The 47407-nt window shown below is 67.0% G+C and carries 44 protein-coding genes, 1 tRNA gene and 3 pseudogenes (1 of these 48 cut by a window edge); 9 read left to right on the top strand and 39 right to left on the bottom strand.

Going from position 1 to position 47407, the window contains the following annotated elements:
* Positions 1-145: 145 nt before the first annotated feature.
* The 19 genes and pseudogenes from AC5JDC_RS08210 to rplU form a co-directional block, all read right to left on the bottom strand.
* On the bottom strand, positions 146-1402 hold the full coding sequence (locus tag AC5JDC_RS08210; protein ID WP_495840731.1) for a D-amino acid dehydrogenase: 1257 nt from the start codon (positions 1400-1402) through the stop codon (positions 146-148).
* A gap of 28 nt (positions 1403-1430) precedes the next feature.
* Positions 1431-2552, bottom strand: coding sequence for an alanine racemase (alr, locus tag AC5JDC_RS08205; RefSeq protein WP_495840729.1), 1122 nt, complete (start codon positions 2550-2552; stop codon positions 1431-1433).
* Between the two features lie 389 nt (positions 2553-2941).
* A complete protein-coding gene (locus AC5JDC_RS08200) occupies positions 2942-3466 on the bottom strand; it encodes an RNA pyrophosphohydrolase (protein ID WP_495840727.1) in 525 nt (174 codons plus the stop codon).
* Between the two features lie 77 nt (positions 3467-3543).
* Entirely contained in the window at positions 3544-4689 is a 1146-nt protein-coding gene (locus AC5JDC_RS08195; protein ID WP_495840725.1) for a divergent polysaccharide deacetylase family protein, read from the bottom strand.
* A 108-nt stretch (positions 4690-4797) separates the two neighbouring features.
* Positions 4798-6123: a S41 family peptidase gene (locus AC5JDC_RS08190; protein ID WP_106773028.1), complete on the bottom strand. Its 1326-nt coding sequence runs from the start codon at positions 6121-6123 to the stop codon at positions 4798-4800.
* Positions 6113-7429 carry a murein hydrolase activator EnvC family protein gene (locus AC5JDC_RS08185; RefSeq protein ID WP_495840723.1) on the bottom strand — a complete coding sequence of 439 codons (1317 nt, stop codon included), beginning with the start codon at positions 7427-7429 and terminating at the stop codon, positions 6113-6115. Before AC5JDC_RS08185 ends, AC5JDC_RS08190 begins: the two co-directional genes overlap by 11 nt.
* Before the next feature lie 492 nt (positions 7430-7921).
* Positions 7922-8209, bottom strand: a pseudogene (locus AC5JDC_RS08180) (GIY-YIG nuclease family protein).
* Between the two features lie 360 nt (positions 8210-8569).
* A complete protein-coding gene (rlmH, locus tag AC5JDC_RS08175) occupies positions 8570-9052 on the bottom strand; it encodes a 23S rRNA (pseudouridine(1915)-N(3))-methyltransferase RlmH (protein ID WP_495840721.1) in 483 nt (160 codons plus the stop codon).
* 72 nt (positions 9053-9124) lie between these two features.
* Complete coding sequence (rsfS, locus tag AC5JDC_RS08170) at positions 9125-9502, bottom strand: ribosome silencing factor (RefSeq protein ID WP_106773024.1); 378 nt, start codon at positions 9500-9502, stop codon at positions 9125-9127.
* Between the two features lie 276 nt (positions 9503-9778).
* Positions 9779-11074 (bottom strand): MFS transporter, encoded by a 1296-nt coding sequence (locus AC5JDC_RS08165; protein WP_495840719.1) that lies wholly within the window; start codon positions 11072-11074, stop codon positions 9779-9781.
* 238 nt (positions 11075-11312) lie between these two features.
* Positions 11313-11918 (bottom strand): nicotinate-nucleotide adenylyltransferase, encoded by a 606-nt coding sequence (locus AC5JDC_RS08160; protein ID WP_495840738.1) that lies wholly within the window; start codon positions 11916-11918, stop codon positions 11313-11315.
* Positions 11919-11947: 29 nt separating this feature from the next.
* A complete protein-coding gene (locus tag AC5JDC_RS08155) occupies positions 11948-12250 on the bottom strand; it encodes a type II toxin-antitoxin system RelE/ParE family toxin (RefSeq protein ID WP_495840717.1) in 303 nt (100 codons plus the stop codon).
* Positions 12247-12510 carry a CopG family ribbon-helix-helix protein gene (locus AC5JDC_RS08150; protein ID WP_495840715.1) on the bottom strand — a complete coding sequence of 88 codons (264 nt, stop codon included), beginning with the start codon at positions 12508-12510 and terminating at the stop codon, positions 12247-12249. Before AC5JDC_RS08150 ends, AC5JDC_RS08155 begins: the two co-directional genes overlap by 4 nt.
* 47 nt (positions 12511-12557) lie before the next feature.
* Positions 12558-13841, bottom strand: a complete 1284-nt coding sequence (locus AC5JDC_RS08145; protein ID WP_495840713.1) for a glutamate-5-semialdehyde dehydrogenase — start codon at positions 13839-13841, stop codon at positions 12558-12560.
* A 3-nt stretch (positions 13842-13844) separates the two neighbouring features.
* Entirely contained in the window at positions 13845-14984 is a 1140-nt protein-coding gene (gene proB / locus AC5JDC_RS08140) for a glutamate 5-kinase (RefSeq protein WP_495840711.1), read from the bottom strand.
* 243 nt (positions 14985-15227) lie between these two features.
* Positions 15228-16262, bottom strand: coding sequence for a GTPase ObgE (gene obgE / locus AC5JDC_RS08135; protein WP_106773020.1), 1035 nt, complete (start codon positions 16260-16262; stop codon positions 15228-15230).
* A 217-nt stretch (positions 16263-16479) separates the two neighbouring features.
* On the bottom strand, positions 16480-17067 hold the full coding sequence (locus tag AC5JDC_RS08130) for a GNAT family N-acetyltransferase (protein ID WP_165816090.1): 588 nt from the start codon (positions 17065-17067) through the stop codon (positions 16480-16482).
* A 117-nt stretch (positions 17068-17184) separates the two neighbouring features.
* Positions 17185-17454, bottom strand: a complete 270-nt coding sequence (gene rpmA / locus AC5JDC_RS08125) for a 50S ribosomal protein L27 (RefSeq protein WP_106773018.1) — start codon at positions 17452-17454, stop codon at positions 17185-17187.
* Positions 17455-17482: 28 nt separating this feature from the next.
* A pseudogene (gene rplU / locus AC5JDC_RS08120) lies at positions 17483-17902 on the bottom strand (50S ribosomal protein L21); the annotation flags it as partial.
* A gap of 374 nt (positions 17903-18276) precedes the next feature.
* Between rplU and AC5JDC_RS08115 the strand changes: the two are divergent.
* Positions 18277-18366, top strand: a tRNA-Ser gene (locus AC5JDC_RS08115).
* A 44-nt stretch (positions 18367-18410) separates the two neighbouring features.
* Here AC5JDC_RS08115 and AC5JDC_RS08110 read toward each other — a convergent pair.
* Positions 18411-18719 (bottom strand): hypothetical protein, encoded by a 309-nt coding sequence (locus AC5JDC_RS08110; protein WP_106773016.1) that lies wholly within the window; start codon positions 18717-18719, stop codon positions 18411-18413.
* A gap of 186 nt (positions 18720-18905) precedes the next feature.
* Complete coding sequence (locus AC5JDC_RS08105) at positions 18906-19130, bottom strand: KTSC domain-containing protein (RefSeq protein WP_495840707.1); 225 nt, start codon at positions 19128-19130, stop codon at positions 18906-18908.
* Between the two features lie 249 nt (positions 19131-19379).
* Between AC5JDC_RS08105 and AC5JDC_RS08100 the strand changes: the two genes are divergently transcribed.
* The gene (locus AC5JDC_RS08100) at positions 19380-19877 is read left to right on the top strand and encodes a YciE/YciF ferroxidase family protein (RefSeq protein WP_106773015.1); all 498 of its coding nucleotides are present in this window, start codon (positions 19380-19382) and stop codon (positions 19875-19877) included.
* A gap of 510 nt (positions 19878-20387) precedes the next feature.
* Here AC5JDC_RS08100 and AC5JDC_RS08095 read toward each other — a convergent pair.
* From AC5JDC_RS08095 to AC5JDC_RS08070, 6 genes are all read right to left on the bottom strand, one after another.
* The gene (locus AC5JDC_RS08095; RefSeq protein WP_495840704.1) at positions 20388-21845 is read right to left on the bottom strand and encodes a Coenzyme F420 hydrogenase/dehydrogenase, beta subunit C-terminal domain; all 1458 of its coding nucleotides are present in this window, start codon (positions 21843-21845) and stop codon (positions 20388-20390) included.
* Positions 21817-22872, bottom strand: coding sequence for a polysaccharide pyruvyl transferase family protein (locus AC5JDC_RS08090; RefSeq protein ID WP_495840702.1), 1056 nt, complete (start codon positions 22870-22872; stop codon positions 21817-21819). Before AC5JDC_RS08090 ends, AC5JDC_RS08095 begins: the two co-directional genes overlap by 29 nt.
* Before the next feature lie 5 nt (positions 22873-22877).
* On the bottom strand, positions 22878-23828 hold the full coding sequence (locus AC5JDC_RS08085; protein ID WP_495840700.1) for a glycoside hydrolase 5 family protein: 951 nt from the start codon (positions 23826-23828) through the stop codon (positions 22878-22880).
* Positions 23825-24583 (bottom strand): TIGR04290 family methyltransferase, encoded by a 759-nt coding sequence (locus AC5JDC_RS08080; protein WP_495840698.1) that lies wholly within the window; start codon positions 24581-24583, stop codon positions 23825-23827. Before AC5JDC_RS08080 ends, AC5JDC_RS08085 begins: the two co-directional genes overlap by 4 nt.
* A gap of 79 nt (positions 24584-24662) precedes the next feature.
* Positions 24663-25259, bottom strand: coding sequence for a histidine phosphatase family protein (locus AC5JDC_RS08075; protein ID WP_495840696.1), 597 nt, complete (start codon positions 25257-25259; stop codon positions 24663-24665).
* Entirely contained in the window at positions 25256-26359 is a 1104-nt protein-coding gene (locus AC5JDC_RS08070) for an inositol-3-phosphate synthase (protein ID WP_495840694.1), read from the bottom strand. Before AC5JDC_RS08070 ends, AC5JDC_RS08075 begins: the two co-directional genes overlap by 4 nt.
* Between AC5JDC_RS08070 and AC5JDC_RS08065 the strand changes: the two genes are divergently transcribed.
* Entirely contained in the window at positions 26316-28238 is a 1923-nt protein-coding gene (locus tag AC5JDC_RS08065) for a hypothetical protein (protein ID WP_495840692.1), read from the top strand. The two genes, AC5JDC_RS08070 and AC5JDC_RS08065, sit on opposite strands and share 44 nt — an antisense overlap.
* 16 nt (positions 28239-28254) lie before the next feature.
* Here AC5JDC_RS08065 and AC5JDC_RS08060 read toward each other — a convergent pair whose 3' ends face one another.
* From AC5JDC_RS08060 to AC5JDC_RS08030, 7 genes are read right to left on the bottom strand one after another with little or no spacing between them, the layout of a single operon-like run.
* On the bottom strand, positions 28255-29295 hold the full coding sequence (locus AC5JDC_RS08060; protein WP_495840690.1) for a UDP-glucuronic acid decarboxylase family protein: 1041 nt from the start codon (positions 29293-29295) through the stop codon (positions 28255-28257).
* Positions 29296-29310: 15 nt separating this feature from the next.
* The gene (locus AC5JDC_RS08055) at positions 29311-30414 is read right to left on the bottom strand and encodes a CgeB family protein (RefSeq protein WP_495840688.1); all 1104 of its coding nucleotides are present in this window, start codon (positions 30412-30414) and stop codon (positions 29311-29313) included.
* Positions 30411-31505: a CgeB family protein gene (locus AC5JDC_RS08050; protein ID WP_495840687.1), complete on the bottom strand. Its 1095-nt coding sequence runs from the start codon at positions 31503-31505 to the stop codon at positions 30411-30413. The genes AC5JDC_RS08055 and AC5JDC_RS08050 overlap by 4 nt, the downstream gene beginning before the upstream one ends.
* Complete coding sequence (locus tag AC5JDC_RS08045; RefSeq protein WP_495840685.1) at positions 31502-32632, bottom strand: CgeB family protein; 1131 nt, start codon at positions 32630-32632, stop codon at positions 31502-31504. The genes AC5JDC_RS08050 and AC5JDC_RS08045 overlap by 4 nt, the downstream gene beginning before the upstream one ends.
* 1 nt (position 32633) lies before the next feature.
* Entirely contained in the window at positions 32634-33737 is a 1104-nt protein-coding gene (locus AC5JDC_RS08040; RefSeq protein ID WP_495840684.1) for a glycosyltransferase family 4 protein, read from the bottom strand.
* A gap of 43 nt (positions 33738-33780) precedes the next feature.
* Positions 33781-34848 (bottom strand): NAD-dependent epimerase/dehydratase family protein, encoded by a 1068-nt coding sequence (locus tag AC5JDC_RS08035; protein WP_495840682.1) that lies wholly within the window; start codon positions 34846-34848, stop codon positions 33781-33783.
* Positions 34845-35951: an NAD-dependent epimerase/dehydratase family protein gene (locus AC5JDC_RS08030; RefSeq protein ID WP_495840680.1), complete on the bottom strand. Its 1107-nt coding sequence runs from the start codon at positions 35949-35951 to the stop codon at positions 34845-34847. Before AC5JDC_RS08030 ends, AC5JDC_RS08035 begins: the two co-directional genes overlap by 4 nt.
* Positions 35952-36260: 309 nt before the next feature.
* On the opposite strand from AC5JDC_RS08030, the gene AC5JDC_RS08025 reads away from it, so the two are divergent.
* Together AC5JDC_RS08025 and AC5JDC_RS08020 are read left to right on the top strand one after the other, a co-directional pair.
* Positions 36261-37631, top strand: coding sequence for a UDP-glucose dehydrogenase family protein (locus tag AC5JDC_RS08025; protein ID WP_495840678.1), 1371 nt, complete (start codon positions 36261-36263; stop codon positions 37629-37631).
* A 71-nt stretch (positions 37632-37702) separates the two neighbouring features.
* The gene (locus AC5JDC_RS08020; RefSeq protein WP_495840676.1) at positions 37703-37963 is read left to right on the top strand and encodes a hypothetical protein; all 261 of its coding nucleotides are present in this window, start codon (positions 37703-37705) and stop codon (positions 37961-37963) included.
* Positions 37964-38003: 40 nt separating this feature from the next.
* On the opposite strand, the gene AC5JDC_RS08015 is transcribed toward AC5JDC_RS08020, so the two are convergent.
* Positions 38004-38573 carry a sigma-70 family RNA polymerase sigma factor gene (locus AC5JDC_RS08015; RefSeq protein ID WP_495840736.1) on the bottom strand — a complete coding sequence of 190 codons (570 nt, stop codon included), beginning with the start codon at positions 38571-38573 and terminating at the stop codon, positions 38004-38006.
* A gap of 190 nt (positions 38574-38763) precedes the next feature.
* Positions 38764-39345, bottom strand: coding sequence for a response regulator (locus AC5JDC_RS08010; RefSeq protein ID WP_495840674.1), 582 nt, complete (start codon positions 39343-39345; stop codon positions 38764-38766).
* A 302-nt stretch (positions 39346-39647) separates the two neighbouring features.
* Between AC5JDC_RS08010 and AC5JDC_RS08005 the strand changes: the two are divergent.
* From AC5JDC_RS08005 to AC5JDC_RS07995, 3 genes and pseudogenes are all read left to right on the top strand, one after another.
* Positions 39648-42745, top strand: a pseudogene (locus tag AC5JDC_RS08005) (CheR family methyltransferase).
* 8 nt (positions 42746-42753) lie between these two features.
* Positions 42754-43125 (top strand): response regulator, encoded by a 372-nt coding sequence (locus AC5JDC_RS08000; RefSeq protein ID WP_495840672.1) that lies wholly within the window; start codon positions 42754-42756, stop codon positions 43123-43125.
* Positions 43126-43189: 64 nt separating this feature from the next.
* Positions 43190-43378 (top strand): hypothetical protein, encoded by a 189-nt coding sequence (locus tag AC5JDC_RS07995; protein ID WP_106772998.1) that lies wholly within the window; start codon positions 43190-43192, stop codon positions 43376-43378.
* Positions 43379-43425: 47 nt separating this feature from the next.
* On the opposite strand, the gene AC5JDC_RS07990 is transcribed toward AC5JDC_RS07995, so the two are convergent.
* Positions 43426-44424 carry a Gfo/Idh/MocA family protein gene (locus AC5JDC_RS07990; RefSeq protein WP_495840734.1) on the bottom strand — a complete coding sequence of 333 codons (999 nt, stop codon included), beginning with the start codon at positions 44422-44424 and terminating at the stop codon, positions 43426-43428.
* A gap of 23 nt (positions 44425-44447) precedes the next feature.
* Positions 44448-45404 carry an MDR/zinc-dependent alcohol dehydrogenase-like family protein gene (locus AC5JDC_RS07985; RefSeq protein ID WP_495840669.1) on the bottom strand — a complete coding sequence of 319 codons (957 nt, stop codon included), beginning with the start codon at positions 45402-45404 and terminating at the stop codon, positions 44448-44450.
* 332 nt (positions 45405-45736) lie between these two features.
* On the opposite strand from AC5JDC_RS07985, the gene AC5JDC_RS07980 reads away from it, so the two are divergent.
* Positions 45737-47026: an NRAMP family divalent metal transporter gene (locus AC5JDC_RS07980; RefSeq protein WP_495840667.1), complete on the top strand. Its 1290-nt coding sequence runs from the start codon at positions 45737-45739 to the stop codon at positions 47024-47026.
* 69 nt (positions 47027-47095) lie between these two features.
* On the opposite strand, the gene AC5JDC_RS07975 is transcribed toward AC5JDC_RS07980, so the two are convergent.
* Positions 47096-47407, bottom strand: partial view of a cytochrome c oxidase assembly protein gene (locus tag AC5JDC_RS07975; protein WP_495840665.1) — the final stretch only. 348 nt of this gene lie beyond the right edge of the window; the window shows 312 of its 660 coding nt (coding positions 349-660); the start codon falls outside the window, past its right edge — the gene reads right to left on this strand; its stop codon occupies positions 47096-47098.

Raw genomic sequence — 47407 nt, 5'->3', positions numbered from 1 at the left:
GCGCGGCCCCGGAATGACGACGCAGAGCTGTCTGCCCCTCCGATACAACTCATATCCGATAGCCCAGCCGCTTGCGGGGAGAGATGTCCGGCAGGACAGTGAGGGGCAGTGCGGGTGGACGAACAGTTCTGTCGTCGGCCGGACCCTACGCCGCGTAGCGGCTCAATCCGAGCTCCTTCACCTCGATCTCCGGCATCCCGCCGGAGATGATGTCGGCCAGCACGCGGCCGGAGCCGCACGACATGGTCCAGCCCAGCGTGCCGTGGCCGGTGCTGAGATAGAGGTTGCCGTATTTCGTGCCGCCGATGATCGGCGGGCCGTCCGGCGTCATCGGCCGGAGCCCGCACCAGAACGTGGCGCCTTCCAGGTCGCCGCCCTGCGGGAACAGGTCGCCGACCGAATGCAGCAGCGTCGCCTTGCGGCTGTCGTGCAGGCGCAGGTCGAAGCCCGCGATCTCCGCCGTGCCGCCGGCGCGGATGCGGTTGCCCAACCGGGTGATCGCCACCTTGTAGGTCTCGTCCATGACGGTCGATACCGGCGCGCCGCTCGCGTCGCGGATCGGCACGGTGATCGAATAGCCCTTGATCGGATAGACCGGCAGCGACAGGCCGAGCGGGCGCACCAGCTTCGGCGAATGGCTGCCCAGCGCCACGACATAGGCATCGGCGGTGAGCAGCCCCGCGCTGGTGGCGACGCCGGCGATCTTTCCGCCCTCGGCGACGATCCGCTCGATCGTCGTGCCGAATTTGAAGGTCACGCCGCGTCCGGCGGCATGCGAGGCGAGCCGCTCGGTGAACATCTGGCAGTCGCCGGTCTCGTCGCCCGGCAGGCGCAGGCCGCCGACGAATTTGCCCTTCACCCTGGCCAGAGCCGGCTCCGCGGCGATGCAGCCGGCCGGGTCCAGCACCTCGAACGGCACGCCGAACTGTTTCAGCACCTCGATGTCGCCGATGATCCCATCGAGCTGTTTTTGCGTGCGGAAAAGCTGCAGCGTGCCTTGGCTGCGCTCGTCATAGGCGATGCCGGTCGAGGCCCTGAGCTCGCGCAGGCAGTCGCGCGCATATTCGGCGATCGGCACCATGCGCGCCTTGTTGACCGCATAGCGCGCCGAGGTGCAGTTGCGCAGCATGCGGAACACCCAGCTCCACATGGCCGGATCGAGCGCTGGGCGGATCACCAGCGGCCCGTGCTTCATCAGGAGCCACTTGATCGCCTTGACCGGCACGCCGGGACCGGCCCAGGGCGAGGAGTAGCCGGGCGACACCTCGCCGGCATTGGCGAAGCTGGTCTCCAGCGCCGGCCCGCTCTGGCGGTCGACGACCGTCACCTCGTGGCCGGCCTCCGCGAGATAGTGCGCGGCGGTCACGCCGATGACGCCGCTGCCGAGGATCAAGACTTTCATTGCCGCCCCAAAAATTCCGTCCGGCCGCTCAGCCGTTCTTGTAAACCCGATGAAACCGCCGCCCGAGGCTGGTGAGAATCTCGTAACCGATGGTGCCGGCCTGCGCCGCCACCTCGTCGACCGTCTGGTGCTCGCCGATCAGCTCGACCAGCGCGCCGGGCGCGAGCGCGCCCTGCGGCAGGGCGGAAATGTCGAGGATGATCGAATCCATCGACACGCGGCCGACGAAGGGCAGCCGCGCGCCGTCGAAGAAGGCGGCCGATGCCGCCCGCCGGTGCCAGCCGTCGGCATAGCCCAGCGCGATGGTGGCGACCTGCATGCGGCGATCGGCCCGCGCGGCATGGCCGTAGCCGATGCCGGTGTCGGGCTCGATGATGCGCGTCTGGATGACCTTGGCGTCGAGCCGCACCACCGGCGCCATCGGATTGGGCAGGCCCGGCGTCGGATTGATGCCGTAGAGCGCCGCCCCGGGCCGTGCCAGGTCGAACGGGTGGTCGGTCCCGAGAAAGATGCCGGCGGAATTGGCGAGGGAGCGCGGTGCCGCCGGCAGCTTTTGCGCCAGCGCCTCGAAGGCGGCACGCTGCGCGCCGTTGCTCGCCTCATGCGGCTCGTCCGCTCTGGCGAAATGGCTCATCACCAGCTTCACCTCGATCCCGGCGAAAGCGTCGGGGTCGGCGGCCAGCCGCTCCACCTCCTGCGGCGGCATGCCGAGGCGGGCCATGCCGCTGTCGACCTGGACGGCTGCCGGCAGGGTGCGGCCGCAAGCTGCCGCCTTGCCGCGCCAGGCGGCGAGCTGCGCCGCGCTGTTGATCACCGGCACCAGGCCGGCGGCGATGCAGGCCTCCTCCGCTCCCGGCGGAAGGCCGTTGAGGACATGGATGTCCGGCGCTGCGCCGAGGATTTTCCGCAGCACGATGCCTTCGCCGACATGGGCGACGAAGAAGCTGTCGCAGCCTTCCCGGACAAGCGCCGGCGCCACCTTGTCGGCACCGAGACCGTAGGCATCGGCCTTCACCACGGCGGCGCAACGCTTCCCGCCCAGCCGGTCACGCAGCAGGCGGTAGTTGGCGCGGATGGCGCCGAGGTCGATCGTCAGGATCGCTCCGGCCAGATCGGCATCGCATGTCGTGAATGACGGCAGCGCGTCCAAGAGTCCTGTCCCCCACTTTCCGGGCCCCACCGGCCTGAACGAGGCGCAAGATACAGCGGGTCCGGTGCAAAATCCTGCAATTGTTCAGGAGGGATACGATGCTCTCAGCAAGATTCGTGTCATCAAGACAGAAGATGCGCGGCTTTCTTGCCGCTAACCGGCGCGAGCTTGAAACGATGCACGCCATTCCGACGCGCAATCCACGAATCCTTGCAGAATCCGATCGGTGTGGAAGGCTGGGTGCCGAGCACCCCCTCTCCGTCTCGGGCTTCGCCCTCGGCACTTCTCCCCCTCTTCGTGGGGGCGAGGAACCCAAGCTGGAGGAGCGTCGGCCCTCGGCACGGCAGCAAGCATCAGCGCCGCCGCCGCCGCGAGCCCGGGGCGTGGCCTCATGCGACGAGGTGACGGAAGGCGGCTACCACCTCGACATAGGTGTGGCGCTTGAACGGCACGATCAGGTCGGGCAGCTCGGCCATCGGCCTCCACGCCCAGGCGTCGAACTCCGCCTTGTGGCCGCCCGGCGGCGGGTTGATCGCGATCTCGCGCTCGTCGCCCTCGAAGCGCAGCGCGAACCATTTTTGCGTCTGGCCGCGATATCTGCCCTTGAAGGCGACGCCGACCAGATGCGGCGGCAGGTCGTATTTTATCCAATGAGGCGCCTCCGCCAGCAGCGAGATGCTTTTGATGCCGGTCTCCTCGTAGAGCTCGCGCAGGGCTGCCGGATACGGGTCCTCGCCGTCGTCGATGCCGCCCTGCGGCATCTGCCACAGCATCGTCGTGCCGGCGAACTCGGTGTCCGGCTCGGCGATGCGGTGGCCGGTCCACACCAGCCCGTCGCGGTTGAGCACCATGACGCCAACGCAGGGCCGGTAGGGCAGGGTTTCGGGATCGACGGGTTTTTTCGATTTGGGCATCGCAGGTCCGGACGAATCTATGGGCGCAAGCGCCGATCTATAGCAGCAACGCCTGAGATTTATGAACGGCCAGGCCCCTACCGCTCCGGATCGCTCGCCAGCGCCGAGACGGGCACGATCTCGATGCCGCGCTTCTTCGCCTCGGCGACCCAGGACGTCACCGCCTCCACGGTCTCGCCGAACACCGAGCCGGTGCCGATGGCAAAACCCTTGGCGCGTGCCATGCGCTCCAGTTCGTCGAGCTTCTGCAGGATGGCGCGGCGGTCGCGGGTGGCGTCGATGGCGGCGTCGCCGACGGCCAGCGGCACGCCGTTCTTCAGCGCCAGCTCCGGGGCGACGCTGCGGGCCGAGGAGCCGTCGTCGAGATAGGCGAGGCCGCGCTTGCCGAGTTCGGCAAGGAGCGGCTGCATGGCCGCCTGGTCGGCCGAGAAACGCGCGCCCATGAAATTCATCACGCCGGTGTAGTTGGTGGTGCGCGACAGCGCCCAGCGCAGCCGTTTCAGGTTCTCCGCCGCGCCGGCCTCGACCGTCAGCGTGTTGCGGCCCGGATCGACGTTCGGGTAGTCGAACGGCTCCAGCGGCACCTGCATGACGATCTCGTGGCCCTTGCGCCGCGCCTCCTGCATCCAGCGGCCGATGCTGTTGCCCTGCGGCGAGAAGGCGAGCGTCACCTCCGCCGGCAGGTCGGCGATCGCCGCCTGCGTGCCGGTCTGCGAGATGGCGAAGCCGCCGAGCACGATGGCGACGCGGGCGCCGCGCGCGCGCGACCACGGCCGCGCATAGACGTCGAAGGGCCGCCGGCCGTCGGCGGCGCGTACCGGCAGCGGCCCGGTCGGGCTGTCCTCGATCAGGTCGCGCTCGGGCAGGTGGGCGACCCGCAGGTTCTGGCCGACCGCCGAGGGATCGCGGATCACGACCACGCCGTTCGGCGCCGGCCGCTTCTCCGGATCGACCTGGATGATCTTGGGGCCGTCGGCAGGCGGAGCGGCGGCGGCGGCGGAAGATGCCGGAGCGACCTCTGCAACTTCGGGCGTGGTGGTGACGACCGGCGCGGGCTGGCGGAACGGCTTTTCGCGCAGCGCGATCGACAGGGCGGCGCCGACGATGGCGACAACCGCCAGGCCGGAGACCACAGCTCCGGCCGAGACCGGCCGGCGGGCGGCCGGGCGCGCACCGGCGGACTGCCCGAGCGGGCGGTCGATTTCCTTATCCGTCAACGACACGGCGATGCCCTTTGCCCATCCCCCGTTCAGGCAAATCCCGCCTCCGGCCGGAGGCGGGTACGCTCGCCGATTCCGAAAGGGCGGCGAAGTCTTCGCCGCCCTCGAACGCTACTGGTTGAGAACCGCCCGGTCCGGATTGGGCGGGAAGGCCGGGTCCGTCTTTACGCCGCGCAGCAGGTCGAGCGCGTAGCCGAGCTGGATGTCGTCCTTCGGATCCGGCGGCACGTAGGCGGCCGAGCCGGAGCCGGCGTCGCTCTCCTCGACGCCCTTGATGTGGCCCTTCAGGTCCGATTCGCCACGCGACACGTCGGCACCCTTGAGGTCCTCCGGCAGCGGCTGGTCGACCTTGATGTCGGGCGTGATGCCCTTGCCCTGGATCGATTTGCCGGACGGCGTGTAATAGAGCGCCGTGGTGAGCCTGAGCGCGCCGTTCTCGCCGAGCGGGATGATCGTCTGCACCGAACCCTTGCCGAAGGACTGGGTGCCGACCACGGTGGCGCGGCGGTGGTCCTGCAGGGCGCCCGCGACGATCTCCGAAGCGCTCGCCGAACCGCCGTTGATCAGCACCACCAGCGGCTTGCCGTCGATGTCGTCGCCGGCCCGCGAGTCGAAGCGGGTCACGTCCTTCGGATCGCGGCCGCGCGTCGAGACGATCTCGCCGCGGTCGAGGAAGGCGTCGGAGACGCTGACCGCCTGGTCGAGCAGGCCGCCCGGATTGAGCCTCAGATCGAGCACGTAGCCCTTGAGCTTGTCGTCGGGCACGTCCTTCCTGATCTCCTTGATGGCGTTTTCCAGGTCGTCGAAAGTCTTTTCGGTGAAGGAGGTGATCTTCATGTAGCCGATGTCGTTCTCGACACGGAACTTGACCGCCTTGACCTTGATGATGTCGCGCACGATCGTCAGCTCGAGCGGCTTGTCGGCGCCCTCGCGCAAAATGGTCAGCTTGATCGGCGTGTTGACCAGGCCGCGCATCTTCTCGACCGCGTCGTTCAGCGTCATGCCGCGCACCTCGGTGCCGTCGATCGCCGAGATGTAGTCGCCGGCGCGCACGCCCGCCTTGGCGGCCGGGGTGTCGTCGATCGGCGTGATCACCTTGACCAGCTCGTTCTCCATGGTGACCTCGATGCCGAGGCCGCCGAACTCGCCCTTGGTTTGGACGCGCATGTCCTTGGCGGCGTCCGGATTGAGGTAGGAGGAGTGCGGATCGAGCGAGGTGAGCATGCCGTTGATGGCGCTTTCGACCAGCGCCTTCTCTTCCGGCGGCGTCACATACTGGGCGCGCACCCGCTCGAAGATGTCGCCGAAGATCGCCAGCTGCTTGTATGTCTCGGAGCCCGCCGCGTTCGCCGTCGTCCCCGCCGCGCCGTAGACCAGGCCCATGGCGGAGGCGCCCATCAGCGCGCCGGCAAACAGAAGCGACAATTTACGTATCATTTCCTGTCCTTCCAGAAACACGCTCCGCCCACCAGGGTGAGGGATCGACGGGTTTTCCATCCTTCCGGAACTCGACATAGAGTTCCGGCCCATTCGTCACACTGCTTGCCAGGGTGCTCGCCACCCTGGCTTCCCCCATCGCTCCCACCGGCTCTCCCGCCATCACCGATCGGCCGAGCGCGACGGTGATTCTGTCCATCCCCGCCAGCACGACATGATAGCCGTCGCCGGCGTCGAGGATCAAGAGTTGTCCATAAGAGCGGAACGGACCCGCATAGAGCACCTTGCCGTCGGCGGGCGCCGTGACGATTGCGCCCGATTGTGTCGCAACCATGTCGCCCTGCATCACGCCGCCGTTATCGTCCTTGCTGCCGAAACGGTACCTGAAGCGGCCGTTGACCGGCGTCGCGAGCTGCCCGCGCAGCGCCGCGAAGGGCAGCGACACCATGGCGCGGTTGTTCTCGGGCAGCGCGGCGATCTCCGCCTCGCGCTCGAGGATCTTGCGCTTGGCGGCACGCGCGGCTTCCGCCGCGGCGCGATCCTTGGCCGCCTGCTGCTCCAGCGCGGCGATCAGCTCCTTCAGGCTGCCGGCCTTGGCCGCCAGATCCTCGGAGCGCCGCTGCTCGGCGGCGAGCTCGGACTCGGTCTCGCTCTGCAGCTTCTGCTTGGCCTCCAGCAGCAAGGCAAGCCGCTGCTTCTCCGCCAGCTGCTCGGTGACGGAGGCGGTCAGGCGCGCGCGTTCGGCCTCGATCGAGCCGGTGATGCGGTTCATCTCCGCCATCTCGACCATCAGAACTTCGGTCTCCTGCCGAAGTTCCGGCACGACGGCGCCGAGCAGCACGGCGCTGCGCACCGATGACAGGGCGTCTTCCGGCTTGACCAGGATCGCCGGCGGCGGGTTTAGGCCCATGCGCTGCAGCGCGCCCAGCACTTCGGCAAGCACGCCGCGGCGGGCGGCGAGCGAAGCGCGCACCGTGTCGGCCTGGCCGTTCAGATCCTGCAGCCTGGCCGAGATCTCGTCGATGTCCTGGCCGAGCTTCTTCTCGGTCTTGGCGGCCTGGATGAGCGCGGCGGTGATCGAGGTATAATCCTGCCTCACCCCGGCGATCTCGGCCGCGAGCTTTTCCATGCGCTCCGCCGACAGCTCGATCTCGCGGGCGACGGCATCGTACTCGCTGCGCTTGGTGGCGGCGGGATCGGCTTCGGCGGTGGCAGGCGCGGCGTCGGAGCCGTCCGCATCACGGGCTCCCACCGGGGCGGCGGCAAGCAACAGCACGGCCGCTGCAACCGCGCCGCGGCGGAGCATGTCCGCAAACCCTTTTCCCGATTCTGTCATGCTGCCGGAACGCACACTCCAAACGCTGCGCAATCTAGCGGCCCGGTCGTTAACGGACCATCAACCATACCGTGATCGCCCCGCAGATCACCGTTTCGGACAGGATCTTGTCGAGAATAGGGGCGGTGTGGAGGTTGTTGGGGATGTCCTGCCGGCGGCTCCGGATGAAAAGCCTCAACCGCCGGAGCACTTCGCCGCTGGTACGGCTTGGATCCTAGGGTCTCCGCACTCGCTGCGCTCGCGCTCCGCCCTAGGATGACGAATTCGTGGGCGTCTCCGCCAATCGCCGACGTTGGCGACTGGCGGAGACGCCCTTTTCCTTCGTCATCCTAGGGCGGAGCCGGAGCGCAGCGGAGGCGCAGACCTAGGATCCATGCCGTACCGGCGGTGACATGCTCCGGCGGTTGAGAATCTCCGGGCGTGATGCCAACCACCATCTCGCGAGGGTGCTCCTCGCACGCCCTACCACCCCAGTCCTCGGAACAGCTCATGCCATTCCGGATTCGCCTTCTCGATCAGCTCGATCTTCCACTGCCGCGGCCACCGCTTCAGCGATTTCTCCCTCTGGATGGCGTCGCGGACGTCGAAATACTCTTCATACCAGACGAGCCGCTAGACACCGTAGCGCGCCGAGAAGCGCGAACCCTGTCCGGACTTGTGCTCGGGCATGCGCCGGCCGAGATCGTTGGTCACGCCGATATAGATGGTGCCGCGCTTCTGGCTGGCGGTCATGTAGACATAGCCGGTCATGACGGGATGGTAGCTCGGCCGGGAGCCGACGCAAGATCGACCTGTGTCTGCGTCTCCGGAGCACTTCGCCACCGGTACGGCATGGATCCTAGGGTCTGCGCCTCCGCTTCGCTCCGGCTCCGCCCTAGGATGACGAATGTGAAAAGCGTTTCCGCCAATCTCTCGCGTTGGCGATTAACCGCGAACTCCATTGCCTTCGTCATCCTAGGGCGAAGCAGGCCGAAGGCCGTCGCGGAGACCCTAGGATCCATGCCGTACCGGTGGCGAAGTGCTCCGGCGGCGCATAAGAACTTCCAAGCTGTACCAGTCAAACCGCTCCATCGGTTCCGAAGGACAGACAGTCGCGAGACCCGCCGCCCTTCACGCCCGATGATACGGGTGCCCCGAAAGAATCGTCGTTGCCCGGTAGAGCTGCTCGGCCAGCATGATGCGCACCATCTGGTGCGGCCAGGTGAGCGCGCTGAGCGACCACACCAGATCCGCCCGCTGGCGCAGGCGCTCCTCGTGGCCGTCCGGGCCGCCGATGGCGAACACCGCCAGGCGCCGGCCGTCGTCGCGCAGCGAGGCTAGCCGCTCGGCAAACTGCGGAGAGGAGAAGGTCTTGCCGCGCTCGTCGAGCAGCACCAGCGCGGCCTTGTCGTCGGCGAAGGCGAGCAGGCGTTCCGCTTCCTCGCGGGCGCGCTCGGCTGCGCTTGCGCCGCGGCCCTCGGCGATCTCGGTCAGGCCGGCGAAATCGAGGCCCACCGCCGGACCGCTCCTGGCGAAGCGGTCGAGATAGCGCGTGGCCAAATCCCTCTCGGGGCCGGCCTTCATGCGGCCCACGGCAAAAACGGCGATCTTCATCGCCGCCTGCTTACAGGCGGTGGCCGCCCGCCGCCAGTCCCGGCGCCGCCTGGCCGCGACGCCCGAAACCGGTCAGTGGATCGTCCCCTCCTCCAGGTCCGGCGTCTGCCACATCTTTTCGAGATTGTAGAATTCGCGGACCTCGGGGCGGAAGACGTGGACGATGATGTCGCCGGAATCGATCAGCACCCAGTCGGCGGCCGCCAGCCCTTCCACGCGCGCATTGCCGAAGCCGGCATCCTTGAGCGCCTTGAGCAGGTGGTCCGCCACGGCCGCCACATGACGATGCGAGCGGCCCGACGCCACCACCATGTGGTCGCCGAGGCTGGACTTTCCCTGGAGATCGATCGAGACGATGTTTTCGGCCTTGGAGTCTTCCAGACTGGCAAGGACTGTTTCGAGGGCGCGGGACACGGAGTCCATTCCGCTGATCCCGGCCGGCGAAGGCATGGGGTATGCCTTCTTCCGCAGTGCTGTTCTCAGTGTCTTTCCTTTCGCGACAGGAACAACCAAATCATCCGCCAAATCAGCGGATGCTCCGAAGATAGGCGCAGCTGGGTTAAGGTTTCAAGACAGTCGTCTCCGCTCTTTTTGCTTTGCGGGCGCCAGACGGGGCTTCGTGGCCCGCATCTTGCCGGAGAAACGCGCGACGCTGCCATCCGTTGCGCCTCCGCCGGTCGAAAGGAGAGATGTGGCAGCAGCAGCCGACAGGGTGGCGCAACGAGGTCAGCGGCCCGGCTGTCCGGCGCCGTCGTCCTGCGGAAAGGCCAGTTCGGCGGGCAGGGGGGCCTGCGCCGACATCGGCGCGAAACTGCCCGACTGTTCCGCCGCCGGCGGCGCCTTGGCGATGCGCCAGGCGACGAAGCCGCTGAACGCCACGGCGATGACGATCGCCACATGCATGAAGGCCTCCGTCCCGTAGAGCGCGGTGAGCGCCGTCGCCACGCCGGGGACGATGAAGCCGGAGAACGACCAGGTGAACAGCATGGCGCTGGAGAGCGCGACGAGGTCGGCCTGGCCCGCCCGATCGTTGGCATGGGCGCTGGAGATCGAATAGATCGTCTCGGTCGCGCCGCTCCATATGACGAAGACCACAACGATCCACAGGAACGGAACGCCGGCCGTCTGGCTGGCGGCGAGGCCGGCAAGCGCCACCAGCAGCGACGTTCCCACCAGCACATAGCGGCGGTCGGTACGGTCCGACAGCCAGCCGAGCGGCAGCTGGAACAGGATGGTGCCGAACTGCATGGCTACCATCAGCACCGACACCTGGTCCTTGCCGAAGCCGCTGGCGGTGGCGTGGATCGGCGCGAAGCCGGCGACCATCATCGACAGGCCGCCGACCGCCAGCATGCCGGCGATGCCGACCGGCGAGATGCGCCAGGCGCGGCCAATGGCCAGGCTGGCCGATTCCGGCGGGGGCGGCGGCCTCAGGCTGGTGAGCCCGACCGGAATGATCGACAGCGCCGCGAAGGCGACGGCGACGATCGGTGCCGCCGGCGTGTCGATGTCGATGAAGGCCAGCGCCAGCGAGCCCAGCCCAAGCCCGACCACGTAGCAGATGTAGAAGGCGGCCATGACGCGGCCGCGGATGGCATTGCCGACCGCGTCGTTCAGCCAGCTCTGGGCGACGATGAACAGGCTGTTGATGGCGAAGCCGTAGAGGGCGCGCGAGGCGATCCACAGCACCGGGTCGATGCCGGCGGTGATCAGCGTGTTGGCCAGGATGATCAGCGCCGAGTAGGTCATGAAGGCGCGTGCATGGCCGACGCGGCGCACCAGCTGGCCGGTCAGCAGGCAGCCGACCAGCCCGCCGGCCGACAGGCCGGTGAGGATCAGCCCGGCCCAGGTCGGCGCGAAGCCCGAGGCGCCGAGCCGCACCGGCACATAGGCGAACAGCAGGCCGTTGCCGACCGCCAGCAGCGTCATCGACAGGATGATGCTGGTGATGGCGACCAGCGGCGCCGGTCCCCTGCCGGCAACAGCCCTTGTCCCGCCGGCAGTGAGAAGCGTGTCGCCCATGGCGCGAAAGTGCCCGAGCCGCGGTCGCCGCAACGCTGCAAAAGCGACATCGCCGGACGAGCGTGCGTCGAGGCCGGCTTTCGACGCAATTGCGGCGCGCTTTGCCGAGGAAACGACCGGCCGTGGCGGCGCCCGGCGGCCATGTGAACACAAAAGCGCGGCTTTTCGTGCCTGCGTTCAGCCGGGCAGTTGATTCCGCAATGATTTCACGTGGCCGGCGTGGCGCGCGGGGCGACATCTATCCCCCTTTTTCCGCCTCGCCAGTGCGATTCGCGCGGATCGCGGTGGAGGACAGCGACGAGCGCGGGCCGTGGATGAAGGTCCAGGCCGGCGCCTTGCTGCGTGCGAGCCGCGGCGCGTCCGCCTCGTCGATGCGCGCATGGTCGAAGGTTTTCGCCAGGACCGAGGACAGGAACGACAGGGTCGCGCCCGGGCGATCGATGACAGCTATCGGAAAAGTAAGGGCAATTTGCCGCCAGCGCTGCCAGCGGTGGAAGTCGCGCAGATTGTCGGCGCCCATGATCCAGACGAAGTCGACGCCCGGATTGCGTGCCTTGATCAGCGCCAGCGTGTCGGCGGTGTAGCGCACGTTGTGGGCGGCCTCGAAGGCCGTCACCTTCACGCGCGGATCGTGCATGAGCGCTTCCGAGAGCCGGATGCGCTCGCCGAGCGGCGCCAGATCACGACCGTTTTTCAAAGGGTTGCCCGGCGTGACGATCCACCAGAGCTGGTCGAGCGCCAGCCGCCGCAGCGCGATCTCGGCGACCAGCGCATGCCCCGCATGCGGCGGGTTGAAGGAGCCGCCGAACAGGCCGACCTGCATGCCCTTCTCGACATGCGGCATGGCGAGGTAGCGGCTCGCGACCGAGGATGTCACCGGGCGACGCCCGGCCAGGTATCGTCTGTCCAGTCGCGCGCGCCGTGAATGATGCGCACGATGGTGACACGCCGTTCTGAAAGGGCGTAGGCGACGATATAGGGCGTCTTCAAAACCACTTTTTCGTAGGTGCCCCTCACGCGTCCCGGATGACCGGTCGGCATCTCTCCCAGGCGGTCTATGGCCGTCTCGATCCGCTCGGCGACCAGCAGAGCTGCTTTCTTGCTCTCCTGCGCGATATGGAGAATCGCCGATTCGAAGTCCTGCAGAGCGTCGTCGGACCAGCCGACCTCTCTCATTTTTCCGTCTGCGCGCGGTCGATCGCGGTCCTGATGCGCTGCATGGCCTGCTTGTGCGGCGTCACCCGACCGGCGGCCATGTCGTCCAGCCCGCGCTGGATCCCGGCCACGATCGCCAGTTCACGCTCGACATAGTCGGCGATCGCCTCGCCCGCGAGGAACGATTTCGTCCGCCGCGTATGATCGGCCAATTCGGCGAGCTTCGCCTTGGTGTCGCCGCTGAGCCGCACGGTCACCGTCTCGGAGAGATGTGGTTTCATGTGCACAATGTATCACAAAATCGACGAGCCGACCAAGTGGCATACGATCAGCCGGGCCGCACCTGCCCCGTGCCGCGCACGCGGTACTTGAACGAGGTGAGCTGCTCGACGCCGACGGGCCCGCGCGCATGCATCTTGCCGGTGGAGATGCCGATCTCGCCGCCGAAGCCGAACTCGCCGCCGTCGGCGAACTGGGTGGAGGCGTTGTGCAGCAGGATCGCAGAGTCGAGCTCGTTGAAGAAGCGCTCCACCGCCGCCCCGTCCTCGGCGAGGATCGCCTCGGTGTGGTGCGACGACCAGGTCTCGATGTGCTCGATCGCGCCGCCGATGCCGTCGACCAGCTTCACCGAGATGATGGCGTCGAGATATTCGGTCGACCAGTCGGCCTCGCTCGCCGGCTTCGCGGCGGGATAGAGCTTCAGCACCTCGGCATCGGCACGGATCTCGCAGCCGGCCTCGGCCAGCGCGTCCAGCACCGGCGTCAGGTGCGTATCGGCGACGGCGCGGTCGACCAGCAGCGTCTCGGCCGCGCCGCAGATGCCGGTGCGGCGCATTTTTGCGTTCACGATCAACGGAATAGCCATATCGAGTTTGGCCGAGCGGTCGACATAGACGTGGCAGAGCCCCTCGAGATGGGCGAAGACGGGCACGCGCGCTTCCGACTGCACGCGCGCCACCAGGCTTTTGCCACCGCGCGGCACGATCACGTCGAGATTGCCCGACAGACCCTTCAGCATCTCGCCGACGGCGGCGCGGTCGGCCACCGGCACGAGCTGGACGGCGTCGGCCGGCAGGCCGGCCTCGGTCAGCCCCCTTGCCAGCGCGCCATGGATGGCGGCGGACGAATTCAGCGAATCCGAGCCGCCGCGCAGCACCACCGGGTTGCCGGCCTTCAGGCACAGCGCGCCGGCGTCGGCGGTGACATTGGGGCGGCTCTCATAGATCACACCGATGACGCCGAGCGGCGTGCGGACGCGCTCGATGTGCAGCCCATTGGGGCGGTCCCATTCGGCGATGACGTCGCCGACCGGGTCGCGCAGCTCGGCGATGGCACGCACGCCCTCGGCCATCGCCTTGATGCGCGCCGGCGTCAGCTTCAGCCGGTCCATCATCGCCGGCGACAGTTTCGCCTCCTCGCCGTTCTTCATATCAATGGCGTTGGCCTCAAGGATCTTCGGCTCGTCGCGCAAAATGGCGTCGGCCATGGCAATCAGGGCCTTGCGCTTCTGCTCGGCCGGTGCGAGCGCCAGCGGTCGGGCGGCGGCCTGCGCCTTGCGGCCGATCTCGGCCATGATGGCAATCGTGTCGTTCGCGTCGTGCCTGTTCAGCATGGCTCAATCCTGACTTGCTTCTTCGCGCTCCCGGACCACCAGGTCGTCGCGATGCACCATCGCCGAGCGTGCCTCGTAGCCAAGCACGGCTTCGATCTCGGCGGTCTTCAGCCCCGCAATCCTTACGGCATCGGCGGCGTCGTAGGCAACCAGCCCGCGCGCCACCTCGCGCCCTTCCGGCGTCAGGATCGCCACCGTGTCGCCGCGGGAAAAATTGCCGCTGACCAGCCTTACGCCGGCCGGCAGCAGCGATTTTCCCGCCATCAGCGCGCCGATCGCTCCGGCATCGATGGTGAGCCGGCCGGCCGGCTCGAGCTGGCCGGCGATCCAGGTCTTGTAGCCCTTCACCGGATTGGCGCTCGGCTTGAAGAAGGTGGCGCGCTCGCCGCGCTCGATCGCCATCAGCGGGTTCTGCCGCGTGCCGGCGGCGATGATCATCGCCGTGCCGGCGAGCGTGGCGATCTTGCCGGCGTCGAGTTTCGTGCGCATGCCGCCGCGCGACAACTCGGAGGCCGCGGCGCCGGCCATCGCCTCGATGTCGGGGGTGATGCGCTCGACCACGGGGATGAACTGTGCCTGCGGATCGCGGGCCGGCGGGGCGGTGTAGAGCCCGTCTATGTCGGACAGCAGCACCAGCAGGTCGGCTCCCATCATGGTGGCGACGCGGGCGGCGAGCCGGTCGTTGTCGCCATAGCGGATTTCGGTGGTGGCGACCGTGTCGTTCTCGTTGATCACCGGCACAGCCTTGAGTTCCAGCAGCTTGGAGATGGTGGCGCGGGCGTTGAGATAGCGGCGGCGCTCCTCGGTGTCGCCCAGCGTCAGCAGGATCTGCCCGGAGCGCAGGCCGTGGCGGCCGAGCGCGTCGGCCCAGGCGCTGGCCAGCGCGATCTGGCCGACGGCGGCGGCGGCCTGGCTCTCCTCCAGCTTCAGCGCGCGCTTGCCCAGTGCCAGGATGGTACGGCCGAGCGCGATCGCGCCGGAGGACACGACCAGCACCTCCGCTCCGCCGGCGGCAAGGGCCGATACGTCGTCGGCAAGCGAGTCCAGCCAGCCGCGCTTCAGCCCGCTTTCGCGGTCGACCAGCAGCGCCGAGCCGATCTTCACGGTGATGCGGCGGTAGGATTTGAGGGAGAGGGTGGTCATGCAACACTCGCAGATTTGCGATGGCGAGAAACGCGCAGAACATCGCGTTCCTTCGCACCCCCCTCTGTCCTGCCGGACATCTCCCCCGCAAGGGGGGAGATCGGCAGCTTCGCGCCTACCGCCCTTCCGGCACCGCCGGCGATTGGCGAAAGCAAAGCGGCCGTCCGATCTCCCCCCTTGCGGGGGAGATGGCCGGCAGGCCAGAGGGGGGTGCGAAGAGGCGCGGTCATCGACAAGCCGCAGCTATCTCTGCCACCGGACATCGGGCTCGGCGGGTGCTTCCGCCTGGCGGGCATCCTCGATCTCGGCGATCAGCGCCCTGAGCGCTACCTCGACGCCTTCACCGGTGACGGCGGAAAGCAGCAGCGGCGCACGGCCGGCGGCGCGCTTCAGCGCCGAAACCTTCTTCTTGCGCGTGTCGGCATCGAGCGTATCGGCCTGGCTCAGCGCCACGATCTCCGGCTTCTCCGCCAGCCCGTGGCCATAGGCGGCGAGTTCGGCCCGCACGGTCTTGTAGGCCTTTGCCGGGCTCTCCTCCTGCGCCGAGACCAGATGCAGCAGCACGCGCGTGCGCTCGACATGGCCCAGAAACCGGTCGCCGATGCCGACACCCTCATGCGCGCCCTCGATCAGGCCGGGAATGTCGGCGACGACGAATTCGCGGGCGTCGATGCGGGCGACGCCGAGATTGGGATGCAGCGTGGTGAACGGATAGTCGGCGATCTTCGGTTTTGCCGCGCTGACGGCGGCGAGGAAGGTCGACTTGCCGGCATTGGGCAGGCCGACCAGCCCGGCATCGGCGATCAGCTTGAGACGGAGCCAGATGGTCAGCTCCTCGCCGGGCAGGCCGGGATTGGCGCGGCGCGGCGCCTGGTTGGTCGAGGTCTTGAAATGCTGGTTGCCGAAGCCGCCATTGCCGCCGGAGGCGAGGCGGAAACGCTGGCCGACCTCGGTCAGGTCGCAGATCAGCGTCTCGTTGTCGTCGGCATAGACCTGCGTGCCCGCCGGCACCTTCAGGGTGACGTCGGCGCCCTTGGCGCCAGTCATGTTGCGGCCCATGCCGTGCACGCCGGTCTTGGCGCGGAAATGCTGCTGGTAGCGGTAGTCGATCAGCGTGTTCAGCCCGTCGACCGCCTCGACCCAGACGTCGCCGCCGCGCCCGCCGTCGCCGCCGTCCGGACCGCCGAACTCGATGAACTTCTCGCGCCGGAACGACACCGCGCCGGCGCCGCCGTTGCCGGAGCGGATGTAGACTTTGGCCTGATCGAGAAATTTCATGGTTCTTTTGTTCTGGCGGCTCTTCGGACGGGCCTGCTCTAGCGGAAAGTTCTGCCGAGCGCGAGGGTTTCCCTCCCCCGTGAGGGGAGGGTGGCCGCGAAGCGGCCGGGTGGGGTCGGGGCGGCAGTGCTCGACGCAAAGAAATGTTCGAGCTTGGCCGAAACAACTCCTCCCCCGCCTGCGGCCGGACCCTCCCCTCGAGGGGAGGGTCCGGCGCTCAGCTCAGCGCCCAGTTCCGCAGGCTCGCCCAGGTCTTGCGGTCGAGGCGGTAGCGCTCGATCGGCACCTGGCCGGCCACCAGCGAGTTCATCATCCCCTGGCCGGCATACTGGAAGCCGCATTTGTGGATGACGCGGCGCGACGCCGGGTTGATGACCCGGCAGGACGCGTGCAGCACGTTGACGCCGGTGGCGTGGAAGCCGAGGTCGACCAGCGCATGCGCCGCCTCGGTGGCGTAACCCTGCTTCCAATGGGGTTCGCCGATCCAGTAGCCGAGCTCCAGCCCGCGGTCGGTGGCGTTCAGCCCCGCGCAGCCGATAAACGTGCCGCCGCCGGCAAGCGTCAGCGCGTAGACGGCGCCGGCGCGGCTGGCCCCGGCCATGGCGAGGAAGGCGCGTGCCTCGGCCCCGCCATAGGGATGCGGCATGCGCGCTAGCATCTCGGCGACGTGGCGGTTGTCGGCCAGCGCCACGAGAGCGGGAATGTCCGCCTCGTTGGGACGGCGCAGGACGAGACGTTCGGTGTGAAGCGTCGGGCGGTCGATCGCCAGACTTTCGTCTTCGCTGTCTTCCTTCTCGGCAACCATGGCAGTCCTCCAGCCAAAGAAAAAGGGGAGATGGCGGCCCATCTCCCCTGATCCTTTTCTGGCCTTGCCAGACACCGGTTCCCGAGATGGGGCGCCGGTGTTGTGGTGCGGATCCGGCTATTCCGCGGCTTCGGCAATCGGGTTGACCGATACGTAGGTTCGGCCGTTGGCTTTCTTGTTGAACTGGACGGCGCCGGGTTGCAGCGCAAAAAGCGTGTGGTCCTTGCCCATGCCGACATTGGTGCCCGGGTGCCAGGTGGTGCCGCGCTGACGCACGATGATGTTGCCGGCAAGCACGGCCTCGCCGCCGAACTTCTTCACGCCGAGGCGCTTGGATTCCGAATCGCGACCGTTACGCGACGAACCGCCAGCCTTCTTGTGTGCCATGGTTTTGCTCCTTCGGTCCTAATACTTACTCGGATTCGCCAGCGGCTTCAGTCTTTTTCTGAGCCTTGGCCGGCTTTTCGGCGGCTTCTGGCTCAGCGGCGGCCTTGGCGGCTGCCTTCTTCGCCGGCTTGGCCCCGCCGGTGAGGATCTCGGTGATCCGCACCGTGGTCTCCAGCTGCCGCTGGCCGCGCTTGCGGCGCGAATTCTGGCGGCGGCGCTTCTTGAAGGCGATGACGGTGGCGGCGCGGCCCTGCTCGAGCAGCTCCGCGGTCACCGTCGCGCCCTCCACGAAAGGAGCGCCGAAGGTGGCGCTGTCGCCTTCGCCGAAGGCCAGCACCTGGCCGAACTCGACGACGTCACCGGCATTGCCGGCAAGCCTGTCGATGGTGATCACGTCGTTGGCGGCAACGCGGTACTGCTTGCCACCGGTCTTGATGACTGCGAACATTTCTTGCCTTTCGCTGTTCGGTCCGGCATTTCGAGCGCCTTCAGGCGATCTAGCCGTCTTTTTGTCAGTCGTTATGGGTTCAAACAAAAACCAGCGCGGGGAACGCCCCACGCCGGAGATGTGCTGTCCCTAGCGGAACGGCCGGCGCAAGTCAAGGCAAACCGGCCGGTTTTGGTGCCAATCCCGCTGCACCGGGCAGGTTTTTGGTTGCTCCGACTTCAGGTCGGGATCGCGTGCGGGCCCCTCGTATCGAGCGAAGACGCTGCCTTGCGGGCAGGGCTCGCTTCGTGCGGGCAGGGGCGCAGATAGGCCCTTGTATCCGGCGAGGGCTGCCGCTATCTAGTGCCCGCGCCGCAAGGCGGACCACGCCCCGCGGAGAGGTGGCAGAGTGGTTGAATGCACCGCACTCGAAATGCGGCATACTCGCAAGGGTATCGGGGGTTCGAATCCCCCCCTCTCCGCCAGCGTTCACGCTACCCGGAAATGTCATTGCGGCGTCGCCCGAACCCTACATCTGGTCGTTGTAGGATCCCTTGGTCCTGCCGACCATTTTCGCCAACTCCGAAAAGCCCGGCACGCCGGTCTCGGACTGCGCCTGGTTCGCCATCATCAGCAGCCGGAGCGGAAAGCAGACGGCGTCGCGGTTGGCCGGCGTCATGTCCTCGTAGAGGCGCTCGTCGCCGGTGATGTCGGCCTCGACCGTGCGCAGGGCGCGGTCGATCTCGTCGATCGACAGCACACCCTTGTGGACGAGCAGGTTGTTGAGCGCGGCGAGCGCCATCATCATGCCTTCGAGCTGCAAGTTGGCGACGTTCATCGGTTTCTCCTCAAAGCCGGCGCCCTCCGCCCTTTCGTCTCCGCTAGAACGCGGAGAGGCCGAAAACGCTGCCGGAGCACAATGTCGCCAGCGTAATTCCGTTCCACCCTCCGCCCGCGCCGGCCGACGCCGCGCAATTCACTCAGCAGCGGCGATCTCTCGTCACGGGGCTGCCAAGTTCCTTTCTCATCCGCCGGAACCGGGTTTTCCCCGTTCGACCAGGCGGTAGCTGTAGCGGTCGCGGATGAAGGCGTTGAAGAACCGGCCCTTGGACGGTGCGCGCCGGAAAGCGCCGTAGATCTCGGGCTCGACGCCCTCATATTCGTAACGGTCACCGCTCGGCACGAACCAGACGGAGAGCTTGTGGCTTTCCGGGTCGTAGTCGGTCCTGCGGATGGCGGTGGACGGCACCGTGCGCTCCAAAACGCTTGCCCAAGCCAACCGTCGAGAGGCGCTTCCGTTCCGGGGAAGCCAGGCGGCCAGGCGAAGCCGGCGCCGCCATCCGTTTCAGTGCGTCGCCAGCTCCCGTGCCGTTCGTTTGCCAGCAAAGCAAAGGCCAAGCTCGGGCGTGCAGAGATCAGGAACCTTTTCAATCGTCGGAGCTTTCTGGTTCTGCATTGCAACGCTCGTGAATGAACTCTGGCTTCGAAGGAAACTCCCATGGCAAAAGAAAAGACGCTGGACGATCTGTTCCACGATACTCTGAAAGACATCTACTACGCTGAGAGGAAGATCCTGAAGGCACTGCCGAAGATGGCGCGCGCCGCGTCGTCGGCCGAGCTGAAGGCGGCTTTCGAAAAGCACAAGGACGAGACCGAGGGCCATGTCGAACGGCTGCAGCAGGTCTTCGAGATTCTCGGCAAGCGCGCCCAGGGAAAGACCTGTCCCGCGATCGATGGCATCATCGAGGAGGGAGAGGAGATCACCGAGGAATTCAAGGGAACGCCGGCCCTCGATGCTGGGCTGATATCGGCCGCCCAGGCCGTCGAACATTACGAGATCACGCGTTACGGCACCCTGAAGCGCTGGGCCGAGGTTCTCGGAATGAAGGACGCCGTCAAGCTGCTCGACAAGACGCTCGACGAAGAGTCCGCGACCGATGAGGCGCTCACCGGGCTTGCCGATGCCTCCGCCAATGAGATGGCCAAGGCAGCCTGATTGCCCAAGCCAACCGGCGCCGTGCGGCAAGCGGCGCCGCGACAGCCGTTTCGCACACCGAGGCCTCGGACGTTTCGCTCGCGGGCGGCAGAGCATGCGCGATCGGCGGGAAGAGAAGAAGAATATCCGCTGAAGAATGCGGCAACTGGTTCATTCCGGTAATCGCTTGGATGCCGAGACGGAATCCGGCTTGCGGGACCGTTTCAGCTTGACGCGACTCCGCTCCGCAGGACCCTGGTCGCGCGGTCCCAATGCGAGTCCCAACGACATCGCTTTCGATTTGACGCCGATCCTCGTCCGGCGCAGCGCCTCGGCGATGTCTTCCGCCGTCATTCCCGCCGCGGCCATCCGTCGAAGCTGCCGGACATCCCCCCGCGACCACGGCAGACCGTTTCGAGAGGCAGGAGGCATGGGACTTCTCGCAGACAACGAGCCTCCCAAACCTCCGCAATAAATGTTTGTTCCTGATTGTATGAACTTCCGGCGCGGCCCGATCGGCCGGGCAGTCTCTCACCCGTCTCTGTCCTGCCGTCGCCGCGCCTCCCTTCTCCCCAGCAGCAAATCAAAGACATACCCGCAACGATCCCGGGAATAGACCAGGCCATGATACAAGGTCAGCGCGGCGCGCGCCCAACCGAGATAGAGGAAGGGCAGCCCGGTTCCCCGCGCCAACCCGAACACGCGGTGGCTCCAGGCGGAAATATTTCCGCGCAGGCGATAGACCAGCCTGCGCCGCAGCTCGATCGGCGGTGGGTCGTCGAACACCCTCTTGCGCAGACGAAAGGGGAAGCGCCGCAGCCGCAGGCGGTACGACAATCCCTCGCGCCGCTGCCGGAAGCCGGCGGCCTGCGTCTGCCCGACGAAATCGCCGTCGACCTCGCGCAGGTCGAGACGTCCTTCGGTCGCAGCCTCGCTGAGCAGGCGGTTCAGTGCTGGCGACCGGACGACGACCACGTTGGTGCCGCGGCCATCCGACGAATACGGCTCCACCCAGGCGTCGCCGAACGAGATGTCGGCCGTCTCCGCCACCACGTCGTCGCAGAAATTGCATGCCGCGTTCTGGAAGAAGCCGGAACCCCAGTCGCCATCGACGAGATGCCACCAGTCCTTCCGGTGGACGCTTCCGTCGCTGAGCGTCAGCTGCGCGGTGTACCAATTGGCCGGGCGATCCGGATTTTTTGCGCGAAAATCGACGCCGGCGATCGCGGCGGGATCGACGCCCATCTGCAGGGCGAAACTCTCGACGAAACGCGCGCTCTTCATGTGGCCGCAGAAAAGGCCGAGCGTGAAGGCGATCCGCTCGCGGAAAATATCGTCCTCCAGGCGCAGCAGATTGACGGCCTTGATGAAGCAGGGAATGCCGACCACCGCGTAGCGTCCGGGGGTAGAGCGGATCGTTTCCAGCACGGCGGACAGTTCGATGGGATAATACCGCGACTTCGACCCGGCGCGGGCATCCGCCTCGGTCCGCGAGATCGTGTAGCGGAAGAACCGCTGCTCGCGCTGCGGCTCGCGCACCGCCGTCACGTGCGCCACGCCGTCCACCAGCCCGCGCCGCAGCAGTTCTGCGGCGACCCAGCTGACCATGCCGTCCGAGCTGCCGTCGGCACGGAAACCCGCCTCGGCCGCATTGCCGACATAGGCGGCCTCGAAGCGGCCGACTTGGGGGTCCGCATGCCTGGCCGTTGGAAATTGCAGCAGGGCCAGCTCGTCCTCGCCGCGCGCGCCGGGGGAAAACGGACAGGTCCGGGTGAAGCCGGCCGAAGGCCTTTTCCGCCAGCCGCCGCCCGAGGGTTTCAACTGGCCATAGCGGTCCCATCGCATGGCGGCGTCGGGAGCACCGCTCTGCGCGACGCAACTGCCGCAGCCGATGCACAGCCCGGCCGCAACGATGTCGCGGGGGCCGACAGGCCGGCCATGAGGCGCGGCGGCCGCCGGTTCAGGCGAGGGCTTCGCGGAGATAGTCATGCGACCTGCGACGCAGCTTCTCGATGCGCGAGAGGATGCCGCCTTCGAGCGGAGCGCCGAGCAGGCCCGCAATGGACGCGCCGGCGGAATGCTCGTCGACCAGATGGTTGCCGGCTCCCAGCAGCTGCGTCAGGTCGCGCAGCTTGTTCGCGCGATAGTCCGACGAGACGCAGGCGAAGGGTTTTGCGTTGAACAGCGAGAACACGCAGCCGTGGAAGAAGTTGGTGACGACGGCCGCGGCGCCGGCCATCAGGCGCGCAAAGGTTTCCGGCCCCGCGGCGATGCGCTGCTCGTCGGCCCAGGCGTTGCGGTAGCCGATGCTCAGCAGCCGATAGCCCATCGAAATGGCCCAGGTCCGGACCATCGCCGTGAACCAGCGGGGGAAGGAGTGGCCGTAGACAGCCACATAGGGCGTGTCGGCAGCGACCGGCTCGGCCGCCGGCGGGAATTGCAGGCAGGGGTCGAGCACCAGTTCGGGATTGGAGCCGAGCGCGTCGCGGACGATTCTGGCGCTGTTGCCGTCGCGTACGGATATCCGCCTGAAGGTCGCGAGTCGGTCCGTCCAGGGCGACGGCAGCCCCTCCGCCGCATCATAATTGCCGAAGCTTGCCGCATAGGACACCAGGCGGCAAGGCTCGAGCCCGACACCATAGAAGATGGAATGGCCGCCATACCACGGATGCCGCAGGTTCCAGACCTCGTCGCTGCCGACGACGATGCGGTCGAATTGCGCGAGGGCAGAAGGGTCGTCGAGATCGAAGCGCGCCGAGCATGGGAGCCTGTCGAAAGCCTCGAAGAACAACCGTGTCTTCAACACGTAGCCGACGGTGTCGCCGGGAATGTCGACCTGCGGCCGCAGCGCGCATCGCCACTCGCGCCGGTTCACGAGCGGTGAATGATGGTCGAGCAGCACGGCGTCGTGTCCCATCGAGCGGAGACCGTCGACGAGGCAGCGGGCCTGCCAGTAGGATCCGTAATTGATGCAACGGTGAAAGGTCAGCACGCCGATTTTGCGCGAGAGGGGCATCCGTCTTACCGGGCCGCCACGAGGCCGAGCGGCGGGCCCTGCCGCATGTCCGCGGAACTGGTCGGCATCGCCGGCGCGTATCGGCGGATCATGTCGCCGCAGAAGCGGGCGAACTCGTCGGGCACCAGCGGTGGGCTGGTGTGGTGGGGCATCAGGCCCCGGTGCTCCGGGGTGAAGCAGAAGGTGACCGTCACGTCGAAATCGGCGAGCGCCTGCATCTGCCGGTCGAACCAGTCGAGCGCGTTAGGCCGGAAGCTGTCGGCCCAGGAGAGGCCGGTGCGGACATAGGTGACGCCGAGCCGCTTCATCCAGGCGACGGCCTCGTCCAGCCGCGGGTCTTCGAAATGGAACCACTGCACCAGTCCCATCTCGGGGGTGAGGCCGGCAAAGGTTTCGAGGGCGGGCTTCGGCGTGCCGTCCTCGCGCAGCAGGCCCATGTAGAAATGCCGGTAGTAGGATGATCCCTCAGCCTCCCGGTGACGGGTCGTCGCGCCCCAGGCCATCGGCAGATCGTAGAGGCTGTACCACTGCACCCGCGGCGCCTTGCCGAGCAGCAACTCGGCGGTGCGCTTCAGCCCCCAGACCTGGATTTCCTCGGCGCCGAAGGTGGAGATGCCGACCTCGCTGACCCAGATCGGCAGGTCGGTCACGGCGCCAATCTCGCCGATCTTCCGCGGCCATTCGTGGACCTGCCAGAGGTTCCAGTCGAGCGGGAAGCCATGCACGGCAACCGCATCGACGCGGTCAAGCACGCTGAATTCCTTCATGCGGGTCATGAACGCAGGATCGATCGGCGAGATACCGCCGAGGACCTTCGTCACATCCGGATTTTCTCGCGCGATCGCATCGGCGGCCAGGATCACCATCTCGGCGTAGCGGCTCCAGTCCGGGTCGAGTTCCGGGTCCCAGTGGGACTTGTTGTTCGGCTCGTTCCAGATCATTGCCGCTTCGATCATTTATTCGCTCCTCTGGCTGGATAGACGGCGCCCTCGCCGGCCGGCGCTCCTGCCGGCCGGCAGATGTAGACCTCGGCCTCAGGGTGCGCGGCGATGACGAAGCCGGCGCTGCGCAGCATGGCCTCCATGCCGGCCCGGTTGGGAATCCACCAGTTGGTCGGATCGTTGGCGTAGCGATGCTCGATGAAGTGCAGTTTTGGAAAGCCGGGCTCGTCGAACAGATCCTTGCGCCAGAAATGATAGTCCTCGTCGAGGGCAGCCACCTCGCCGCTGCCGCGCTGCATCGACTGGAACACCATAAGATCGCCGACGACATGGTCGCGGATGAGGTCGAGGGCCAGCAACGGGTGCCGCAGATGATAGAGGACGCCCATGAACAGGACGATGTCGAAGCGCTCGCCCAGGGAGCCCACGTCGTAGACGGAGAGCTTTCGGAACTCGATGTCCGCCTCGGCGATCTCAGCGGCGAAGCGCGCCTGCGCGAGATAGGTCTCATCGAAATCGACGCCGAGCACGCGCTCGGCGCCGCGGCGCTTCATCTCGATGGAGTAGAAGCCGGCATTGCAGCCGATATCCAACACGGTCCTTCCCGTGAGATCGGCCGGGATGGCGTGCGCGAACTTGCGCCACTTCATGTAAGGATAATTGCCGAGAAAATGATCGGGTGCCGTGGAAATCCCGCCCAGCTCGATGTTGTGGAACCAAGGCCCAAGTTCCTCGATGCGGCGGCGGACCGCCTGGTCGGACATGCTCATGGCCGGGCTCTCCACGCGGGCGAGCGGGCTGGGCGCGCGGGATATCCGCACGCTGCGCAGCCGTTCGCGTCGATTGACATCACACGCCCTCGTTCAGCCTGAGAAGCTTGGCGCCCCAGTCGCCCATCGCCACCACGCTGATGGAGGCGGGCTCGATGTCGAAGCGGAAGCCGCCGTCGGCGGTAAGGCCGAGGACATGGCAGACCGCGCTCTTGATGACGTCGGCATGGCTGACGAGCACGACGCCTTCGCCGGCGTGTCTCTTGCGCAGGTCGGCCATGCAGGCGCAGACGCGGCCGCACACGTCCTGCATGCTCTCGCCGGTGGGGGTGACCGCGACCGCACGCCGGCTGTTCCAGTCCCGCCATGCCGGATCCTGATTGAGCTCGACGAAAGTCTTGCCCGACCACGGCCCGAAATCGATCTCGTCGAGTTCGTCGCGCAACTCGACGGGGCCGATCTCGGAGTGCAGGGAAACGGCGCGGGCCGTCTGCGCCGTCCGCTCGCGCGGGCTCGAATAGATCGCGACGAAATTCTCGCGGCACATCCGTTCGCCGAGCCGCCGCGCCTGGGCGCGTCCGTCCGGTCCCAGCGAGACATTGGGCGCGCGGCCGGCGAGATAGCGGCCGACATCGTCATGCGCGGCATGCCGCAACAGGAAGAACGTCGTCGTCATTCCGCGGCCTTCAGCGATTCCGATTGCTCGCCGGCGATGAAGTCGAGCGTGCGCCGGCGCGCCTCGGCGTCGGTGAACTGCCGCGGCGGCGACTTCATGAAGTAGCTCGACGGACCCTCCAGCGCGCCGCCGATGCCGCGGTCGAGAGCAAGTTTCGCGCAGCGGATGGCGTCGATGACGACGCCGGCGGAATTCGGCGAATCCCAAACCTCCAGCTTCAGCTCGGCGTTGAGCGGGACGCCGCCGAAGGTAGTGCCCTCCAGGCGGATATAGGCCCATTTGCGGTCGGCGAGCCAGGGCACGTGGTCGCTCGGACCGACATGCACGTTGTCGGGCTCCAAGGGGACCTCCAGCTGACTCATGACTGACTGGGTCTTCGAGATCTTCTTCGATTCCAGGCGCTCGCGCTCCAGCATGTTCAAAAAGTCGGTATTGCCGCCGAAATTGAGCTGATAGGTGCGGTCGACCCGCACCCCGCGCTCGCGGAACAGATTGGTCAGCATGCGGTGCACGATGGTGGCGCCGACCTGGCTTTTGATGTCGTCGCCGATGAGCGGCAGGCCGCGCTCCGCGAAGCGGGCCGACCATTCCGGCCGCGAGGCGATGAAGGACGGAATGCAGTTGACGAACGCGCAATGCGCGGCGAGCGCCTGCTCGGCATACCAGGCGGTGGCACGTTCGGAGCCGACAGGCAGGTAGGAGACGAGGATGTCCGTCTCGGTGGCGCGCAGGACTTCCGCGACGTCGACCTCCGGCGTGTCGGATTCCTCGATCGGACCGCGCAGATATTTACCGATGCCGTCGAGCGTCGGCCCCCGTCGCACCTCAACTCCCGTCGGCTCAACCGAGGCGAAACGGGCGGTGTTGTTCGGCGGCGCGAAGATGGCGTCGGCGACATCGCTGCCGACCTTGCCGTTCGCCACGTCGAAGGCGCAGGCGACCTCGATATCCTCGGGACGATAGCCGCCGAGCTCGACATGCATCAGACCCGGCACGGGTTCGTTGTCGCAGACGTCCCGGTAGAAGCGGGTGCCCTGCACCAGCGACGAGGCACAGTTGCCGACGCCGACGATGCCGATGCGGATTTTCTTGCGCGTCATCATTCTTCCTTGCGGCGGACGAAGGCCGGTCCTTACGACCACCGAGGGCCGGGACATTTCTCGTGGCCGAACCAGCACAGCGAAGGAATGTTCCTCCGCTTTTCGACGGGAGCCGGCGGGACTGGATCAAACCCGGCATCCACAGGTTGGACGAGTCCCGGACCTGGCGGATTTCATGATCGTCTATGGCGACCTCGAACGGATTGAACGGGCGGCCGACGTCGAAGCGTCGCTCGCCAGCGCACTGCGGCGTGTAGAGAGAATGCCTGGAGGCATCGACCGGCACGCCGCCCTGGTGAGCGCCTTCATCCGCGCGGCCGAACTGGTGCAGGGTGTCGCCGACGCGGAATTCGACCGGCTGGGCAAGGATGCGCGGTCCCCAACGCGGGAAAGCGGGGCGATGCTGCTGCTGCACCTGGCGGCGGCGATCGACCGTTCGTGGCGGCAACGTTTTGATGGTGACGTCGATGCCGGCGGGCTGTCGGAGTTGCTGCGGCAAAGCCATGGTGGCGATGTCATCAAGACGCGTACCGCGGAAGGTTTTGCCCACTACGCACTCTATCCGGAGAGCTATCTTGAGGCCGCGCAGGCTTCCGGCCTGGCGGCGAACACGGTCGCGATCGGGATCAGGAGCATAGGCGTTGGCCTCGGAGCGCTGGTTGCCGCCGCGCTCGGGGCGGCGCCGGCGATCAGCCTGCGGCCGGCCGGCCATCCCTACGATCGCGAGGTCCGCGCCGACGCGGAGCTGATCGAGCCTCATGCCGCCGATCCGGAGGTGCAGTTCGCCATCGTCGACGAAGGACCGGGTCGGTCGGGCAGCTCCTTTGCGAGCGTGGCGCGATGGCTGTCGGGGCACGGCGTTGCGGCGAGCCGCATCCATTTTTTCCCGAGCCATGGCGGGCAGCCGGGGCCGGAAGCCTCCGCGGAAACGCGTTCGGTCTGGGATGCAGTCCGGCGCCACCCGGCAGGCCGGCACGACATCCTTTCAGGCGCAGGCGGATTGCGAAGCTGGGTAGAGAAGACGCTCGGTCCGCTCGGCGGGCCGTTGCGGGAAGTGTCGGCGATACCGTGCATCGCAGCCGTGAAGCAACAGCCGATCGACACGCGCTTCGCGCGCCGGAAATTCCTGGCGCACAATGCCGAAGGTCTTTGGCTGATCAAGTTCGCCGGCCTTAGCGACGTCGGCGAGCGAAAGTTTTGTGACGCCCGGGCGCTGGCACACGCCGGATTCGGACCCGAGACGGCTGGCCTCTGCCACGGCTTTCTTGTTCAGAAATGGGTCGAGGGGCGACCGCTCGGCGAAACGCCTTGCGATCGCAAGGTCTTGCTCAAGGTGCTCGGCGCCTATCTGGCGTGCCGGAGCAAGTGTCTGGCCGAGCCGGGCGTGGGCGCCTCGCTGGAGAAGCTGCGCGACATGGCGGTCTGGAACACCTCGCAGGCGCTCGGCGCCGAAGCCGGCTCGGCACTCGAGCGTCGCCTGTCCGGCGTGGCTTCGCTCGAAGATCGCGTCCGCCGCGTCCGCACCGACAACCGCCTGCATGGCTGGGAGTGGCTGGCGACGGGGAGTGGCTTTCTGAAGATCGACGCGGTCGACCATTGCGAGGCGCACGACCTGATCGGCTGCCAGGATATCGCCTGGGACGTTGCCGGCGCCATCGTCGAGCACAATCTGACGGAGGGCGAGATCGGGACAGTGCGGCGCGAACTGGACCGTGCCGGCGTGGATGTGGATGGCGCCATGATCGCGGCCATGCTTCCGTGCTATCTTGCCTTCCAGCTTGGCCTGTGGTCGACGGCCGAGCCTTCGACCGGCGAGACAAAAAGCTGCGCGGCGTCCTATGCGGACAAGCTTCTGCGCCATTTGCGGCAGCCGCACTGATGGAACCGGATTGTATTTATCGCGAGGTAAGTGCGGCTAAATTGGAGGAGGCAGCGCTGCTTCTTATTGAGCGCGCTTCAGTTGATTCCGCATCGCCTTCGATTTCTGTTTCGCGGAAATGCCGGATGGTTTTCAGCAGTCCCTCGCGCAGCGGCGTGACCGGTCTCCAGCCGAGAAAGCTGCCGGCGCGGCCGATGTCGGGACGCCGGCGCCTGGGATCGTCGACCGGCAGTGGCAGAAAGCGCATGCGCGAGCGCGACCCGGTCAGGTCGAGGACCAGTTCGGCGAGCTCGCGCACCGTGAACTCGGCCGGATTGCCGAGATTGACGGGGCCGTCGGGCCGCAGCTCGATTTCCATCAGCCGATGCAGGCCGTCGACGAGGTCGGAGACGTAGCAGAAGGACCGCGTCTGCGAGCCGTCGCCATAGACGGTCAGCGGTTCGTCCTTCATCGCCTGGACGACGAGATTCGAGACGACGCGGCCGTCCTCAGCATGCATGCGCGGCCCGTAGGTGTTGAAGATGCGCGCCACCCGAACCTCGGCGCGGCCGGCGCGCAGGAAATCGAAGCACATCGCCTCGGCGGCCCGCTTGCCTTCGTCGTAGCAGGCGCGCGGGCCGGTGCAGTTCACGCTTCCGGCATAACTCTCCTTCTGCGGATGCATCTCCGGGTCGCCATAGACCTCGCTGGTCGACGCCTGCAGGAACCGCGCGCCGTGGCGCTGCGCCAGATCGAGCAGGTTGAGCGTGCCGACAACGCAGGTCTGCATCGTGTGGACGGGATCGGCCTGGTAGTGTGGCGGGGAGGCGGCGCAGGCGAGGTTGTAGACGCGGTCCACGCGCGCACGCAGTTCGAGCGGCTGGCAGATGTCGTGCTTCAGGAGCTGAAACTGCTTGTGATCGCGGATCGATCGCAGATTGTTGCGGTTGCCCGTCACGAAACTGTCGACGCAGATCACCCGCTGGCCCTCGGCCAGCAGCGCCTCGCACAGATGCGAGCCGAGGAAGCCCGCGCCGCCGGCGACGAGCGCCGTTTGCAATTCCATCGAACGAGGCATTCGCTCCTCCTGAAACTAGGCCGCCTGCGGCGCGGCGGACCTGCTGTCGCGGGAAGGGGACGTCAGGCAGGAGACGAGCTCCCGCGCCCGCGCCAGCCCGGTGTGGGACGCGAGCACCCGCTTCCGCGCATTTTCGGCAAGGGCCAGGCGCTGGCTCTCGGCCTCTTCCGTCAGAACAGCGCAGACATCATCGGCGCCGTCGGCTGCATGGATCGCTTCGCCGAGCGGGAAGAAATCGTCGAGGCCCGGCCAGCGGTCGCTGATGACGGGGCAGAAGCAGGCGGCGGCCTCGAACAGCCGCACGCTCGGCGACCAGCCCGCCGCGATCATGTCCGCCCGCGTGACGTTCAGGGTGTAGCGCTGCCTGCTGTAGAAGGAGGCGTGCTCGGAAGGCGGCAGATGCGCGATCCTGTCGACGTTCCGCGGCCAAACCAGACCCTCCGGATATTGCGGGCCGGCGACGACGAAGCGGCGGTCCGGCATGCGCCGCGCGACGTCGATCAGCAGGCGCTCCAGCGTCGGCTGGCGGTCCGGGCTGTAGGTGCCGAGATAGCCGAGTTCCCAGACCGGCCGCTCGCCGGTCGGCGCGTAGCGTCCCTCGTCGACCGAGCAGTACAGCGGCTCGGCGCGGCGGGCGCCGAATTGCTTTCTCAGGCGTTCGAGGGTGGGGCCTCCGGTGAAGGAGAAATAGGTGTCGAACAGCGGCACCTGGCGGGCGGCCAGGTAGTCGCGGTCGCCCGCCGCGAGCCTTGCCAGGGTGACCGGCGTGTCGATGTCGTAGAAGCAGAAGCTGCCGGCGCAGAGCGGCGCCACGGTGTCGATGACGGCGACTCCCTCGGGAACGAACGAGCCGACGACGACCACGTCGGCCGACCGCAGCCGCTCCCGATGGTCGGTGCAAAGGCCGGCGACGGAACGATAGTAGCGGAGGTCGCAGAAATCGGGGTCGGGCAGATCGCGGTTGTCGGCATACCAGGCGACGTCGCGCTCCAGGAAGGTAAGCCTGTGGCCGAGCCGGTGCAGGCCCCGCAAAAGTGCGCGGAACGTCGTGGCATGGCCGTTGCCCCAGGACGACGACAGCGAAAGGCCGAGAAAGACGATGTCGAGCGGGGCCATCACGCGGCGGCCTCCACCGGCGAGCGTTTGGCGAAGCGGCGGAAGATCTCGTCGGCGAGCGCCGCGCGGTGGCTGTAGGTATGGTCCGCGAGCACGCGGCGCAGTGCCGCCTCGCCGACGGCGCGCGCCCTGTCGTCCGTGAGGTCCGCCAGGATGTCGATGACGTCCCGCCCGTCGCGGGCGACCAGGATTTCCTCGTCCGGCTTGAGGAAATGGTCGATGCCGAGCCAGGCGTCGCTGATCAGGCAGGCGCCGGCGCCAGCCGCCTCGAAGACACGGGTGGCGGGGGAGAAGCCGTTGCTCGCCATGCTGTCGCGGCTGATGTTGAGCACGGCCTTTGGCGTGACGTTGAAGGCGTTGTGGTCGCCGGTGCCGACATGGCCGATCCAGCGCGCGTTCGGTGGCATCGGCTTGTCGTCCCAGCCGGAGCCGCCGATGAGGAAGCGGCCGTCCGGCAGGCCGGCCGCCGGTTCGAGGAAGAATTCTTCGACGCGTTTCTCCCGGTCGGGCAGCCGGTTTCCCAGGAAGGCGAGGTCGCAGGCGAAGCGCTTGTCGGGCCCGACGGGATGGTGGGTGTCCGGATCGAGGGCGTTGTAGACGGGAATGCAATGGCTCGCCCCCATGGCGCGATAGGCGTAGACGACGGGGTCGCCGCCGCCATAGGTGAGGACGAGGTCGAGCTTGCGCAGCGCCCGATGCAGCGGATGGTCGGGCTCGTCCCCGAGTTGCGCCAGGGTGGCGGGCGCGTCGACATCCCAGAATATGGTGAGGGCGTCCGGCCGGGTGTGCCGCAGCGCTTCCAGCAGGAGCGCCTCGTCCTCGAAGCCGACGCCGCTCGCCTTGACGACGATATCGGCATCCGCCGCCCTCGCGGTGACCTGCATCAGCGCCCGCGGCGTCGGCTCGTAGACCACCACGGAACACCAGCTGGGCGCCTCCATGTCGCGGTTCTTCTGCCGGTCGTAGACGTCGGGTTCGTAGAAGGTGATGTCGTAGCCGAGCGCCGCGAGGGCCTTGAGCAGCCCGCGGTAGTAGGTCGCGGCGCCGTTCCAGTAGGAGGACAGCAGGCTCGATCCGTAGAACGCGATCTTCATTGGGCGGCCTCCTTCGGTGCCAGTTGGTCGAGAACGCGGGCGCTGCCGCATTGCCCCAGGATGGTCAGCACCTCGTCGACGCGATGCGCGCAGGTATGGCGCGCCTCGATGGTTTCGCGGCCGTGCTTTGCGAGGGAGCGGGCGAGACCGGTGTCGTGCAGCATGTCGCGCAGCAGCGACGTCATTTCCGCGCCGTTGCGCGCGAACAGGAAATCCCTGCCCGGACGGAACAGGTTCTCGGCGTCGTCCCAGGGCGCCGAGACGAGCGGAATGCCGCAGGCCAGCGCCTCGAACATGCGGATCGTCGGGATGCCGGGAAGGCTTTCGACATAGGGGCGGCGGGGGATGTGCAGGGTGACGCGATGGCGGGCGAAGGCGGCGGGCACGTCGGCGTTGGGAAGCCAGCCGCGATAGGCGATGCCGGCCTCGGCCAGCGCCGCCAGGGCTTTCGCCGGGTAGCGGACGCCGTGCACGACAGCCGACAGGCCGAGCCGCCGCGCCGGCTCGACCAGATATTCCGTGATCTCGGCCGAGCGTTCGCCGTCGCCCCAGTTGCCGATCCATACGAGGTCGGCGTCCCGGGCGATTTCGGGGCGGGGCCGGAACAGACTGACATCGGCCGCCTCATGCCAGGCATGGACGCGCCGGCCCCATCCGGCGCGCAAATAGCGCTCGCGCAGCGTCTCGCCGAAGGCAAGGACGGCGTCGTAGTCGTGGAGCGCGAGGCCCGAGATGGCGGAAGCCTGCGACACGGCGCGGTGGTGGGTGTCGTGGAACAGCAGCGTGAAGCGTCCGCCATGACGGCGTGCCTTGCCGATGCGCGCGACGAGGGCGGGGTCGGTCCATTCGTGGACGACGACCACGTCGGCGTCGGCCAGCACGCTTTCATGGTCGAAGCCGGCGCCGTAGGTGCGCGAGGCCAGCTCCGGGAAGTCCGCGGCGAAGCGCTGCAGCGCCGGCTCGCCGGCGTCGCGCAGCAGATTGGCGCGGCTCCATCCGTCTTCCGGCTCCAGCGCCACAGCGTCGTGGCCGCGCCAGACCAATTCGCGCATGACGCCGCGCAGGAAATGCGCGTTGCCGTGGTTCCAGTCGGATACGAGCGAGTGCGTGTAGAAGAGGAAGCGCATGTCAGCGGCTCCCCGCATGGATGGCGGCGGCTTCGGTGTAGGCGGCGTTCATCGCGGCCGCCTGCCCGGCCATGGTGTAGCGGCCGGCACGCCGGAGCGCCGCGGCGCCGAGGCTACGCCGGAGGGCGGCGTCCCGGGCCAGACGGTCAAGCGTGTCCGCCAGCGCGGATGCGTCGCGGGGCGGGAAGAACAGGGCGGCGTCCGCCCACACTTCGCGATAGGTGGCGATGTCGGCCAGCACCAGCGGGGTTCCGGCTTGCGCCGCTTCCAGGGCGGCGAGGCCGAAAGGCTCGTAGAGCGACGGCGAGACGAAGATGCCGGCAGCGGCCATTCGGCGCCGGGTCTCGTCGTGGGGAAGCGAGCCGAGCGGGGTCGCGTGCCGGAAGGCAAACGCATCGCCGTTCGGCCCGGTTGCGGGACCGGCGGCCAGGATCGGCCACGCGGTCTCGCCAGCGGCTGCATCCAATACCTGTCCGTTCTTGCCGGCATCCCACCAGCGTCCGGCGGCGAAGGCTACGTTTTCGCGCGGCACCTCGTGGTCGACGGCAGCGACGGCGTTGTGAACCACCTCGAGGCGCGGCAGCTCGCCGTAGCAGGCGGTCAGCGCCTTGGCATGGCTCTCGCTTGGAGCGATGGCCATGTCGGCGCGGCGGAAGCCGGCACGGTTGCGGCGCTCGTGCCAGGACCAGGGAGCGGGCGGCGAGGTGTCCTGCACGGCGCGGAACCAGGTGATCACGCAGGAATGCGACACGACGACGACGGGGCAGGGCAGCGACAGGCCTGCCGCCTGAGCCGGCGCGTTGAGATGGACGAGGTCGGCGGCGTGGTCGCGCGCGAGGCGCGCCAGCTCGTCCGGCAGCCCGTCGAGCTCGCTTTCGGCGGCCGCCATCCAGTCCGGCGGTGTTTGCAGCCAGGTGACGGTCGCGACGGCCTCGGCCTGCCGCCGCTGCCCGTCGGCCGGAAGCGGTCCCAGTCCGGCAAAAATGATCGTGTGGCCGGCTTCGGCCAGTTGCGCCGCCAATCCCAGCGCGTACTGCCAGACGCCGCCGACTACATCGACGGTCATGAGGATGCGGCGGCGCTGGCGGGTCAGGCGCTGGAGCATGGGTTCTCCGCCCCGTGTGAGAGCCGCCCCCGGTGGTCTGGTCTCATGCGACAAATCTTTCCGGCATCGCCTCGCCGGGACGGTTGCGTTGCAGCCAGGTGGCGAGGTCTTCGACCCCGTCGCGCCAGCCGATGGCCGCCCGCCATCCGAGCGCGATCTCCAGCCGGCGCGTGTCGGCGACGAAATAGCGCTGGTCGCCGATGCGCGGCGCGTCGTGCGTGACCTCCACCCGGCGCCCAACGATGCGGGATATGTGGTCGAGCACCATGGTGAGGCTGACCGCGTTGGCCGTGCCGCCGCCGAGATTGAAGGCCTTGCCGCGGAAGCGGCCGATGCCGGCGAGCAGCGTCCGGTAGGCGGCGACCGCATCCGAGACATGGAGGATGTCGCGGACCTGATGGCCGTTGCCGAAAATGGTTATCGGCTGCCGGTTCAGGGCGCGGATCAGGAAATGCGCGACCCAGCCCTGGTCCTCGGTGCCGAACTGGCGCGGGCCGTAGATGCAGCTCATGCGCAGGACGGCGGTCGACAGGCCGTAGGACTTCGCATAGTCGAGCACATACTGGTCGGCAACGCCCTTGGAGCAGCCGTAAGGGGTGCTGAAGTCGAGCGGCCTGTTCTCGTCGATGCCATGGCTGCGCAGCGTCGCGTCGGCGGGCATGTCGCGGCCGTCGACATCGGTCATTCCGAGATCGGAAAGCGAGCCGTAGACCTTGTTGGTGCTGGCGAAGATGACGGGGATGTCGCGCCCAGTCTCGCGAACGGCCTCCAGCACGTTGAGGGTGCCGCGGGCGTTGACTTCGAAATCATCGACCGGATCGACCAGGCTGGTGGTCACGGCCGTCTGCGCCGCCAGATGGAATACGGCCTTCGCCTCGGCGACGGTCGCCGCCAGCGAACCGCAGTCGCGCACATCGGCGATCCTCGCCGTCAGCCTGCCGTCGTGGCGCTGGCGCAGCCAGGAAAGGTTCTGCTCGACGCCGGCCCGGCTGAGATTGTCGAGGACAGTGACGGCCTCGCCGCCGGACAGAAGACTGTCGGCAAGGTTGGAACCGATGAACCCGCAGCCGCCGATGACGGCGATCGGGGCGTTTCTTGGCGGCCGTCTCATGAAACGAGACCCATGGATTCGAGCTCGCGCTTCATCTCGGCGCCGCGGTCGAGCGCGACGCTGCCGCGCACCCAGCGCACGATTTCGTCGAGCGAATCCTCCAGCCAGTGCCGCGGCTCGTACCCGAGAAGCTCGCGCGCCTTGCCGATGTCGGCGAAGCAGTTGCGAATGTCGCCTGAACGCGCCTTGGCGAGGATTTCCGGCTCGAGATCCGCAACGCCCATCGCATCCGCGAGCATCGAGGCGACCTGAGCTATGGCGTAGTCGCGGCCGCTGCCGATGTTGACGACATGCCCGCCCGCCCGAGGACTCTCCAGGGCGAGACGGAATGCGCGCGCCACGTCGCGCACGTGGACGAAATCCCTCTTCTGCCGACCGTCCTCGAACACCATCGGCCGCTGGCCGTTGGCGAGGCGCGAGGCGAAATTGGCGAGCACGCCGGTATAGGGGTTGGACAAGGCCTGGCCCGGACCGAAGACATTGAACAGCCGCAGGGCGACGGCATCGACGCCATAGACCTCGCCGAAGATCATCACGGCGCGCTCCTGCGCGTATTTGGTCAGCGCGTAGATGGAGGCGAGATCGACGGGCTTCCGCTCGTCGGTCGCCACCGGAGCGAGAGCCTCGCCGCCATCCGATACAGGATCCCAGAGCCCGGCCTTGACGCGGGCGAGGTCGCGCCGGACATTTCCGACATGCCTGCCGTCGGCGGTCCTGTACAAGCCTTCGCCATAGACGCTCATCGAGGACGCGACGACGATGCGGCGCACCGGCCGCTTGATCATGGCTTCTAGCAGCACGGCGGTGCCGAGGTCGTTCGCGCCGACATAGCGGGCGATCTCGTACATCGACTGGCCGACGCCGACCTCGGCGGCAAGATGGATGACGGCGTCGACGCCGTGCAGGGCTTCGGCAACGATCGCGGGGTCCCTGACGTCGCCCCTGATCAGCTCGGCGCCATCCGGCACCTCTATCACGTCCGCGCCATGGACCTGCTCGATGAGAGAATCCAGGATGCGAACCTCATAGTTCCGGCCGATCAGTTCCTGCGTCACATGGCGGCCGATGAAGCCGCCGCCGCCGGTCACCAGTATGCGTTGCACATGTCCTCCTGCGGTTGGGACAACGGTTGCGGCGTCCGAACCGCCGCATTGCAGGTTTGTTCCTTTCGGATTTCATGTGGAAGCGACCCGTGGAGGCAAGCCGGCGGCCGCGCGGCCGGCGTCCGCAATCCAAGGGCCAGGGAAAACAGGATGCCGCGGAAACCGAACACAGCGGCCGGCAGCCGGCCCGGAGGTGTGCGGCCGGGCGCCGACGCCTTGCCGCAGCGTGCGTGAAACACGGTCCGCAAAAGGAACATACCTTCGCAAGGCCGGTTAGGCCGCCGGTTCTGCAACCGGAAGAGTGAGACGATGCGGGTAGCTATGATCGGAACGGGCTATGTCGGCCTGACAACGGGGGTGTGCCTGGCCGAGCTGGGACATGACGTGGTTTGCGCGGACATCGACGGAAACCGGATCGCGCAATTGCGTCGTGGCATCCTGCCTTTTGCAGAGAGCGGTGTCGCCGAGATGGCGTCGCGGCATATGACCCGCGGCAGGCTGCATTTCACCTGCGACCTGGCCAATGCAGTGGCCGAGCGCGACATCGTCATGATAGCCGTCGGCACGCCCAAGGGAGCCGAGGGCGAGGCGGACCTTTCTTTCGTCCGCAACGCGGCGCGCCAGATCGCTCCGGCGATCGCGCCGAAGACGGTGGTCACGCTGAAATCCACGGTCGTGGTCGGCACGGCGCGCGAGGTTCGCGAAATCATCGCCTCGGAGCGCGGAGCGCTCGATTTCTGGGTCACGTCGAACCCGGAATTCCTGCGCGAAGGCAGTGCCGTGGCGGACTTCCTGCGCCCCGACCGCATCGTCATCGGCGCCGACGATCACGACGCCGCCCAGAGGCTGATCCAGCTCTACCAGCCGCTCCTGCGGGACGGAATACCGCTTGTGGAGACCGGGACCACCAATGCCGAGCTCATCAAATATGCGGCGAACGCCTTTCTGGCGCTAAAGATCGGCTTCATCAACGACGTCGCCGACCTGTGCGAACAAATCGAAGGCGACATCTCGGCCGTGGCGCAGGGCATCGGTCTCGACCGGCGGATCGGCTCGAGCTTCCTGGCGCCAGGACCGGGCTATGGAGGTTCCTGTTTTCCCAAGGATACCGAGGCTTTCGCCGCGACGGGACGGCGGCACAAGGCGCCACAGCCACTGGTCGAGACGCTCATCGTGCGGAACGAGAAGCGCAAGCGGGGCATCGCCGAACGGGTGCTGCGGGAACTGTCCGACATCGGCAATCCGACCGTCGGCATCCTCGGGGTGGCGTTCAAGGCAAACACCGACGACGTGCGCGAATCGGCGGCGCTCGCCATCGTGCAGCAGGCCGGCGTGTCGGTGCGCGCCTTCGATCCCTGGGCCCAGACGAAGGCCGCCGCCCTGCTGCCTTCCGTCGCCTGGCACGACGATCCCTATGCGGCGCTGGAAAACGTCGATCTCGGGCTCATCTTGACCGAGTGGGAGGCGTTCAGATCGCTGGACCTGGCGCGACTCGCGCTGAGCATGCGCAACCGCATCCTCTTCGACTGCCGCAATTTGCTGGAGCCGCAGGAAATGCCGCGGCACGGATTTCGCTATCTCAGTCTCGGCAGGGGCGGTGTGCCGCGGGCGATCAAGCAGGTTTCGGCGGGAGCAGCCCGCAGCCAGGGCCCCCATAGGAGCTTGCGGCTGCCGTCCTGACGGCGCGTGCGGCATCCGCCGGCGAGCCGGCTTGGCTCCGCCGCTCGCTATCAGCAAAGACTGGTTCCGGTGTGCACGACCAACAAGCGGTTCTTGCAATTGCCGGGCGGCGCAGCCAAATTAAAGTACGTATTGCAACCGAGATTCGCCTTTTGGCCAGACGCCCTGAAGTGCCAGCAGGCATAAACCTCGACCCGCTTTCCCCCGAAAGCCGGCTGGCGGAGCTCCTGGAAGACATTGCCGAGGAGGAGACGCCAGAGCGGCTTCTCAAGCTCGCGATCGAGCTTCAGCAGCAATTGATGCTGAGGAAACAGCAAAAGAACCCAAACTGAGTTTCGCTCGGACGCATGATTCTGAAGGGCGGATTGCGCGTTAGCGCGGCCGCGTCGCATCCGCCTCATATCGGGCGGAGGTGAATTTCGGTCCCGATTCGACCAGCGACTGGGCTGATGCTTCTCCCAGTTCCGCCAAGATGTGCAGCCTTGCCCGGTTGAGCCGGCTCTTGACCGTGCCCATGGCGCAGCCGCAGATCTGGGCCGTCTCTTCGTAGGACACGCCGAGCACGCCGATCAGCACCAGCACCTCGCGGTGATGGGGAGGCAGGCGGTCGATGGCTTCCTTGACCTCGCGGCTTTTGACCGACCATTCCTGGCTGGCCTCGACGGCCGGGCGGACGGCGACGCAATCCGCCGCGCCGGGTGCCTCGCGGCTGTAGACCTTGACGCGCGTGTAGAAGGTGTTGCGCATGATCGTGAACATCCACGATTTCATGCGGGTGCCGGGCTCGAAGCTGTCGAAGCTGTTCAGCGCCTTGACCAGGGTATCCTGAACCAGATCGTCGGCATCGGTCGGATTTCGGTAGAACGTCCGCGCGAATGCCCGCAATGCCGGTATCAGGTCGACGATCGAGGCATCGTCGCGAGTGGCGCTGGAGGATGAGATCTTCAAGAGAGGTTTTCCCGGTCGGAAGCGAAGGTTCAAACCTGCAATGCGCGGGGCGCGGCGAGGTTCCAGCAGAGCGTGAATCCGCGCTCAGGCCGATATGCCGTCCGAAATCCTGTCCGATGGATCGGCCGACTGAAGCATTGCGTTGCCCGGCAAACAAACGCCGCGGTAGCCGGCCGGCCGAACGTCAGTTGAGGAATTCGGCCCCATCCATGGCTGCTTCCCGCAGCAGGCCGTTCAGCCAATCTTCCGCCGAGCAATGGCCCGGGCGCCTGTCGACCGTCCGGATCGCGTCTTTCAAGGTGCGTTCGACAAGGCGGTCGGCGGCGTTCTCGTCGGTCAGCATGAGGCGGGCGGCAAGTCTCAGCTTGGGCAGAAGGACGACGATATCGTCGGGGTCGTCTCGCGGGACTTCCGGCCTGCCTTCGGGAAACAGCGCCTCGAAGAGGCTGTGACGGGGAGCCGGCTTGGTGAAGTTGCAGACGTGACGCAAGCGGCTGGGAACGATGTCTTCTTCGTAGCCGCTGAAGAACACGAAAGGGATCTCCCGCTCCATCAGCCTGTCGGCGACGGGAAAGACCGCGACGCCGTGGAGGTTTATGTCGAGGATGGCCGCATCGGCGCATTCCGTATATTGCAGCGCCCGTTCCAGATCGGGCGCCGGCCCGAGGATCGTCGCCCCCATCTTGGTGAAGAAACGGGCGAGGTCGTCGGCGACGGAATACTCGTCCTCGACGATCAATATTCGCACTCCGCTGAGCGTCTGCATCGTCTTCCTCCGCCACGGCTTGTGTTGGCGAACTTGCAAAAGCAGGCCTGCCGCCCCGGCGGGCGACAGGAGAGTTCTGTTGCATTCCTCGTCGCAGCCGCCGGCGCCGATCGTTGTCGTCGAACTTCGATCGCGGCGTGGTTCGTCACCAATTGGCTGCACCAAAGCCAATGCGAATCCGGGGAGGAAAGTTCCGGAGCCTTTTCGCCCGGCCGCCCGTTGTCCTCTGGCCTGCCGGTCCGCGCAGGCATAAAGTTGACATGTGGCTCTCCGCTCGGGCGCCTGCAGGCAGGGAGAGGTCCATGGCCGGCAAAGAGAAATTTCCGATCGTCGGCGTCGGCGCCTCAGCCGGCGGCATTCCCGCCATGGAAGGGTTCTTCAGGGGTCTGCCGGGCGAAGCCGGCATGGCCTTTGTCATCGTCACCCATCTCAGCCCGGAGAGAGAGAGCCTCTTGCATGAGGTCGTCGGGCGCTACACCGACATGCCGGTCGCCGTTGCCGACGACGATATGCCGGTCGAGGCGGGCAGCGTCTATGTGATGCCGCACAACGCGGTCCTCACTCTCGAGAAGGGCCGGCTGCGCATGCGTCGGCCGAATGCGCTGAACCGCGAACGCAAGCCGATCGACATTTTTTTCAGCTCCCTGGCAGCCGACCAGGGGGAGTACGCGGTCGGCGTCATTCTTTCCGGTGGAGACGGGGACGGCACCCTTGGCGCCAAGGCGATCAAGGAACGCGGCGGCCTGACCATCGCCCAGACCGCCGACGAGTCCGGACCGCGCAATCCGGACATGCCGCAGAGCGCTATCTCCAGCGGATTGATCGACATCGCCGTCCCCGCCGACGAGATGGGTGAGAAGCTGCTGGCGTTTGCCGACAGTTTTGTCGTTCTCGATGATGTCGTCGAGGCCAACGGCAAGCGGGAGGCGGCGGAGCTCGAAAGCGCCCGCGACGAAATCTACCAAATCCTGCGCGGCCATTCCGGGCACGACTTCTCCGGCTACAAGACCAAGACGTTCCTGCGGCGGGTGAGGCGCCGCATGCAGGTCAGCCAGATAACCTCCCTCTCCGCCTATATCGAGCGCCTGAGCGAAGACCCCGGGGAGGTCATGAACCTTTTCCGGGATCTGCTGATCAATGTGACGAACTTCTTCCGCGATCCGGAGGCGTTCAAGCTGCTCGAGGAGATCGTTATCCCGAAACTCTTCGCGGACAAGAACGCGACCGACTCCGTGCGGATCTGGATTCCTGGCTGCGCCACCGGCGAGGAGGTTTTCTCGATCGGCATCCTGATGCGCGAATACATGGAAACGCTTTCGGTCGTCCCGAAAGTCCAGATATTCGCCACCGATATCGACGAGCCGGCGCTGTCGGTGGCCCGCGCCGCTCGATACCCGGCGGGGTTGATGGAAGGTCTGTCGCCGGAGCGCAAGGAGCGCTTCTTCAAGTCGAAGGGGAAGCCTACGTGCTGACCAACGAGGTGCGCGAACTCTGCATCTTCTCGCCCCACAGCGTCATCAAGGACCCGCCATTCTCCCGCATGGACATGGTCTCGTGCCGCAACCTGCTGATCTATTTCGGTCCCGACATCCAGAACCGGGTCGTCCCGATCTTCCACTATTCGCTGAAGCCCGGCGGATATCTTTTCCTCGGCACGTCGGAAAGCATCGGCCAGCACGGCGATCTCTTCGTCACCGTCGACAAGAAGCAGCGCATCTTCCAGGCGCGCGAGCATGTATCGCCGGCCGCGCGCCTTCCGCTTCTGATCGGCGAAGGGCGCAACCCGGCCGCCGCGAACGAAGCAAGCGACGCCAAGCGCGGCCTGTCCGGCTATCCCCTGCGCCAGGCGGTCGAGTCGCACGTGCTCGAGCGGTTTTCGCCGCCGCATGTCGTCGTCAACTCGGAAGGCGACGTCGTATATTATTCGGCGAGGACCGGCCGGTACCTGGAGCCGCCGCAGGGCGCCCCCAGCCGGCAGCTGCTCACCATGGCACGGCGCGGACTGCGGCTCGAACTGCGCGCCGCCCTGCGCGAGGCCATCACGACGCGCCGGATGGTCACGCGCGAAAACGTGGTGGTCGACGATACGGACGACCATGTGGAGACGGCAAGGATCACCGTCGAGCCGATTGCCGAGCGCGGCAACGGCGAACCGCTCTATCTCGTGCTGTTCGAGGCGATGGCCCAGCGGCGCGACCGCGCCGAAACGGATGGCGATGGCCGGTACGCGGATGGAGCGGCCGACCTCGAACGCGAGCTGCGCGACACCAGGGAGCGCCTGCAATCGACGATCGAGGAATACGAGACGGCGCTGGAGGAGGTCAAATCCTCCAACGAGGAACTGGTGTCGGTCAACGAGGAGGCGCAATCGACGAACGAGGAGCTCGAAGCGTCGAAGGAGGAGATGCAGTCGCTCAACGAGGAGCTCAACACGATCAACGTCGAGCTCACCGGCAAGATAGAGGAGCTCGACCGGGCGAACAGCGACCTCCGACATCTTTTCGAGAGCACCCAGATCGCGACCATCTTCCTCGACCGCAACCTGATGATCAGGACGTTCACGCCGGCGGCTTCGTCCTTCTTCAACCTGCGGCCGTCGGACATAGGAAGGCCGCTGACCGAGTTGTCGAACGAACTGGACTATCCCGGCATGCACGCGGACATCCAGTCCGTCTTCGATACCGGGGAGCCGATTACGCACAGATTGGCGCGGGACCGGCAGGGGAGATACTACCTCGTGCGGCTCATCCCCTACCGCGACCAGGCGGCGCGTCCGCAGGGCGTCGTAGTGACGCTTGTCGACGTGACCCTGCTCGCCGAGGCGGAGGAGCATCAGAAGGTGCTGATCTCGGAGCTCAACCATCGCGTCAAGAACATGCTCGCTGTCGTCACCAGCATCGTCAACCAGACGATAGAGACCTCATCGACCAAGGAAGAGTTCGCCGAGGCGCTGCTTGGACGGGTGCATGCGATGTCGCGTGCCTATGCCGTGCTGTCGCGTGAAAACTGGACCAACGCCTCGGTCGAGCAGATCGTCGGCCAGGAAGCCGAACCCTTCGGCACCGAACGCTTCGCGCTGTCCGGGCAGACGGTCAAGTTGAAGCCGCAGCAGGGTCTGTCGCTCGGCATGGTGATCCACGAACTCGCGACCAACGCCGCGAAATACGGCGCGCTGAGCATGACGGATGGCAGGGTCGAGGTTCGCTGGTCGGTAGAGGATGGGCGGTTTCACCTGAACTGGCGCGAAATCGACGGTCCGCCGGTCGGGCCGCTCAAGGAAAAGGGTTTCGGCCTTTCGCTCGTCCATGGCGAAATCGAGTACCGCCTCGGCGGCAGCACGGAAACCTTATTCGATCCCAAGGGTTTAGAGGTAAGACTAGCGTTTCCGACCGATCCATAGGGATGCAAATGGCCGTTCGTCTCCGTATCCTGATCGTCGATGACGAATGGCTGATCGCAGAAGATCTAGCCTATGCGCTCAGGCGGGCCGGCCACGACGTCGTCGCCTGTGTGCCTTCCGTCCGCGAAGCGCTCGTCATCGCCGATCGCGAAAAGATCGATTTCGCCCTGCTGGACGTGCAGCTCAACAACGAGACGAGTTACGCCATCGCGGACTCATTAACCGGCAAAGGCGTGCCGTTCGCTTTCCTGACGGGATATGCCGAAGGGTCTCTCCCCCTGCGTTTTTCCGGCGTGAAGATGTTGCAAAAGCCAGTCGGCAACCACCTTCTCCTCAACATTCTGCCTGCGGTTGGCGAGGCAGGCGCCCCAGGCTTGTGACTGCGGCGCGCAGGAACAAATGCCGCCGCTCATGGTTTTGGCCTGACAGCCAGGGAGCAGCGTCATGTCCAGGCCGAAGCGCTCGACCGAAGAGATAGAGGAAATCGCCGCCGCGCAGACCGCCGCATTCCTGAGGCGCGCTTCGATCACCTATCTCGAATGCTGCATCAGCCTGATGCTGACCCATCTTTCGCGCGAGGAGGTCGTCCATATCCTCTCGCAGGAAGCGCGCATGCTGCAGCAGCTCGATTGACGCCCGGCCGCGGCCCAACTCCCGACGCAAGCCTAAACACCGGCGGTTCATGACTTCCGCGCCGATGCGTAGACGCGGTCGAGCACTTCCGATACCTGAATCAGCCGTTCGGCCTCGGCATCGAAGCCGCAGCCTGCCGCCAGCCGCTCCGCCCAGTCCACGGCGGCCCGACCGCCCCAGGCGTCCGGCGGCGACAGCAGGGTCTCGCTCCGCGTTCCCCGCCGAAGCTCGGCGACGAAGTCGTAGAACGAGCCGCCGACATTGGAAAAGACAAGCGTGCCCTCGGTCCCGTAAAACGTCGCCGAGATCACTGCTTCGCAGCCGGCATGGAGCCGCCAGGAGCAGGCCAGCCGCGCGGTCGCGCCGCCTTCAAGCCCGAGCGTGACGACCGCATAGTCTTCGACTACGTCGGTTTTTCCGGAAATCCGGCTTCCGCCGGCAAAAAGATCGGCCGAAACCGTGTCGACCGCCGGAAAATCGAGCGTCCACAGCAAAAGATCGACGAGATGGACGCCCAGATCCATCACGCAGCCTCCGCCCGACAGTTCCGGGTCGTAGAACCACGGCTTGTCGGGGCCGTAGGCATTGTGGAAGACGAGGTCGGCGGCGAACACGGCGCCGATGCTGCCTATGCGATCGCGGACGGCCTGCATCGCCCTGGTGTGGCGGTAGGAGAGATCGACGGCGATCAGGCGGTCGGCGCGGCGGGCCGCGTCGAGCACCGCGGCGACTTCGCGGGCGTCCCGCCCGAGCGGCTTCTGGCAGAAGACGGCCACACCGGATTCGAGCGCCCGGATCGATTGCTGGGCGTGAAGCGCGCTGGGCGTCGCGATCAGCACGCCGTCCGGGCCGGTGTCCAGAAGGGCTTCCAGCGTGTCGACCGCGGCCGCATTCGGGGCAAGGTCGCGCGCGGCCGCCGCCATTTCGGCAGAGGTGTCGCAGATCGCGCAGGCTTCGCCGAGGCCGGCATCCAGGACCGCTTCCATCCGGTTCCGGCCGATCCATCCCACCCCGAGGAAGCCGAGACGCGGCCGGGCCATCGCCATCCGAGCCGCTGCGCGCGCGCCGGTCACGACATCATCACCAGGGCCTTGACGAAGCCCTCCGGGTGGTCGCGCGTGACGTCCAGGGCTTCGCCCAGCCGCGCGAGCGGATAGCGATGCGTGTAGAGCGGTTCCGGCGACAGGATGCCGGCCGCGACCGCTTCGATGGCCTCCCCGATGCCGCGGATGTACATTCCGGGGTCGCGCTCATGCGCGTTGATGACGTCGATGCCCTTCCAGTTCCATTGCTGCATGTCGACCGTCCTCGGACCGTCCTGGTGATAGCCGGCGACGACCAGCCGGCCGCCCTCGCGGACCAACTCCCCGGCGAGGTCGAGCGGCCACTGCTTGCCCGTCGCCTCGATAACGCGATCGCAAAGCCGGCCCGCGGTGATGTCGCGGACCCGGGCGACGACGGCGCCGTAGTCTTCCATCGCCACCGTTTCGGCGGCCTTCATCCGCGTCGCGAGGTCGAGCGACGACCTGCGCCGGGAGACGGCAATGACGCTCGCCCCCGCCTGGGCGGCAAGCCGCGTCAGCAGGGCGCCGAGAAAGCCGATGCCGACGATCGCGACATGCTGGCCGGCCTGGATGTCGCTGCGGCGCAGAATGTTCATGGCGCAGCCGAGCGGCTCGCCGGGGAAAGCCCGCCCGTCGAGGAACGGCGGCAGCTTCACCACCGCGTCGGCCGCGCCGACGTCGTATTCGGCATAGCTGTGGGTGAAGAGCGTGGCGACGCGATCGCCGACGGCGAGGGTGCTCACGTCCGGCGCCAGGGCATCGACCACGCCCCAGCCTTCATGCCCGAGCGCGCCGGGTTCGGTCGGATAGGTCATCCATTCGGGGCCCTGCCAGGGCGTGACGTTGGAGGCGCATACGCCGCAGCCCTCGAGACGCACGCGTATCTGGCCCAGGCCGGGTTCTGGCAGCGGGATGTCCCGCATCACGGCCTTCCCCGGCGCGGTGATGACCGCCGCCTTCATCGTTCGCCGGGGGGCTGTACGCAATTGCCCGGGCCTTTCCAGCAGTTCAAGCGGCAAGGGATGCTCCGTCAGCTTGTCGAAACGCCACAAGGCGGCCCTGGGCCATGGACGCCCAGAACCGGCAAGCCGAAGGAATGTTCCACCTCCTGCTCCCGCGGCGGCGGCCGGGGCCGGCATTGACGTTTTCCGGGGAACAAGCCGCCGGATGCGCGGTTGGCATGGCTCACCAGAGGCTGCCGCATGAAGCCATCCCGCCCCGATTGCCGGCTTGAGACCGTCGGGGCGGAGCATGGTGCCATGCTCGCGCCACCCCGGCGCGGAGCGGCGTTGCGATGAACCCCGCAAGGAGCGACGATGCCGCTTCGAAAGGCGGCAAGGACGGCATCGGTCGGGCGCTCGGCCTGGGCCTGATCACCGGCGCCGCGGACGACGACTGCTCCGCGATCGGCACCTACGCCAGCGCCGGGGCGCGTTTCGGCACGGACCTGCTGTGGACGGCGCCGGCGACCCTGCCGATGATGTTCACCGTGGTCTACCTGTCGTCCAAGCTCGGCCAGGTGTCGGGCCGCGGCCTGTTCCATGTCATCAGGGATTTTTATCCGCGCTGGCTGCTGTGGGCGGTCCTGATCGGCGTGCTGATCGGCAACACGATCGAGGCGGCGGCGGATCTCGGCGGCATGGCGGCGGCGATCAACATGTTCGTGCCGGTGCCGATACCCGCGATCGTGGTGCTGGTCGCCATGGCCATCTTCGCCCTGCAGATATTCGGCTCCTACACGCTGATCCGCAACGTGTTCCGATGGCTCGCCCTCGCGCTGCTCGCCTATGTCGGCTCGGCGCTGCTTGCCAGGCCGGATCCCTGGGCCGTGCTGAGCGGCACGCTGATCCCGAAGGTGGAATTCACGCGCGAGTTCCTCTCCATTCTCGTCGCCATCATCGGCACCACCCTGTCCGCCTATCTCTACACCTGGCAATCGAACGAGGAGGTGGAGGAGGAGATCGCCGAGGGAAGGAAGACGCTGGAGGAGCGAAAGGGCGCGACGGCGGGCGAGTTGCGGCGTTCCCGCAGGGACATCCTGCTTGGCATGACCTTTTCCAACCTCGTCATGTATTTCATCATCCTGTCGACGGGCTCGACGCTCTACGAGGCGGGACAGAACGAGATCGAAACCGCGGCCCAGGCGGCCGAGGCGCTGCGGCCGCTGGCGGGTCCCGCCGCCAGCGTGCTTTTTGCCGCCGGCATCATCGGGGTCGGCTTCCTTGCGGTCCCGGTCATGACCACAGGCGCCGCCTACGACCTGGCCCAGGCTGTCGGCTGGAAGGCGAGCCTGCATGCCAAGGCCGGGGAAGCACCCAAATTCTACATCGCCGTCGGGATGTTCACGGCGATAGCGGTGGCGCTGAATTTTCTCGGGTTCAATCCGATGAAGGCCCTGGTCTGGTCGGGCATCGTGCAAGGCTTCTCCACGCCGCCGCTGCTTCTGCTCATCATGCTGATGACGAACAACCGCCGCATCATGGGCGACCAGGTGAACGGCATCGGCACCAACGTCCTCGGCTGGGTGACGACGGCCGCGATCTTCTCGGCGACCATCGGCCTGGTGGCGACCTGGTTCATCTAGGGTGTGGACAGGGCCCGGCCGCTCGCACGCCCTTTGGCGGCGACTGGCGGTGACATGCTTACGGCAGCATCAGCGCTGGTCGCGGGCGAGGTCCGGCCTGGTGTCTGAGCGTTCGATCATCTTCGGTGCGTCGGCCAGAAGCCGGCTAACGAGATACAGGCCGCCCGCAAGGTAGACCACCGCGCCGACCAGCAGCATGACGACGCCGCCGAACTGCTGGTCCTGCCCGGCGTCGAGAACGATGCCGAAGCAGGTGACTTCGCCGCTTCCGTAGAGCGGGCGGGGGCTGAGGGCCAGCAGGGCACCGAGCAGGGTCATGTGCATCGAGGTCAGGAGCAGCGCGCCGGCGCCTGCCGCCGCATGCGTCCGTTCGGCAGGCGC

This window comes from Kumtagia sp., assembly GCF_059502445.1.
This window is presented reverse-complemented; position numbering and strand designations above follow the sequence as displayed.

Bases quoted from the DNA above. Each gene is read 5' to 3' on its own strand.
- AC5JDC_RS08210 (WP_495840731.1), bottom strand. From the start codon at position 1,402: ATGAAAGTCTTGATCCTCGGCAGCGGCGTCATCGGCGTGACCGCCGCG.
- AC5JDC_RS08200 (WP_495840727.1), bottom strand. From the start codon at position 3,466: ATGCCCAAATCGAAAAAACCCGTCGATCCCGAAACCCTGCCCTACCGG.
- AC5JDC_RS08190 (WP_106773028.1), bottom strand. From the start codon at position 6,123: ATGATACGTAAATTGTCGCTTCTGTTTGCCGGCGCGCTGATGGGCGCC.
- AC5JDC_RS08185 (WP_495840723.1), bottom strand. From the start codon at position 7,429: ATGCTCCGCCGCGGCGCGGTTGCAGCGGCCGTGCTGTTGCTTGCCGCC.
- rlmH (WP_495840721.1), bottom strand. From the start codon at position 9,052: ATGAAGATCGCCGTTTTTGCCGTGGGCCGCATGAAGGCCGGCCCCGAG.
- rsfS (WP_106773024.1), bottom strand. From the start codon at position 9,502: ATGCCTTCGCCGGCCGGGATCAGCGGAATGGACTCCGTGTCCCGCGCC.
- AC5JDC_RS08165 (WP_495840719.1), bottom strand. From the start codon at position 11,074: ATGGGCGACACGCTTCTCACTGCCGGCGGGACAAGGGCTGTTGCCGGC.
- AC5JDC_RS08160 (WP_495840738.1), bottom strand. From the start codon at position 11,918: ATGCCGCATGTCGAGAAGGGCATGCAGGTCGGCCTGTTCGGCGGCTCC.
- AC5JDC_RS08155 (WP_495840717.1), bottom strand. From the start codon at position 12,250: ATGAGAGAGGTCGGCTGGTCCGACGACGCTCTGCAGGACTTCGAATCG.
- AC5JDC_RS08150 (WP_495840715.1), bottom strand. From the start codon at position 12,510: ATGAAACCACATCTCTCCGAGACGGTGACCGTGCGGCTCAGCGGCGAC.
- AC5JDC_RS08145 (WP_495840713.1), bottom strand. From the start codon at position 13,841: ATGCTGAACAGGCACGACGCGAACGACACGATTGCCATCATGGCCGAG.
- proB (WP_495840711.1), bottom strand. From the start codon at position 14,984: ATGACCACCCTCTCCCTCAAATCCTACCGCCGCATCACCGTGAAGATC.
- obgE (WP_106773020.1), bottom strand. From the start codon at position 16,262: ATGAAATTTCTCGATCAGGCCAAAGTCTACATCCGCTCCGGCAACGGC.
- AC5JDC_RS08130 (WP_165816090.1), bottom strand. From the start codon at position 17,067: ATGGTTGCCGAGAAGGAAGACAGCGAAGACGAAAGTCTGGCGATCGAC.
- rpmA (WP_106773018.1), bottom strand. From the start codon at position 17,454: ATGGCACACAAGAAGGCTGGCGGTTCGTCGCGTAACGGTCGCGATTCG.
- AC5JDC_RS08110 (WP_106773016.1), bottom strand. From the start codon at position 18,719: ATGAACGTCGCCAACTTGCAGCTCGAAGGCATGATGATGGCGCTCGCC.
- AC5JDC_RS08100 (WP_106773015.1), top strand. From the start codon at position 19,380: ATGGCAAAAGAAAAGACGCTGGACGATCTGTTCCACGATACTCTGAAA.
- AC5JDC_RS08095 (WP_495840704.1), bottom strand. From the start codon at position 21,845: ATGACTATCTCCGCGAAGCCCTCGCCTGAACCGGCGGCCGCCGCGCCT.
- AC5JDC_RS08090 (WP_495840702.1), bottom strand. From the start codon at position 22,872: ATGCCCCTCTCGCGCAAAATCGGCGTGCTGACCTTTCACCGTTGCATC.
- AC5JDC_RS08085 (WP_495840700.1), bottom strand. From the start codon at position 23,828: ATGATCGAAGCGGCAATGATCTGGAACGAGCCGAACAACAAGTCCCAC.
- AC5JDC_RS08080 (WP_495840698.1), bottom strand. From the start codon at position 24,583: ATGAGCATGTCCGACCAGGCGGTCCGCCGCCGCATCGAGGAACTTGGG.
- AC5JDC_RS08075 (WP_495840696.1), bottom strand. From the start codon at position 25,259: ATGACGACGACGTTCTTCCTGTTGCGGCATGCCGCGCATGACGATGTC.
- AC5JDC_RS08070 (WP_495840694.1), bottom strand. From the start codon at position 26,359: ATGACGCGCAAGAAAATCCGCATCGGCATCGTCGGCGTCGGCAACTGT.
- AC5JDC_RS08060 (WP_495840690.1), bottom strand. From the start codon at position 29,295: ATGCCTCGTTCGATGGAATTGCAAACGGCGCTCGTCGCCGGCGGCGCG.
- AC5JDC_RS08050 (WP_495840687.1), bottom strand. From the start codon at position 31,505: ATGAAGATCGCGTTCTACGGATCGAGCCTGCTGTCCTCCTACTGGAAC.
- AC5JDC_RS08045 (WP_495840685.1), bottom strand. From the start codon at position 32,632: ATGCGCTTCCTCTTCTACACGCACTCGCTCGTATCCGACTGGAACCAC.
- AC5JDC_RS08040 (WP_495840684.1), bottom strand. From the start codon at position 33,737: ATGCTCCAGCGCCTGACCCGCCAGCGCCGCCGCATCCTCATGACCGTC.
- AC5JDC_RS08035 (WP_495840682.1), bottom strand. From the start codon at position 34,848: ATGAGACGGCCGCCAAGAAACGCCCCGATCGCCGTCATCGGCGGCTGC.
- AC5JDC_RS08025 (WP_495840678.1), top strand. From the start codon at position 36,261: ATGCGGGTAGCTATGATCGGAACGGGCTATGTCGGCCTGACAACGGGG.
- AC5JDC_RS08010 (WP_495840674.1), bottom strand. From the start codon at position 39,345: ATGCAGACGCTCAGCGGAGTGCGAATATTGATCGTCGAGGACGAGTAT.
- AC5JDC_RS08000 (WP_495840672.1), top strand. From the start codon at position 42,754: ATGGCCGTTCGTCTCCGTATCCTGATCGTCGATGACGAATGGCTGATC.
- AC5JDC_RS07995 (WP_106772998.1), top strand. From the start codon at position 43,190: ATGTCCAGGCCGAAGCGCTCGACCGAAGAGATAGAGGAAATCGCCGCC.
- AC5JDC_RS07990 (WP_495840734.1), bottom strand. From the start codon at position 44,424: ATGGCGATGGCCCGGCCGCGTCTCGGCTTCCTCGGGGTGGGATGGATC.
- AC5JDC_RS07985 (WP_495840669.1), bottom strand. From the start codon at position 45,404: ATGAAGGCGGCGGTCATCACCGCGCCGGGGAAGGCCGTGATGCGGGAC.
- AC5JDC_RS07980 (WP_495840667.1), top strand. From the start codon at position 45,737: ATGAACCCCGCAAGGAGCGACGATGCCGCTTCGAAAGGCGGCAAGGAC.